Source organism: Amycolatopsis pittospori (assembly GCF_013870525.1).
GTDB lineage: Bacteria > Actinomycetota > Actinomycetes > Mycobacteriales > Pseudonocardiaceae > Amycolatopsis > Amycolatopsis pittospori.
In genome coordinates this window covers 1-54778 of record NZ_JACBXD010000001.1, presented here as the reverse complement: position 1 = coordinate 54778, position 54778 = coordinate 1, and the positions used below count along the sequence as shown (strand labels likewise).

62 protein-coding genes, 1 tRNA gene and 1 pseudogene (1 of these 64 cut by a window edge) are annotated in these 54778 nt (G+C 66.8%); 30 read left to right on the top strand and 34 right to left on the bottom strand.

Annotated elements, in window-relative coordinates:
- The 3 genes from H5J31_RS00315 to H5J31_RS00305 all read left to right on the top strand — a co-directional run.
- Positions 1-371: the 3' end of an NAD(P)/FAD-dependent oxidoreductase gene (locus H5J31_RS00315; RefSeq protein ID WP_181770352.1), read on the top strand. 958 nt of this gene lie to the left of the window's left edge; 371 of the gene's 1329 nt are visible here — the last part of the coding sequence; the start codon falls outside the window, past its left edge; it ends in the stop codon at positions 369-371.
- A 77-nt stretch (positions 372-448) separates the two neighbouring features.
- Positions 449-949 carry a DUF4231 domain-containing protein gene (locus H5J31_RS00310; protein ID WP_328701325.1) on the top strand — a complete coding sequence of 167 codons (501 nt, stop codon included), beginning with the start codon at positions 449-451 and terminating at the stop codon, positions 947-949.
- 38 nt (positions 950-987) lie between these two features.
- A tRNA-Leu gene (locus tag H5J31_RS00305) sits at positions 988-1064 on the top strand.
- A gap of 10 nt (positions 1065-1074) precedes the next feature.
- Here the strand turns inward: H5J31_RS00305 and H5J31_RS00300 are convergent.
- The 17 genes from H5J31_RS00300 to H5J31_RS00225 form a co-directional block, all read right to left on the bottom strand.
- Positions 1075-2304, bottom strand: coding sequence for a tyrosine-type recombinase/integrase (locus H5J31_RS00300; RefSeq protein WP_236004415.1), 1230 nt, complete (start codon positions 2302-2304; stop codon positions 1075-1077).
- Positions 2304-2480 (bottom strand): helix-turn-helix domain-containing protein, encoded by a 177-nt coding sequence (locus tag H5J31_RS00295; protein ID WP_181770351.1) that lies wholly within the window; start codon positions 2478-2480, stop codon positions 2304-2306. Before H5J31_RS00295 ends, H5J31_RS00300 begins: the two co-directional genes overlap by 1 nt.
- Complete coding sequence (locus H5J31_RS00290) at positions 2477-3262, bottom strand: replication initiator (RefSeq protein ID WP_328701332.1); 786 nt, start codon at positions 3260-3262, stop codon at positions 2477-2479. Before H5J31_RS00290 ends, H5J31_RS00295 begins: the two co-directional genes overlap by 4 nt.
- 338 nt (positions 3263-3600) lie before the next feature.
- Positions 3601-4302, bottom strand: a complete 702-nt coding sequence (locus tag H5J31_RS00285; protein WP_181770350.1) for a DNA cytosine methyltransferase — start codon at positions 4300-4302, stop codon at positions 3601-3603.
- Positions 4303-4383: 81 nt separating this feature from the next.
- Positions 4384-4650, bottom strand: a complete 267-nt coding sequence (locus H5J31_RS00280) for a hypothetical protein (protein ID WP_181770349.1) — start codon at positions 4648-4650, stop codon at positions 4384-4386.
- Between the two features lie 105 nt (positions 4651-4755).
- Complete coding sequence (locus H5J31_RS00275; RefSeq protein WP_181770348.1) at positions 4756-4980, bottom strand: hypothetical protein; 225 nt, start codon at positions 4978-4980, stop codon at positions 4756-4758.
- On the bottom strand, positions 4977-5399 hold the full coding sequence (locus H5J31_RS00270; protein WP_181770347.1) for a hypothetical protein: 423 nt from the start codon (positions 5397-5399) through the stop codon (positions 4977-4979). Before H5J31_RS00270 ends, H5J31_RS00275 begins: the two co-directional genes overlap by 4 nt.
- A gap of 21 nt (positions 5400-5420) precedes the next feature.
- Positions 5421-6860 carry a type IV secretory system conjugative DNA transfer family protein gene (locus H5J31_RS00265; protein ID WP_181770346.1) on the bottom strand — a complete coding sequence of 480 codons (1440 nt, stop codon included), beginning with the start codon at positions 6858-6860 and terminating at the stop codon, positions 5421-5423.
- A 136-nt stretch (positions 6861-6996) separates the two neighbouring features.
- On the bottom strand, positions 6997-7215 hold the full coding sequence (locus H5J31_RS00260) for a hypothetical protein (RefSeq protein WP_037317194.1): 219 nt from the start codon (positions 7213-7215) through the stop codon (positions 6997-6999).
- Positions 7216-7238: 23 nt separating this feature from the next.
- Positions 7239-7421 carry a hypothetical protein gene (locus H5J31_RS00255; RefSeq protein WP_181770345.1) on the bottom strand — a complete coding sequence of 61 codons (183 nt, stop codon included), beginning with the start codon at positions 7419-7421 and terminating at the stop codon, positions 7239-7241.
- Positions 7421-7696: a hypothetical protein gene (locus tag H5J31_RS00250; protein ID WP_181770344.1), complete on the bottom strand. Its 276-nt coding sequence runs from the start codon at positions 7694-7696 to the stop codon at positions 7421-7423. Before H5J31_RS00250 ends, H5J31_RS00255 begins: the two co-directional genes overlap by 1 nt.
- Positions 7697-7955: 259 nt before the next feature.
- Positions 7956-8300, bottom strand: a complete 345-nt coding sequence (locus H5J31_RS00245; protein WP_181770343.1) for a hypothetical protein — start codon at positions 8298-8300, stop codon at positions 7956-7958.
- Between the two features lie 41 nt (positions 8301-8341).
- Complete coding sequence (locus H5J31_RS40135) at positions 8342-8476, bottom strand: hypothetical protein (protein ID WP_268879138.1); 135 nt, start codon at positions 8474-8476, stop codon at positions 8342-8344.
- 166 nt (positions 8477-8642) lie between these two features.
- On the bottom strand, positions 8643-8861 hold the full coding sequence (locus H5J31_RS00240; RefSeq protein ID WP_181770342.1) for a hypothetical protein: 219 nt from the start codon (positions 8859-8861) through the stop codon (positions 8643-8645).
- The gene (locus tag H5J31_RS00235) at positions 8858-9106 is read right to left on the bottom strand and encodes a hypothetical protein (protein WP_181770341.1); all 249 of its coding nucleotides are present in this window, start codon (positions 9104-9106) and stop codon (positions 8858-8860) included. Before H5J31_RS00235 ends, H5J31_RS00240 begins: the two co-directional genes overlap by 4 nt.
- The gene (locus H5J31_RS00230; RefSeq protein WP_181770340.1) at positions 9103-9330 is read right to left on the bottom strand and encodes a hypothetical protein; all 228 of its coding nucleotides are present in this window, start codon (positions 9328-9330) and stop codon (positions 9103-9105) included. The genes H5J31_RS00235 and H5J31_RS00230 overlap by 4 nt, the downstream gene beginning before the upstream one ends.
- Before the next feature lie 267 nt (positions 9331-9597).
- Positions 9598-9936 carry a hypothetical protein gene (locus H5J31_RS00225; RefSeq protein ID WP_181770339.1) on the bottom strand — a complete coding sequence of 113 codons (339 nt, stop codon included), beginning with the start codon at positions 9934-9936 and terminating at the stop codon, positions 9598-9600.
- Between the two features lie 155 nt (positions 9937-10091).
- Between H5J31_RS00225 and H5J31_RS00220 the strand changes: the two genes are divergently transcribed.
- The 3 genes from H5J31_RS00220 to H5J31_RS00210 are packed head-to-tail and all read left to right on the top strand — an operon-like array spanning position 10092 to position 12232.
- Entirely contained in the window at positions 10092-10892 is an 801-nt protein-coding gene (locus tag H5J31_RS00220; RefSeq protein WP_181770338.1) for a GntR family transcriptional regulator, read from the top strand.
- 3 nt (positions 10893-10895) lie between these two features.
- Complete coding sequence (locus H5J31_RS00215; RefSeq protein WP_181770337.1) at positions 10896-11741, top strand: glycosyltransferase; 846 nt, start codon at positions 10896-10898, stop codon at positions 11739-11741.
- Positions 11742-11785: 44 nt separating this feature from the next.
- Complete coding sequence (locus H5J31_RS00210) at positions 11786-12232, top strand: GntR family transcriptional regulator (RefSeq protein WP_181770336.1); 447 nt, start codon at positions 11786-11788, stop codon at positions 12230-12232.
- Positions 12233-12657: 425 nt separating this feature from the next.
- On the opposite strand, the gene H5J31_RS00205 is transcribed toward H5J31_RS00210, so the two are convergent.
- Positions 12658-13887 (bottom strand): hypothetical protein, encoded by a 1230-nt coding sequence (locus H5J31_RS00205; RefSeq protein ID WP_181770335.1) that lies wholly within the window; start codon positions 13885-13887, stop codon positions 12658-12660.
- On the bottom strand, positions 13884-14471 hold the full coding sequence (locus tag H5J31_RS00200; RefSeq protein ID WP_181770334.1) for a DUF4365 domain-containing protein: 588 nt from the start codon (positions 14469-14471) through the stop codon (positions 13884-13886). Before H5J31_RS00200 ends, H5J31_RS00205 begins: the two co-directional genes overlap by 4 nt.
- Positions 14472-14909: 438 nt before the next feature.
- On the opposite strand from H5J31_RS00200, the gene H5J31_RS00195 reads away from it, so the two are divergent.
- From H5J31_RS00195 to H5J31_RS00175, 5 genes are all read left to right on the top strand, one after another.
- Complete coding sequence (locus tag H5J31_RS00195) at positions 14910-16160, top strand: sulfite oxidase (protein ID WP_181770333.1); 1251 nt, start codon at positions 14910-14912, stop codon at positions 16158-16160.
- 1 nt (position 16161) lies between these two features.
- Positions 16162-16683 (top strand): winged helix-turn-helix domain-containing protein, encoded by a 522-nt coding sequence (locus H5J31_RS00190; RefSeq protein ID WP_181770332.1) that lies wholly within the window; start codon positions 16162-16164, stop codon positions 16681-16683.
- Between the two features lie 43 nt (positions 16684-16726).
- Positions 16727-17563: an alpha/beta fold hydrolase gene (locus H5J31_RS00185; RefSeq protein ID WP_181770331.1), complete on the top strand. Its 837-nt coding sequence runs from the start codon at positions 16727-16729 to the stop codon at positions 17561-17563.
- A 55-nt stretch (positions 17564-17618) separates the two neighbouring features.
- Positions 17619-18203: a DUF7010 family protein gene (locus H5J31_RS00180; protein WP_181770330.1), complete on the top strand. Its 585-nt coding sequence runs from the start codon at positions 17619-17621 to the stop codon at positions 18201-18203.
- 65 nt (positions 18204-18268) lie between these two features.
- Complete coding sequence (locus tag H5J31_RS00175) at positions 18269-19396, top strand: acyl-CoA dehydrogenase family protein (RefSeq protein WP_181770329.1); 1128 nt, start codon at positions 18269-18271, stop codon at positions 19394-19396.
- A gap of 110 nt (positions 19397-19506) precedes the next feature.
- Here the strand turns inward: H5J31_RS00175 and H5J31_RS00170 are convergent, their stop codons facing one another.
- A complete protein-coding gene (locus H5J31_RS00170) occupies positions 19507-19950 on the bottom strand; it encodes a heavy metal-responsive transcriptional regulator (RefSeq protein WP_181770328.1) in 444 nt (147 codons plus the stop codon).
- A gap of 129 nt (positions 19951-20079) precedes the next feature.
- On the opposite strand from H5J31_RS00170, the gene H5J31_RS00165 reads away from it, so the two are divergent.
- Both H5J31_RS00165 and H5J31_RS00160 read left to right on the top strand, forming a co-directional pair.
- Positions 20080-20877: a TIGR03084 family metal-binding protein gene (locus H5J31_RS00165; protein ID WP_181770327.1), complete on the top strand. Its 798-nt coding sequence runs from the start codon at positions 20080-20082 to the stop codon at positions 20875-20877.
- A gap of 95 nt (positions 20878-20972) precedes the next feature.
- Positions 20973-21614, top strand: a complete 642-nt coding sequence (locus H5J31_RS00160; RefSeq protein WP_181770326.1) for a histidine phosphatase family protein — start codon at positions 20973-20975, stop codon at positions 21612-21614.
- On the opposite strand, the gene H5J31_RS00155 is transcribed toward H5J31_RS00160, so the two are convergent.
- The 4 genes from H5J31_RS00155 to H5J31_RS00140 form a co-directional block, all read right to left on the bottom strand.
- Positions 21611-22816 (bottom strand): cytochrome P450, encoded by a 1206-nt coding sequence (locus H5J31_RS00155; protein WP_181770325.1) that lies wholly within the window; start codon positions 22814-22816, stop codon positions 21611-21613. The two genes, H5J31_RS00160 and H5J31_RS00155, sit on opposite strands and share 4 nt — an antisense overlap.
- Before the next feature lie 37 nt (positions 22817-22853).
- Positions 22854-23558 carry a TetR/AcrR family transcriptional regulator gene (locus H5J31_RS00150; protein ID WP_181770324.1) on the bottom strand — a complete coding sequence of 235 codons (705 nt, stop codon included), beginning with the start codon at positions 23556-23558 and terminating at the stop codon, positions 22854-22856.
- 106 nt (positions 23559-23664) lie between these two features.
- A complete protein-coding gene (locus H5J31_RS00145) occupies positions 23665-24606 on the bottom strand; it encodes an alpha/beta hydrolase family esterase (RefSeq protein WP_181770323.1) in 942 nt (313 codons plus the stop codon).
- A 175-nt stretch (positions 24607-24781) separates the two neighbouring features.
- Positions 24782-26023: a glycoside hydrolase family 3 N-terminal domain-containing protein gene (locus H5J31_RS00140; protein ID WP_181770322.1), complete on the bottom strand. Its 1242-nt coding sequence runs from the start codon at positions 26021-26023 to the stop codon at positions 24782-24784.
- 245 nt (positions 26024-26268) lie between these two features.
- Between H5J31_RS00140 and H5J31_RS00135 the strand changes: the two genes are divergently transcribed.
- From H5J31_RS00135 to H5J31_RS00125, 3 genes are read left to right on the top strand one after another with little or no spacing between them, the layout of a single operon-like run.
- Positions 26269-26619: an ArsR/SmtB family transcription factor gene (locus H5J31_RS00135; RefSeq protein ID WP_181770321.1), complete on the top strand. Its 351-nt coding sequence runs from the start codon at positions 26269-26271 to the stop codon at positions 26617-26619.
- A gap of 30 nt (positions 26620-26649) precedes the next feature.
- Complete coding sequence (locus H5J31_RS00130) at positions 26650-27135, top strand: SRPBCC family protein (protein WP_181770320.1); 486 nt, start codon at positions 26650-26652, stop codon at positions 27133-27135.
- A 4-nt stretch (positions 27136-27139) separates the two neighbouring features.
- The gene (locus tag H5J31_RS00125; protein WP_181770319.1) at positions 27140-27715 is read left to right on the top strand and encodes a TIGR03086 family metal-binding protein; all 576 of its coding nucleotides are present in this window, start codon (positions 27140-27142) and stop codon (positions 27713-27715) included.
- A 15-nt stretch (positions 27716-27730) separates the two neighbouring features.
- On the opposite strand, the gene H5J31_RS00120 is transcribed toward H5J31_RS00125, so the two are convergent.
- A complete protein-coding gene (locus tag H5J31_RS00120; RefSeq protein WP_181770318.1) occupies positions 27731-28144 on the bottom strand; it encodes a MerR family transcriptional regulator in 414 nt (137 codons plus the stop codon).
- 67 nt (positions 28145-28211) lie between these two features.
- Between H5J31_RS00120 and H5J31_RS00115 the strand changes: the two genes are divergently transcribed.
- Complete coding sequence (locus H5J31_RS00115; RefSeq protein ID WP_181770317.1) at positions 28212-29306, top strand: alkene reductase; 1095 nt, start codon at positions 28212-28214, stop codon at positions 29304-29306.
- Between the two features lie 28 nt (positions 29307-29334).
- Positions 29335-30660 (top strand): amidase, encoded by a 1326-nt coding sequence (locus H5J31_RS00110; RefSeq protein ID WP_181770316.1) that lies wholly within the window; start codon positions 29335-29337, stop codon positions 30658-30660.
- Positions 30661-30744: 84 nt separating this feature from the next.
- Here H5J31_RS00110 and H5J31_RS00105 read toward each other — a convergent pair whose 3' ends face one another.
- From H5J31_RS00105 to H5J31_RS00090, 4 genes are all read right to left on the bottom strand, one after another.
- Positions 30745-31872: a coiled-coil domain-containing protein gene (locus H5J31_RS00105; protein WP_181770315.1), complete on the bottom strand. Its 1128-nt coding sequence runs from the start codon at positions 31870-31872 to the stop codon at positions 30745-30747.
- Between the two features lie 118 nt (positions 31873-31990).
- Positions 31991-33982, bottom strand: coding sequence for an SDR family oxidoreductase (locus tag H5J31_RS00100; protein WP_181770314.1), 1992 nt, complete (start codon positions 33980-33982; stop codon positions 31991-31993).
- 100 nt (positions 33983-34082) lie between these two features.
- Positions 34083-34766 (bottom strand): class F sortase, encoded by a 684-nt coding sequence (locus H5J31_RS00095; RefSeq protein WP_181770313.1) that lies wholly within the window; start codon positions 34764-34766, stop codon positions 34083-34085.
- 13 nt (positions 34767-34779) lie between these two features.
- Positions 34780-36249 carry a SpaA isopeptide-forming pilin-related protein gene (locus tag H5J31_RS00090; protein ID WP_181770312.1) on the bottom strand — a complete coding sequence of 490 codons (1470 nt, stop codon included), beginning with the start codon at positions 36247-36249 and terminating at the stop codon, positions 34780-34782.
- 314 nt (positions 36250-36563) lie between these two features.
- On the opposite strand from H5J31_RS00090, the gene H5J31_RS00085 reads away from it, so the two are divergent.
- The 5 genes from H5J31_RS00085 (at position 36564) to H5J31_RS00065 (ending at position 41975) form a co-directional block, all read left to right on the top strand.
- Positions 36564-37403 carry a Bax inhibitor-1/YccA family protein gene (locus H5J31_RS00085; RefSeq protein WP_181770311.1) on the top strand — a complete coding sequence of 280 codons (840 nt, stop codon included), beginning with the start codon at positions 36564-36566 and terminating at the stop codon, positions 37401-37403.
- Positions 37404-37472: 69 nt separating this feature from the next.
- The gene (locus H5J31_RS00080; RefSeq protein ID WP_181770310.1) at positions 37473-38015 is read left to right on the top strand and encodes an LppU/SCO3897 family protein; all 543 of its coding nucleotides are present in this window, start codon (positions 37473-37475) and stop codon (positions 38013-38015) included.
- Positions 38016-38159: 144 nt separating this feature from the next.
- Complete coding sequence (locus H5J31_RS00075; RefSeq protein WP_181770309.1) at positions 38160-38723, top strand: LppU/SCO3897 family protein; 564 nt, start codon at positions 38160-38162, stop codon at positions 38721-38723.
- A 225-nt stretch (positions 38724-38948) separates the two neighbouring features.
- Positions 38949-40217 (top strand): YeeE/YedE family protein, encoded by a 1269-nt coding sequence (locus H5J31_RS00070; protein ID WP_181770308.1) that lies wholly within the window; start codon positions 38949-38951, stop codon positions 40215-40217.
- Positions 40218-40442: 225 nt separating this feature from the next.
- Positions 40443-41975 carry a DHA2 family efflux MFS transporter permease subunit gene (locus H5J31_RS00065; protein ID WP_181770307.1) on the top strand — a complete coding sequence of 511 codons (1533 nt, stop codon included), beginning with the start codon at positions 40443-40445 and terminating at the stop codon, positions 41973-41975.
- Positions 41976-42057: 82 nt separating this feature from the next.
- Here the strand turns inward: H5J31_RS00065 and H5J31_RS00060 are convergent, their stop codons facing one another.
- The gene (locus H5J31_RS00060) at positions 42058-43278 is read right to left on the bottom strand and encodes an acetyl-CoA C-acetyltransferase (RefSeq protein WP_181770306.1); all 1221 of its coding nucleotides are present in this window, start codon (positions 43276-43278) and stop codon (positions 42058-42060) included.
- Positions 43279-43458: 180 nt separating this feature from the next.
- Here H5J31_RS00060 and H5J31_RS00055 point away from each other — a divergent pair, with 180 nt between their 5' ends.
- The 6 genes from H5J31_RS00055 (at position 43459) to H5J31_RS00030 (ending at position 49589) form a co-directional block, all read left to right on the top strand.
- On the top strand, positions 43459-44829 hold the full coding sequence (locus H5J31_RS00055; protein WP_181770305.1) for a cystathionine beta-synthase: 1371 nt from the start codon (positions 43459-43461) through the stop codon (positions 44827-44829).
- Positions 44830-45061: 232 nt separating this feature from the next.
- Complete coding sequence (locus tag H5J31_RS00050) at positions 45062-46471, top strand: hypothetical protein (protein ID WP_181770304.1); 1410 nt, start codon at positions 45062-45064, stop codon at positions 46469-46471.
- Positions 46472-46624: 153 nt separating this feature from the next.
- Positions 46625-47185, top strand: coding sequence for a hypothetical protein (locus H5J31_RS00045; protein WP_181770303.1), 561 nt, complete (start codon positions 46625-46627; stop codon positions 47183-47185).
- Positions 47186-47249: 64 nt separating this feature from the next.
- Positions 47250-47729 (top strand): hypothetical protein, encoded by a 480-nt coding sequence (locus H5J31_RS00040; protein WP_181770302.1) that lies wholly within the window; start codon positions 47250-47252, stop codon positions 47727-47729.
- Positions 47730-47771: 42 nt separating this feature from the next.
- Entirely contained in the window at positions 47772-48380 is a 609-nt protein-coding gene (locus tag H5J31_RS00035) for a hypothetical protein (protein ID WP_181770301.1), read from the top strand.
- A 51-nt stretch (positions 48381-48431) separates the two neighbouring features.
- Entirely contained in the window at positions 48432-49589 is a 1158-nt protein-coding gene (locus H5J31_RS00030; RefSeq protein ID WP_181770300.1) for a cystathionine gamma-synthase, read from the top strand.
- Between the two features lie 124 nt (positions 49590-49713).
- Here the strand turns inward: H5J31_RS00030 and H5J31_RS00025 are convergent, their stop codons facing one another.
- Positions 49714-49992 carry a hypothetical protein gene (locus tag H5J31_RS00025; RefSeq protein WP_181770299.1) on the bottom strand — a complete coding sequence of 93 codons (279 nt, stop codon included), beginning with the start codon at positions 49990-49992 and terminating at the stop codon, positions 49714-49716.
- A 94-nt stretch (positions 49993-50086) separates the two neighbouring features.
- Here H5J31_RS00025 and ilvA point away from each other — a divergent pair, with 94 nt between their 5' ends.
- Entirely contained in the window at positions 50087-51289 is a 1203-nt protein-coding gene (gene ilvA, locus H5J31_RS00020) for a threonine ammonia-lyase (protein WP_181770298.1), read from the top strand.
- An 18-nt stretch (positions 51290-51307) separates the two neighbouring features.
- Here the strand turns inward: ilvA and H5J31_RS00015 are convergent, their stop codons facing one another.
- The 3 genes and pseudogenes from H5J31_RS00015 to H5J31_RS39675 form a co-directional block, all read right to left on the bottom strand.
- On the bottom strand, positions 51308-52183 hold the full coding sequence (locus H5J31_RS00015) for a ferredoxin (protein ID WP_181770297.1): 876 nt from the start codon (positions 52181-52183) through the stop codon (positions 51308-51310).
- 31 nt (positions 52184-52214) lie between these two features.
- Positions 52215-53060, bottom strand: a complete 846-nt coding sequence (locus H5J31_RS00010; protein ID WP_181770296.1) for an immunity 49 family protein — start codon at positions 53058-53060, stop codon at positions 52215-52217.
- A 4-nt stretch (positions 53061-53064) separates the two neighbouring features.
- Positions 53065-54778: pseudogene (locus H5J31_RS39675) on the bottom strand (hypothetical protein); the annotation flags it as partial.

Here is a 54778-nt window from a genome sequence, read left to right as displayed (position 1 = left end):
CCGAGCAGGACCCGACCGCGACCTGCCCGCCGAACGCGCAGCACGCCGTTCGCCAGGCGCGTCTGCTGTCGAAGAACATCATCAAGGTGATCCGCGGCGGCAAGCCGAAGGACTACTACCACAAGAACCTGGGTGCGGTGGCCAGCCTCGGCCTGCACAAGGGTGTCGCCGACGCGCTGAACCTGAAGATCAAGGGTTTCCCGGCCTGGCTCTTCCACCGCGCGTACCACCTCAAGGCGATGCCGACGTGGAACCGCAAGATCCGCATCCTGTTCGACTGGATGCTCGGCGGGCTGTTCCGGCGCGAGGTCATCTCGCTGGGTCAGATCAACAACCCGCGCGAGGAGTTCGACAGGCTGTCGAAGTCCTGAGTTCGTAGCTCCGTGAAGGCCTCCTTCCCTACTCTCAAGGTAGGGAAGGAGGCTTTCACGGCGTTTAGGGTGGCCCGGTGCAGGCATTCCGGAAGCTGAAGCCGCCCATCCAGTCCGCCCTCCCCAAACCGGGGCTGACCCCGCTCGAACTCGCGCACGACCTCGTCGAGCGGATCGAACAGGGGACGAAATACGCGCGGGTCCGCAAACGCCGTTTCCGCACCAGGTCGGTCGTGCTCCGGATCCTGGCGCTGCTGCTGTCCGCGACCTCCACGATCATCCTCGGCCTGCAGAACCTGAACCCCTGGACGGGGACGGCGTTCGCGCTGGTCGCCGTCGTCACCGTGGTGAACGTGCTCGAACCGTTCTTCGCCTGGCGCTCGTTGTGGGTGCTGATGGAGGAGGGGCAGTACAAGTTCTACCGGCTGCGTGACGAGCTGACCTACTACATCGCTTCGACGCCGCCGGACGAACTCGACCAGGCCGTGCTGCGCGAGAGGTTCGACGAGTACCAGGCCATCTGGGACCTCGTCGGCAACAACTGGCTGAAGTATCGCCAAGCCGACAAGGCGAACTAGGTCATCGCCGGGTTGCGGCATCGCTTAGGCTGTCCGATGCCCCGGTAGCCCAACTGGCAGAGGCAGTCGACTTAAAATCGACCCAGTGCGGGTTCGATCCCCGTCCGGGGCACCATTCACGCAGGTCAGGGCGCTTCCTGGTCTTGCTCGTCCTGACCGGCCCCCGGTTTACCCCCGGAATTGGTCGGATCGTCGTCACTCCACATGTTTTCCAGGGCGATCGCGTTGTCCCGGGAGACCGTTGTCCTGCCCATGTAGACGTCTTGGGTGATCGACGGCCGTGCGTGGCCGAGCTGATCGGCGATTTGTCGGGGACTGAGCTTGGCATCATCCAGCACCGTAGCCGCCGTCTTGCGGAAGACGTGCGACTTGACCCACGCGAAGTCCTCGGTTCCCCGTGCCTCGCGGAGATCCCGCCGGGTGTTCGAGGGGTCGCGCAACCCGCCGATGGTGTCCGGGAACACAGGAGTAGCCGGGCCACGCCCAGCCTCTTCCGCGAGGCGTCGACGTTCCCGAAGCACCGACACCGCCCACGACGGAAGCGGGAGCGTCCGATCGCCGGATTCGGACTTGAGCTTCTTCACCCGGCGTAGCCCGACCTTCCGGATGCGGATCACCTTCCAGTCGACCGCGACCGTGCCGGCATCCAGATCGACGTCTTCCCAGAAGACCGCGAGCGCCTCGCCGATCCGCACACCGGTCGCCAACATGAAGCGCGTCAGGTCCGGCAGGTCCCTTGCTGCTGCCTTCGAATCGGCTTCGAGCTGTTCGAGCCACCTTCGACGCTCAAGCGAGGACAGCGCACGGGGCTTCTTGCGCTTCCCGCCTTCGATCCGCTCAAGCTCTCGGACCGGGTTCATACCCAACGCTCCCTGGCGCACGGCATAGCCGAGAATCCCGCTCACGACAGCGCGAGCCGTCCGGGCATGGGATGCGCTCGTTTTCGCCTTAACACCAGGGAGGAACGCGTCCAGCCGTGGCACGGTCACTTCGTGGAGCCGGAGATCACCGAGCGCGGGAAGCACGTGGTTCTTGAGCATGCTCCGATAGTTGTCGAGTGTCCCGTGCGCTCGTTCTCCTGCCTCGACGCGCTCAGCCTGCCGTGCAAGCCACCTATCAGCAACGACACCGAACTTGGTGTTGTGGTCGATATCGCCTCCGCCCGGCGCTTTCAGGGCTTCGCTGATCGCCTTCTTCAGCAGCCGTTCCGCCTTCGGGCGAGTCGGGCCAGTGCGCTCAATGTCGTGCACTTTCCCGTCAAAGCCCCGGTAGCTCGCACGAGCCCGGACGCCGGTAGCCGTATCGCTGAAACGGATCTTCCCGTGCGTCCCAACATCGAGAGGTGGTCGTGCCATCACACACCCCCTTGTTCGGCGACCCAGGCGTCGACGTCTTCGGGGCGGTAGCGGAGGTGCTTGCCGATCTTCTTGCCCGCCGGGCCGTAGCCGTTGCCGCGCCACCGGTAGAGCGTGTGCACGGGGACGCGGAGGAAGTTCGAGACCTCATCGACGGTCATGAGGGGCTGTTTCATGGCTGGTTCTCCTTTGTTAGTTTGTCCTTACGTTGCTGGCGTTTTCCTTCGTAGATCGCTTCGGCGATCTCGCGTTCATCCGGGTTGTTGTGGCCGTTTCCGGTGTAGTTCCAGTGGTTGACGACGATCACGCTGTCCGGCGTGGCCCCGAGCGTGTCGAGGTTCGCCAGGTGCTGGTGGGCGCGACGATCACCCCGGATGGTGGTGAAGGTGATCGAGTAGCGCTGTGACTTGGTGAGGAAGTGGCCCCGGAAGCCGAGCATGTGCGCCCACTTGCGGAGGAACGCGAGATCCCCGTTCGCTCCGAGTTCCCATGCGGTCGCGATCATCCGCCGGTGGTGCGGCAGGACGTCCAGGTGCTCGATCGCTCGTTCTGACCTGATTGGACGGTCGGGGACTTCGCTCGTGCTGGTGCCCTTGGTGGCGTATTTGGCGATATATCCGGCAAGCGCTCGGTCGCTGATCTCGCCGTCGGAACCCTCGATCTGTTCGGCGTGCGCGGGCCGGATGGGCCGGACGTCGATTTGCTGGCCCCATGTGAACGCGTGCTCGCGGATCTCGCCGTCGAGCATGAGTTCGCGGGAGACGTGCGTGGTCTCGACGGCCGCGCGGACGGCGTGTTCCATCAGGTCGGTGTCGGCCCAGGCGGGTGCGGGGTCGTGGGCGCCGTCGGGGCCGTCGAGCCGGATCACTGCGTGGAAGTGGATCAGGCCGCGCTTCTGGTATTCGGCGACCTTGGCGTATGAGAGCCGGGCGTGGTCGGCGAACGCGCTGACCTTGATGCCGGCCGCGCGGGCGATCTCGCGGCGAAGTGATCGGGCGGTCCCCGGCGAGGAAGTCGTGCACGCCGGTGGTGGTGAACCCGAGCCCGATCGCGAGGAACACCCACATGGTGCGGGTGATCGAGACCCGGAACCGGTCCGCTGTCACCGCGCCCAGCATCGGGTCGGTGGAGAGACGGTGCACGTCGCGGGCTTCGTTAAGCTGATCGGCCAGCGCGCGGACCCGACGGGAGGGCGCCGGCGTGCCCTCGTGGTCGGACTTGGTTTTGCCGAACATGATTGATGCCTCCTTTCGATGGGCGGTGACGTTCGACCTGGCGGAGGTTTCGACGGATTGATCAGGCTGCGATCGGGAGTGCGGCGGACGTGAGGTGGGTATGCAGGGCCTCGCCGATGTGGTGGGTGTAGGCGGGCGGGATGGCTTCGGCGATCTCGCGGCGGACGTCGGTGTGGTGGATGCCCATGGCGTTCTGCCAGTCGGCGATCGAGCCCTTGCCGCCCCCGTCTCCGTAGACCGCGACCATGTCGCCCTCGTGGCGGACGCCGTGACGCCAGCCGGCCACGCGATGTCCGCGATGGGTGGGATGCGTCGGCTGGTGCACGGTGATGCCGTTGATCTCGAAGTAGCGGTGACGGAACACCCGCAAGCCGAAGGTGAGTCCGCAGAGCACGAGGTCCCGACGAAGGCGGGAGCCCTGGACGTTCTCCATCACGGTCGGGATGCCGGTGCGGGTATGGAGGTCGGCGAGTACCGCGCGAGCGGCCGGGATCAGGTCCATGTGGGAATCCGTCCAGCCTTCCCGTCGCCGATTGCCGGCGGTGAGAGCACAGGCGTTCTGGCACGGCGGTGAGATGTGGACGGCGTCGAACTCGTGGCCGTGGTCGCGGATGAACTCGATCGCGTCGCCCTGATGGAAGTCGTACGGGTAGTTGGGTTGCGGCTCGATGTCCACTCCGACCACGTCGAAACCGGCATTGTGATATCCCTTTCCGGCGCCGCCGGCGCAACAGCAGGCATCGAGTATTCGCTTGCGTGCCATGACTTTCTCCCTTCAACTATGTGACATGTGAGGACACACAGGCCCTGCGTGTGGCATGACCGAGATCTCGTTCGGCGAGCGTCACGAGGACTCCGTGCATGCCGGTGGAGCGGTCTGGATGTAGCGGGCTTGGGCGTCGAGCTGGGCCGCGAGGTAGCGGGCGAACTCCGGGGGCATCGCCAGTTCCCAGGCTCGATCGGGCTTGCCCGGTGGGGACTGGCTCACCCGGAGCAGGACAGTGGACGCGGTTCCGGTGACGGCCGTGTTCGTGACTGTGGCCTGTTCGAAGCGCACCCCCTTAATCGAGCGGAGCGGGTAGATCGCCAGGCCGTCCTCCAGTGTGGACACTGCCGAGTGCCACAGGTCCGAGTCCGGTCCCGCTACCGGCTCCGGGCTAGTCTCGGAAACATCGGCGCACGAGTCTCCATACGACATTGCCAGCGTCCTTTCTGGTCAGTCGCGGGTGTAGTGGATGATCTGGTAAGTCCCAGCGCCGTTCCGTTCCGCGCGCCATTCCTTCCAGATTCCTGCCGTCAGTCCGATGTAGACCAACACCGTCACGCCGACAGTGAGGAAGGTCCACCAGAATCCCCGGACGAGAACCCCTTCGAGGATGACGGCGAGGACGGTGAGGCAGGTGATTTTGAGCCAGAGCCCGAGAAGCTTGAGGGTGATCACTGGTCGGTTCCCTTCTGTGTGGCGATTTCGAGTGCGAAGAGGTACAGCTCATCCGGCGTGACGGACTCGTGGTCCCCTTTACGAAGGGCGAGGTGCTTTCGGGCGAGGCTGTACGGGAACGCGTCGTAAACGCAGACACGCGAGCCGGCCGGCCCCCGGCCCCGGAGCGTCATGTGAAGCTGGCCGGAACTGGTGTGCCACCACTCGCACTGCAGCCCGGTCAAGCAGTGAGTCCAGATCAGCAGTGAGCCGATCACGCTCACCGGGTCGGTTCCGGCGTCCGGCTGAATGCTGATGCTGGACGAGCCCGGTGTCAGGCAGACCGACGCCGGTTCGGGTGCCGGGGTCTCATTGACGAGACGTGTGGCGATCGCCGCGAGTTTGGCGATGCCTTCGAGCGGAACGAGTGCCGTAGTCATACTCGTGTCCTTTCTGGCCGGTCAGGCGGCGAACGGGACCACGACGCCCGTCTGGTCGTCGTCGAAGTGCGGTGTGCACAGGCGGACGAGTTCGTCGATGTCGTCGTCGGTGCTGTAGCCGGCGCGGACCCGGATCGGGGTGCGGGACTTCTCCGAGGTGCGGTAGCCGATGCCCTCGCAGCCTTCTTCCGGGATCTCGTCGGCGAGGGCGCCACGGAGCCGGGCGTCCTCTCCGAGCACCATGTCGACGTAGGAGGCTGAGCCGGTGCGTAGCGAGATCCGGCGGGTGAACAGGTCCCGTACCGGCACGATGTCCTTCGTCGGTTCCTGGACGTAGGCGACGACCGAGAAGCCGGCCGCGCGGCCCTGTGTGAGGATTTCCGCGAGGATCCTGTTGACTTGGCTGATCGTCGCCCGGCTCCCACCGAGAGCGGTGAGCATGGCGAGTTCGTCGATCATCAGGATTTCGAACGGCGTCTCGGCCGACGGCGTGACCTTGCGGAGCTTCTGTGCCCGGAGGTATTCCTGGCGTTCCTTCATCCGGTCGCGGAACTCCAGCAGTACCGCGAGCATCGGGTCGATGTCGTCCGGGCCGGTGCCGTCGTCGTACTCGACGTCCTCATCGGCGGAGGTGGCGTGGCGGTAGAACAGTGGCTTTCCGCGCTCGGTCTCCATACCGCCCTTGGGGTCGATCATCCAGATACGGGCGATCTGGTCCCGGATCATCGGCCCCATCGCCCGGAGCGGGTTCCACAACAGCGATCCCTTACCCGAGCCGGTTGCGCCCGAGATCAGCCAGTGGTGACCGAGCAGAGGTTCGGTCCAGACCTCGCCCTGTTCGGTGTCGCCCAGCTCGATCGCCTTCAGGTCGACCTCATCGACGTCGCCGGGGATGTCGGCCGGAGGGATCACGTCGTCGAACGGGTTGCCGTGCACCAGGGTGATCGTCAGGACGCGGGGCTTGGTCTTCTCGATCGCGATCACGTCGGCACCGAGTGCGGCCGCGAGTTCGTCCTGGACGTCTTGGAAGGTGCGCAGCGACTGTCCTTTGACGATCTGGACGGTCAGCACGTCGATTGACGGAGTGGGTGCAGTGACCTTGCGCAGACGAGGCACCCGCAGTTCCCCGGTGCGTCGGTCCTGGACGACCAGATTGCAGAAGTCCAGGGACTCCTTCCAGGACTTGCCGATGTAGCGGGTCCAGCGTCGCCGGACGGCACGAAGCCGCGGTGAGGCCAGCGCGGTGAACGAGTCTTTGTGCAGGTAGCGCCAGGACAGCCCGGCGCCGAACAGGCTGGCCACGGCGGTGCCGGTGGTGACCGGACCGAGCTCGACCACGCCGGTGCCGAGTGCGGCCGGCATTGTCGTGAGGGCGGGGTGGCGGACCATCCAGCCCGCGCACCGGGCCGGGATCGGGGTCTTCCCGCTCGAACGGCGGGTCTTGGACTTGGGGCTCTTCATCGGTAGATCTCCTGTGCTGGTGGACACAGGAGGGCCGCAGAGCCCCGATCTGCTGGACGCGGGGTCTACGGCCCTCACTACGTCCAGACGGATTAGTCATGCGCGGTATGCGGTTGTCGGTACTACATCGGGCCGGTCAGCGTCGCCGTGCGGCGGGCTTCTTCTTTGCTCCGCCCGCGAACAGCGGTTTCGCGGCCTCCACGGTGGTGATCGCGGTCGCGACCTTGCGGGCGGCTTCCGTGTGCTGCTTGCCGCACCCGGCGACCCGGTTGGACAGCCGGGTCATCGCCGTCCGGAGCTTCTTCATCGCGTTGTCCAGCTCGGTCAGCTTGCCGTCGATCTGGTTGGTGCTCATCGGTTTCTCCTCGCTGCTTGATTTCAGAACCACGTCTTCTTGGCCAGCCGTTTGCATTCCGGGCAGTAGGTCGCGAGCACGTAGCCGAAACACGAGGTCTCGACCTCCGACACGTTCGCGGTGATCCCGCACGCGGCGATCATCTGCCCCGACCAGAACGACTGCTCCACGGCGATGTGAACCAGGTCCTCCTCACGGGTGACCATCAGACTCGCCAGCCCCGCGAGATCAGTTCCGCCTTCCGCTTCAGAGCGGCCTCCCGGAGCTCGTCCAGTGCCCCGGACGCCTTACGGAGATCGGCCTGAACCTCGGACTTGCTCGGGACCTGCCAGCCCTCGAACCGGTCCGCCGTGGCGCCCTTGTCGTCCAGGGACTTCCCGAGCTTGCCGACCTCATCGAACGCTTTGCGCACCTCATCCAGCGCGAACTCGAACTCAGCGAACCGGGCCTTGTTGACGTTGTTGATCGTCTGAGAAGTCATCGCATTCCCTTTCGTTTGTCGGAGCGGAGAACGAGCCCCTCGACGTGACCGCCTTCTCCCAGATCTCTTCCTGTTAAGCCTGTCCGCTTCGTTCAGCGCGTCGTAATAGCTGCCATGCGTGCTGACGTGCACTCCAGGGACACCATTCGCGTTGACCGACGTGTCGATCACCTTCCCGAAGCCGTCCCACTCGTGCACGGCCTCGAACCGACGAGTACTCATCGGGTCTTGTTGTGCCGGTTGCTCGTCCGGGAGGCCATCACGAGACCTTTCGCTTACGGGAACAGGGAATCGGCGCCAGATTGCGCCACTGCCGTGCCTTCATCTTCGTGGCCTTGGGCACCAGGACCGAATTCCCCGGCCCCTCGTACCCATGATGGGCGTAGACGTGCACACCTCCCTTCGACAACCACTTCGCGGCCAGGAGCTGGTGCACGGCCTCCTCCTGATAGCGGGGGGAGACCTCGATCGTCTTCGAGGCCACCAGGTGATAGACCCGCTCCGACGGCCCGACCAGCACATACCCGGTGTTCTCCGCAATCTGAAGTACCTTCTCGATCAGGTCCATGTCGTTGATCGGCGGGGACGCCGGCATTGCCTTCACCGGCTCATCCACCGGGTTCCCGAAGAGATCCACGGCACCCGTCATCGCGTCGCCGCCAGCACCAGCAGCCCCAGAACCAGAGCAGCCACACCGGCCACCGGAACCGCCACCACCAGCGCCCCGACCAGCAGCAGCCAGAGCGGGTAGAACGTCACCTTCGCGAAACTCGTCTCCATCTCGACCTCACATTCGCCACTGGCGACCGCAGACATTGCAGGTCGCGATACGGGTGGGGGACAGCCAAAAATTCGCCGAACACACGTGGTTCCCCATCACACGTCCCTCTTCGGGCCGTTCGGATCGAACGACGAAAGACCACTCCGCGGAGCGTCCGCAGCCGACCTACCCATTGCTCTTCACTCCTTCCACGCTTTTGCCGATCGCGTGAATTTCCTGGTTAATTCCGATCAGTTCCTCGATCACGCGGTTAGTCCGAGACCGCGCATCGGAATCCACTCCGAGCGCCAAACTCACGGCCTGGTCCAGTTCCCGGATCACTTCGCGGACACCGCGATAGGTGCTCTCGTAAGCACCGAGAAGAAGACTCACACGTTCGCTCACTTCTCCTTCTTCCTTCGATCTTCGTAAGTCTCGACTTCCTCGATTCGGCGACGAATCCTGTCTATCCCAGCCGACGCGTTACCCAGCTGTTCGCCGATCACGAGACTGAGCGCCAAGCGCAGGTCGCGATCCGCGACTTGAACTAAAGACGAGACATCCTCCAAGGCGCGCACGATGTCACGCACATCCTTGAGAGCCTGCTCGAACACCTCCAGAAGCTCAGCTTTCACCGGTCCCGTGATCACGCGTTCCCCTCCTCTTCACTCGCCCAGTCCGCCTGAATAAATGCAGCCGACTGCACATCGCCCACACAGTTCATCAACTCCCGCGCGACGCGACGCACGCGAGAATGCGCAGCGTCATGGAGCGACCCGGCGGCCTCAAGGCGATACGCCCGAGTCGCAAGAACCCGCAACTCTTCCAGTATCGCCGCGAATTCTGCCTGTACATCGTTGGTCGCGCCGTTCACAGCTCATCCCCCTCCGTCAGGTGCAGCCACGGCCACTCGTTCAATTGGGCCGCCAAAATTTCGTGCTCACTCATTCCTGACCTCATTTCGTCTTGGACGGATACACCCGCCAGTTCCCGACGAAATGAGGTCAGGAACCAAAGCACGTAGCCGTATTTGACGCGTTTTTGGGCATAGTTGGGCTCACTATGTATTTGTCAATGAGCAGAAGAATTCAGTGCCCGAGTGGGCAAATTGCCGAGTTGGCAGGATTCACGCGACGCGTGATCAGTAGAGCGACTTCATGCCGGCCGCGCCCCAGGCGACACCTGAGACCGTCTCGCCCCGGTCGTTCTTGAACGAGTACGGCGTCACGCGCGGGTCGATCAGCTCGACACGGGTCATCTCGTCCTCCGAGAAGCCGTCGCCGGGGTCCGTATCCAGGGTTACCCGGATCTCCTCGCCCTTCTGTCCCTTGGCCTTCACCATCAGCGCCACCGTGAACTTGGTGTTGCCGTCGCCATCGGTCACGACCTTCTCCACCCCGTCCTCTTTGCGCATCTTCATCTCCACGTTCTCCGAGACCGTGAGCCGGTAGCCCGACAGGTTCACCGGGATGTTCCTCATGTCTGCCTCCGTCGATCGGTTCCGTTGCTTCATCCCGGTATAAAACTTCCATCCCGGGATGGCATGCCTGGAACCTTGCCAGGCCCATCGGGGCGTTGTCAAGCCCATCCCGGGATGCAGTTTGACTGCCCGGGATGATGTGGAAGGATGGAGTCATGGAACGAATGGACACGAAGGCCGTGGCTGCGGAGCTCCGCGCGGACATCTATGACGGCAAGTTCGCGCCGGGGGAGACGCTGCCGAACACTGACCAACTACGTACGCGGTTCGGTGTCGGCAAGAACGTCGTGTCCGCCGCTGTGCAGACTCTTAAGGGGGAGGGGCTCCTTGCTCCGGGTGGACGCGGGCAGCCGGTGCGAGTCCGCGCGCTTCCGCAGAAGCTGACTCGCTCGAATGTCAACTATCAGGAGGAAAAGGATCTCGTCAAGGCGAGCGAGGATGTCCGTCGTCGTCGCGGTTCGGCTGAACGTGACGCCAATGTTTCAATTGAAGAGGTCCACGACGACTCGGTAACATATGAAGTTATTTCGCCGCCTGACGAAGTGGCGAAGATCTTGGCTCTTGGGTCAGGCGAATATGTTCTTCGTCGGACATATTTGCGGCAGTACCGTGACGGTGAAGGCTACAGCAGAATGATTTCGTACTTACCGTACGCGCTCGTCAAAGATCATCCGCCCCTCTTGGACTCGTCAAATGAACCTTGGCCTGGCGGTACGCTTCATCAGCTGTACACAGCGGGAGTGGAGGTTTGCGCGATTGAGGACCGTGTTTCCGCGCGCATGCCCACGGAGGAGGAAGTGGCGCTCTATGACATCCCCTTTAACGTTCCCGTAATTCCGATTTTGAAGATCAGCTACGACGCATCGGGACGCGCGGTTGATGTAGCAGAACTTTTGACCCCGGCTGACCGGATTTCACTGTCCTACATCACCGAACTGCGAAAGTGGGATGAGTAAGCAATGGCAACGCCGCGCTTGATTTCTGTGGTGACAGCCGTTTTTGATGGCGGACACCACTATTTGAAGGATCTTTACAAGTCCCTGTGCGCTCAGGAAATGCCCGAAGGCTGGTCGTGGGAGTGGTGCGTGCAGGAAGACGGCAACAGTGGAACGCCAAAACAAGAGCTTCCTGACAACGATCCGCGCGTTCACTACGGCACAGGCCTTGCCGGTCGTGCCGCTGTCACTCGAAATATGGCTCTGTCGCAGGCGCAGGGGATCGTGATTCGCAACGTTGACGCAGATGACGTACTACTTCCCGGTGCGCTATCACGGGACATTGACGCGTTGCACCGCGTCGCTTGGTGCGTGTCGGCTGGCCTTGATCTGCATGAGGACGGAACCACAACGCCAGGCCCGTACGACCCGCCGAATGGCCCAGTTGAGCCTGGTCGCTTCTATGGAGAGCAGGCAGAGGACAGGCTCTCGGTTCTCGCAGCGAACCTCGCGATGCACACTGACCTCATCTGGTCATTGGGCGGGTGGATGGCGCTCACTGGGGCCGAGACGATTGCCACGCTCTTGGCGGCGGAAGCGGTGACTCCGGGCGAATTCATTGCCGAACCGAGCATGCTCTATCGGAAGCACTCCGCGCAGACGACTGCCTCTGCGGACTACTGGAACCCGAAGGAAGACGAGGCGCGCAGGCGTCTCATTCAGATGCGCGTAGAAGCCATCCACGCCAACCGAACGCGGTACCTGCCGGGGTCGATCGATGATGACGATTCGGCTGTAGACCCGTCGGTTCCGTCAGAGGCGCGTCAGGCGCAGGCACTTTCGCGTATGACTCGGGGAAACGAGGTCTGAGGTCGGAAAACGTAATGCGGGCACACGATGAAGGGAGCAAGCTCGTGGTTGAACCGGCATACGTCACGATCGCGGAGGCATACGCACGTCGTATCCGCGCTGGAGAGCTTCAGCCGGGGAGTCAGCTTCCAAGCTATACGGAGATTGCGAGCGAGCACGGGGTATCAGACATTGTCGTCCGGAAGGCCCTAGGGCTCTTGCAGAGTCAAGGTCTCATTCGGTCCGTCAGACGTCGAGGTGTCTTCGTTGCCGAGTCTCAAGATCTTGCGCTGCCGGCTGCCGAACTCCGGTCACGCTCCGAACCGACGTTCGGCAACGAGTCCAATCAGGCCACGAATCAGGAGGCATTGACCGCCTACACGCGCGCGCTCGACGACCTCCGGGAGATGCAAGCCAAGCATCATGCGGAGGCGCGTCGGAGCTTCGCCGAGGTCAATCAGGGCATAGCCGAGATCAACACTTTGCTACGAGCGCTGATCGACAAGGCATGACTCCCATCCGGTCGCCCGCCATGACGATTGCGTGTTCAGAGTTTCATTACTTGTTCAAGGCGGCCCCTCCGGGGCCGCTGGCCAGGTAGTTTGATCCACGGGCAAGCCCCGCCGGGGCGTGCGGGCTGGCGCCCGGTCCCCGGCGGTCGCCCGTGGAAAAGCCAGCCAGCGGCCCGATCGTCGGAGGGGCCGTTGACGACGCAAAGACGAAGAGATGTCCTCGCCGGACAGGCAGGTCTCGGAGATGGCCGGCAGGGAGCGCAAGTTGCGTCCGTGTGTGACCTAACGGCATCCCGTCGACCTCCCAAGGGGCTATCACGCCGCGTCAAGGGGGCGAGTTCACTCAGATGGGGCAGTGAGCAGGCAGTGCCCCCTTGACACGGCGTGATGAGGGCTGCGCCAGGTCGACGAGATGCCGAGAGGTCTCACACTTGGGGGGAGCGAGTAACGGAACGCAGGTCCTCAACGCTGATGGCGCCGCGCAGAACGAGCACTCCGCCGGTCCTGTGTATGTCACCGGTAACTTGGATAGGGAATTGCTCACGATATGCGGCGATAGCCAGATCGTGGTCGGCGCCCGACAATGTAACTCGTACCTGGCGACGATTGTTTCTCTCGACAACTCCTCGAAGGGTAACAGTAGCCTCGTTTGGATCATCAGACTCTTCAGATCTCTGAAGCTTAATTACCCTGCCTATAATCGACATTCTTTCGGGATCTTCTCGCTCTTTCAGCTTTGAGCTGACGTTCTTGAGTGGCTCCAAGTGGTCACGGTCAAAGACAACTTGCTCGACTGATGGCGGCTGAACACGCTCAGCAGGTGCCCATCGGAAACTTAAGTCCAATGCTCGAAGTCCTTCGAACTTGGTCATCAAAAGAATTGACTCGCATAGCTCGGAACTTACGCCTGCATTAATTGAATCGCTCGAAGCAAAGGGGTGATCGGCAGACGTTATTCGCGACGTCTCGCGCAATGCGTTTGCTAATGTTGCGGTGACTCTGCGTTGGAACGGTGGAATGATTAAAGACTCGCTGGCGAGAGCATCTGGAGCGGTCTCATCTTCAAGAATTTCAATATCTTTAGATGTGTTCTCATCCGCTTGGGGCTCAGGGGGGAGGACGTCATCTTCATCAAGGTTAGTAAGAACCGTTATGATGAAGCTCCCCCGTTGCGTGTGCCCCATCCGAACGTCGTCATCAAGGAAGTTTCGCACCGCATCCGGGCGCCTCCCAGGAAAAGAGGCACGAGGTTCGATAGTTGCTAAGGCTGCTGCTGACATCATCTTTAGTGTGCCGCTGATAAGTTGCTCAGCTTGCTTGAGTGGAATGCTGTCATTGCGGATCAGCTGGTCTGCTCTAATGTAGAAGAAGTCAGAGCGTGCGGCTAGAATGCTACTGGCTAATTGGAATGAGTCCCAGTCATATACGCGCCGGAGTCTCTGCAAAGCCTCATTGAAACGCTTGCCAAAGTCGATAAACGTGACGTCAGTGGGAAGGATTATTCGAGCATGAGGCCGGCTGCCCTCATAGAGAAGCCAGCTCTCCGCACCTGGGAGCGTATCTTCAAGAACCCAGCCGCTGACACCCAGATATGACGACACCGCTGATGGCGTGAGAGCAAGGTCACTGGGAAGCTCGTCTAGAATGCTATTCACAGTGGCTCCCTTTTGGAAGCGCGCTCCATTAAGACAAGCAGGCTTTCGACGTTGAAAATGTTCTCACGAGGCAAATGTACAACTTTGCTATCCTGATTTATCGCAGGAAAACCCCGCAGGGAGGCCCAGTATGCACAACGAACCACGGTAAGGGCATCTTCGTCCTGCGCGACCCACGACTCCAAATTCGGCGGTACAACCATCACTATCAAGATGGCCGGGTCGAGCCTGTGTTCGCCACGAAGGTTGTCGTAATTAAAGCGAGGAAGTTGGAATGCGACGTGATCATCTTTTATTGAATCACTGGCCGTGCATTTAAGTTGCACATCGATCTTAACATTGCCAAGTAGCTCATCAGGCGGGGTCTGCATTAGAATCCCGTCTACCCCGTGATCGTCAATCGTGACATCCTGGAGCTTGCATCGAGCAGCGGTGGCTACCGTGTGTGTATACGCAATGCTGATCTGTTCCTTGCACAGATTCGGCTGAAGGCGCCCGTATGGCACACCTGAAGCGTGCACGCTCGGAAACAGTGCTGTCACGGCGATAACCCAAGCACATGTTCCAGCTACGTAGGGATACATTTTGATCAACCTAAGCCAGTGGGCACCCGATTGGCGTAGTCTACGCTACATTACGATCGCGAAATGGCAATGACTTGACGTGCACTCTGAAGAGTGGTGTAGGGCACCTGGTGCGCCCCCTCTTGGTGGTCCTCTCGGTTCAGGTCCTGCCAGGTCGAACGGTTGAACGCGGAGGCTCCCTCTAGGGGCCGACCGAAGATCAAATCCCTGGCTTTCCCCCGGAAATGGGTGCCAACGAACGACGAACAGTGGTTGATAACCGACGTTCGCGTTTGTGAACCATGCAGGTTACGCATGGGCACGGCAGCGGATGACAAATGTCAAGCGCTACCGTGCCAAAATCGACCCAGTGCGGGTTCGATCCCCGTCCGGGGCACAACCAGTTCCGCTCTGTGGACGTGCTGGTCCGCGCGGACGGCCGCTGCCGACAATGACCGCATGACCGGAAGCGGCCTGACCGACGAAGCCACCTACGACCGCACGCGAATCGAGCAATGGCGGGCAGGGAAGGCGCTGTCGCGGCGCGGGATGCTCCGGCTGACGGCCGGTGGCTCGCTCGCCCTGACGGCGTTCGGCTCCTTGCCGGCGGGGACGGCGTCGGCCGCCGCGCCGATCGTGAAACCGTTGCCGCCGGAGTTCTTCGAGGTCTACGGCACCAACGCGGAAACCCGCTGGGAAGCGCTGAGCGGGCAGGGCTATCTGACACCGATCGACAGGTTCTTCGTGCGGAACCACACCGCCACCCCGGTGATCGACGCCGGAACCTGGCGGCTGAAGCTGTTCGGCACCGGGCTGCGCGGTGAGCCGACCGCGGAAAGGCCGGTCGAGTTCACCTACCGCGACCTGCTGCGGTTGCCGTCGGAGACGATCACGTCGGCCATCGAATGCGCGGGCAACGGCCGAAGCTACTTCGCCAGCCAGCAAGGGCAAACGGTGTCCGGTACGGCGTGGAAGCTCGGCGCGATCGGCGTCGCGCGCTGGCGCGGCGTCCGGCTTTCGACCGTGCTGGCCAGGGCCGGGCTGACGCGGCACGCGGTGGACGTCCTGCCTGAAGGGCTCGACGCCGACTACGTCACCGGCGGGGTCAACCTGGGGAAGGTGCGCCGTCCGCTGCCGGTCGCGAAGGCGTTGCAGGACGTCTTGCTGGCCTACGAGATGAACGGGCGGCCACTCCCGCCGGATCACGGGCACCCGGTCCGGCTAGTGGTGCCGTCCTGGGTGGGCATTTCGTCGATCAAGTGGCTGGGACGCATCGAGGTCTCGGACAAGCCGCTGGTCTCGCCGTGGAACACGCAGTATTACCGGCTGCTCGGGCCGGACTACCCGGCGGAGGGCACCGTCGTGACCCGGCAGGTCGTGAAGAGTGCCTTCGAACTGCCGTGGGACGCCGAATTCGCCTCCGGCGGCAGGCATGTGCTGCGCGGCCGGTCGTGGTCGGGCAACGGCCGGATCCGGCGTGTCGAGGTCGATACCGGCGACGGCTGGAAGCCGGCGCGGCAGGTGGGCCAGGCGGCGGACCGCGGCTGGCAACAATGGGAGATCCCATGGCGCCCCAAGGTTTCCGGTGCCTACACGGTGCGGGCGCGAGCCACTGACATCACCGGTGTCACCCAACCGGACGTCGCGCCGTACAACACCCAGGGCTACCTGTTCGGTGCCATCGTCCGGCATCCGGTCCGGGTGGTGTGAGATGACGCAGTCGGTCGCGGTGAGCGGGGAACCGACCGTCGAGCTGACCCTCGCGCTGCGGGTCAGCACCGATTCCGAGCACGCCGCGGCGATCGCCGCCCGCCTGCTTGAGTCCTTTGAGGACACTGTCGGCGTGACACTTACAGCGCGGACCTTCCCTGACGGTGAAACGACTTCCGCGCAGGTCGTCGAACTCGCCGGGCGACGGCAGCGCCGCCAGGTCGGAACGCCGCTGCGGATCGAGCCGGATTCGCGACGCGTGCTGTTGCGTGACGAGGTGCTGGAGTTCACGCGGCTGGAGTTCGATCTCCTGCTTTTCCTGGCCAGGAATCCGGCCCGGGTCTTCGATCGCTTCACGCTGATGGCGCAGGTGTGGGGATTCAGCGGTGGCAACGGACGGACCGTGGACGTCCACGTGCGCAAGATTCGCGGAAAGCTGGAACCCGTCCTGACGCCGATCACGACCGTGCGCGGTGTCGGTTACCGGTTCGACGGGGCGGGGAAGGTGCTCATCGCGGACTGAGCGGCGCCTCGGCCCGGCAAAGTGGGCATGTGAAGATGGAGTCGTGACTCCCACTTACGTTTTCGTGCACGGCTCCAACGGGAACTCGTTCACCTGGGCCCCGATGCAACGCGAGCTCGCCCTGCTGGGCCACCGCACCCTCGCCGTCGACCTTCCCGGTCACGGCTTCGGTGCCGGATTCCCGGCGGCTTACCAAGCGCCGCAAGACCTCGGCGCTCTCGCCACCGCGCCGTCTAACATGGCCGGAGTCACCTTGGCGGACGCCGTCGAGCACGTGGCCGGCGTCGTGCGCAGGGCCGCCGAGCACGGGCCGGTCGTCCTGATCGGACACAGCCGCGGCGGGATCACGCTGACCGGGGTGGGCAACGCGGTCCCGGACCTGATCGACCGTATCGTCTACATCTCCGCATGGTGCTGCGTAGACGCGTCGGTCGGCGAATACATGCAGGGGCCCGAGAACGCGAGCAGCGCGCTCAACGACGTCGGCGGAATCCTGGTCGCCGACCCGGGCGCGATCGGCGCGCTCCGGATGAACTGGCGCACCGCCGATCCCACGATGCTGGCGGCGTTGAAGACCGCGATGCTCGAGGACGGCACCGACCAGGAGTTCCTCGCCTACCTCAACACCATCGAGCCGGACGAGAGTCTCGACGCCGGCGACGAACGCGCCGACGCGGCCACCTGGGGCCGGATCCAGCGAACCTACATCCGGCTCACGCGGGACCGGTCCATGCCGATCGCGTTGCAGGACCGCTTCATCAAGGAGGCGGACGCGCTCACCCCGGACAACCCGACCGACGTGCGCTCGGTCGAGGGCAGCCATGTCGGGTTCCTCATGCGGCCGCAGGAGATCGCGGGCATTCTCGCCGGACTCGCCTGACGCCGGCGTTCGTCCGGGTACTGTTCCGCCGGGGGGAGAAGGAGAACCGAGTGCGATGACAGACGAACAGTTCACCAAGGGACACCTGATCACGCTGTTGATCAGTTCCGCGATCGGGGTGGGATTCGGTGCCGGGTGGTGGTTTTTCGGTGCCTCCTCCGTCCCCAGTGGAGCGACGCCGCTGATCGTCTTGGGCGTCGTCGTGGTTTTGGGACTGGTCGGCTGGCTCGTCCTGACCGCGCGGCGAGGCGCCGGCTTGCCCGCCGGTGGCGGCAGGGAGGAAAGCCCGTTCGGCAAGCAGTACGGGATCGCCGTGCTTCTGATGCTGGTGGGGATCTTCGGCGGCGCGAGGGTGCTTTCGGCGGTCTTCGAACTTCCTGAAGCCGTGCCCGCGTGGGTGCTCTTCGTGGTCGGCTTGCACTTCCTGCCGTTCGCGAAGCTGTTCGGCTCAAGACGGTTCCTGGTGCTGAGCGCTTCGCTGTGCGGGGTCGCGGTCCTCGCGGTGGTGCTCGCGGTCGCGGGCTGGACGGCGGCTTGGCAACTCGTGCCTGGCTTCGGCGGCGCCGTGGTCCTCTGGGCGACCGTGGTGGCCGGGCTTCTCGCCACAAGCCGTCAGGGAGCGACAAGTCCCGCTTTGTAGGCGAAGATCGCGAGCTGGACGCGATTCGTGGTCTCGACCAAGACGGCCTCCGGCATGATGCGGATATGACCGAGTCCGCCCATCCGTTCGCCCCGCCCGCCCACGAACGACGCTGGATCGAAGCCGTCACGGAACTGTCGAAAGGCTTCGCCGCGACAGCCGCCGAATTCGACGAGACGGCCGAGCTGCCCATCGCCAACCTCCGCGCGCTGCACGCGACCGGACTCGACAGGGCGACCTTGCCCGCGGAGTACGGCGGCGAGGACCTCAGCTACCGGACCTATGGCGAGATCGTCCGGATCCTCAGTGCCGCCTGCTCGTCGACCGCTTGCATCTGGGTCATGCACATCGGCGCCGCCGTCGGCTTGGTGCAGATGTCGGCCCCGGAAGTCGCGCGTTCGTACGCCGACGAAGTGATCGGCGGCCGGCGGTTCGCCAACGCGCTGTCGGAACCGAGCAGCGGCAACATGTTCCTGATGCCGCAACAGGTCGCCGAGCCGGTCGACGGCGGGTTCCGGCTCACCGGGGCCAAACGGTTCGTTTCCGGCTGCGAGGTCGCCGACCATTTCCTGGTCAACGCGCTCGTCGACGGAGCGCCCACCTTCTTCGGCGTCTCGCCGGACGACTCGATGAGCTTCGTGCCCATCTGGGACACGATGGGACTGCGCGCGAGCCGCAGCCAGCTCGTCTCGTTCGAAGGCACCGTCCTGCGGGAAGACCGCAGGTGCCCGCCCTCGACCGTGCGGCGCCCGAATCACATCGGGGCCGGACTCGCCTTCCTGTCCCTGGGGATCGCCGACGCCGCGGCGGAAGCGCTCGTCACGCACGCGAGGAACCGCGTCATCCCCGCGACCGGGCAACCCCTTTCCGAAATGCAATGGCTGCAGTTCGAAGTCGCGGATGTCCACACCCGCCTCGAAGCCGCGCGCATGTACTCCCAGAACATGGCGTGGCTCGCGGATCAGAACTCGCCGGAGTTCCTGCCGGCGACCATGACGGCGAAGGTGCTCGCGAACGACATCGCGCGCGACGTCGCCCAACTCGCGCTGAAGGCCGGCGGTGGTTCGGGATTCCTGCGCACTTCGCCGATCCAAAGGCTGTTCCGGGACGCGCAGGCGGGCGGGTTGATGGCGTATTCGTCCGAAGTCTGCAAAGACCGGATCGGGAAGACCGTACTGCTGCCGCAGGCCTGATGTCCGAGGCGCCGGCCGGGTGACGTCAAGCCCGGCCGGTTCCGCGAGGGCCGGTCAGCAGCAGCCGGTGTCGCAGCAGTCGCAGTCGCAGCAGTCGTCGATCCGCATGGTCATCCACCTCCTCCCGTCGATTCGCAGTCAGGAGGGCACCAAGCGCCGGGGAGCGGATCGGCGCATTTCTCGCCGGACATCCCCGACAGCATGGAGCTGAGCTCGGCCCGCAGCGCGCCGAGCCGGGCCATCTCCGCGTCGATCTCGGCGAGATGCCGTCCCAGCATCGTTTCGGCAGGCTCGCACGGGCATACGCCGGTGTCGCGGACGCTCAGCAGATCGCCGATCTCGGTCAGCGTCAGCCCTAGCCGCTGGGTGCCGCGGATGAACCGCAGCCTGTCGATGACGGCTTCGTCGTAGCGCCGGTGCGCCCCGGTCGTCCGCGCCGGGACGGGCAGGAGGCCGATGCGCTCGTAGTAGCGCACGGTGTCCGGCCGTACCCCGGCGCGGGACGTCACCTGGGACATCGTCAACGCCGCCGGCGCGGTCGTGTCGGTTCGCATGTTCCGAGGGTAGAACCTGGACCCGGCTCCAGAATCAAGCTCGGAATCCCACGAGGCTCGCGAGGAGAAGACGGAGGCGTCGCGCGTCCGCATCATCGGGAAGGGTGCAAACGGCGAGAGGACGGCACGGTGACTGACTTCCGGAACGTGATCAAGGACCTCACCACGGAAGGCGAACAGGTCGACGCCCTGGTGGCCGATCTGGACGGCGCGGGCTGGGCGACGCCCACGCCCGCCGTCGGCTGGTCGGTCAAGCACCAGATCGCGCACCTTTCGTTCATCTTCAAGATCGCCGGGCTGTCCGCGGCCGAGCCGCAGAAGTTCGTCGAACTCGCGAAGACCTCGATGGCGCGCGGGTTCGACGCGGCCGTGAACGCGGCGCTCGACGACTATCTCGGCGACCCCGACGAGGTGGTGCTGGCCCGGTGGCGCGCCGAACGCGACGCGGGCATCAAGGCACTCGCCGCCGTCCCCGCGGACCAGGTCGTGCCGTGGCTGGTCAACCCGCTGCCGCCGGCCATCCTCGCCTGCGCCGGGATGATGGAACTGTTCGCGCACGGCCAGGACGTCGCGGACGCGCTCGGAGTGCGGCCGGAGCGGACCGATCGGCTCGCGTACCTGGTGGGCTTCGCCGTCCGGGTCCGCGACTTCGGCTACGAGGCGCGCGGGCTGACCCCGCCGGAGCAGGAGTTCCGGTTCGAGATCACTTCGCCGTCCGGGCAGTTGTGGACGTTCGGCCCCGAAGACTCGCGGCAGCGGATCACCGGCAGCGCGGAGGACTTCTGCCTGCTGGTCACGCGGCGCCGTCACCGCGACGACCTCGACGTCCGTGCCGAAGGTGCGCTGGCCGACCACTGGCTGGACATCGCGCAGGCGTACCGCGGGCCCGCGGGCGAGGGGCGCAAGCCGGGGCAGTTCGACTGCTGAGAACCACGTCGCTTCCCGGTGATAAGGCATCCTGGAAGTCGCGATCAACTCCGCTCGGTGCGATCGTCGGTGCACACGGGGTCTAGGAGGCGATCGTGGCAAGGGTGTGGCTGATCAGGCATGGGGAAAGCGAGACGAACGCGGGCCTTCCCGGTGGTGAGCCGGGAGTCTCGCCACTGACCGAACTCGGCAGACGGCAAGCCGTCGAAATCGCGGATTCGCTGGCGGAACCGCCTCGGTTGATCGTGACGTCGCCGTTCCTGCGGGCGCGGCAGACCGCGGAGCCGACGATCGAGCGGTTCCCCCACGCGGAACGCGAAGAGTGGCCTGTCCAGGAGTTCACCTTTCTCGGCGAACTCCATGGACAGGTCACCACCACCGCCACCCGCAGGCCGTACACCGAGGCCTACTGGGACCGGGCCGATCCGCACCACGCGGTCAACGGCGCGGAATCGTTCGCCGGTCTCTTCACCCGGACCCAGGAGTTCCTGACCCGGCTGGGAGAACGCGAACCCGGACCGATCGCCGTGTTCACGCACGGGCTCTTCATCCGCGCGGTCATGTGGTCTCTGCTGACCGGGATCACCATCCCGGACGCCGAGGCGATGCGCGGATTCCGCACGTTCGCCGACACCTACGTCGTGCCGAACGGCAACATCACGGAGCTGCGGTACACGCCCGGGAAGCGGACTCCGCGGGTCGTCGTCCCGCTCGCCTCCCGGTTCGCGGACCGTTAGGGCTTCAGCAGGAGCTGGAGCCGGTTCACCCCGGTCATGTTCGGGCTGGGGATGAACGCCGGCGGCGTGCCCGGATCGGTGCGCAGGTCCGGGAACCGGTCCAGCAGGATGTTGAGCGCGATCTTGCCTTCCAGCCTGGCCAGCGGTGCCCCGATGCAGAAATGGATCCCGCGGCCGAAGGCCAGATGCGGATTGTGCGCCCTGGCCGGATCGAAGGTTCCGGGATCGGTGAACGTGCGCGGATCCCGGTTCGCCGCCGCGACCCAGATACCGAGCATCTGATCGGCCGGGATCGTCTTGCCGCCCAATTCGACCTCGGTCGTCGTCGCGCGGGCGACCAGTGCGAACGGACTCAGGAAGCGCAGCGATTCCTCGATCGTGGCCGGCAGCAGCGAGCGGTCTTCGCGGACACGCCGGTACTCGTCCGGATGGGAATCGAGGCACAGCACGGTGTTCCCGAGCAGCATCGTGGTGGTGATGTGCCCGGCGAGCAGCAGCACGTTCGCGAAGTTGACGACTTCGTTCTGAGTGAGCTTCTCGCCGTCGACCTCGGCTTCGACGAGTTTCGTCAGCAGGTCCTCGCGCGGGTTCCGCCGCCGGTCGTCGACGTGCTCGGAAAGGTAGTTCACCAGGTTCTTCAGTTGTTCGGCCGTTTCGTCGGACGCCCGCTTGTCCTCTTCGGTCTGCTTGACCAGCGACCGCTGCTGGCTGTTGTTCAGCAGTGTGTCGACCCATTTCTTGAACAGGTCGCGGTCGCTCGCCGGGATGCCGAGGAGTTCGGCGATGACGATGACCGGCAGCGGATAAGCCAGATGGGTCACCAATTCCATCGAATCCCCGCCGTCGACGACGTCGAGGAGTTCGTTCGTCAACGCCGCGATCCGCGGTTCCAGATCCGCCACGACCTTCGGGGTGAAGGCGTGGCTCACCAGGGTGCGGAGCTTCTTGTGGTCCGGCGGATCCATCTGGAGCAGGTTGCCGTCGACGAACAGGTCCTTGTCCGGCGCCAGCTCCGGCGGGATCAGGCGGGCGGTGTCGGAAGAGAACACCTTGGGATCACTCAGGGTCTTCAGTGCCTCGGCGTGGCCGTAGACGTTCCACATACCGGTTTCTTCGTCGAAACCGACCGGTTCTGCCGGGAACTCGTCCCGAAGCCAGAACTGGTCTTTGTGCGCTCCCCAGCTTTCGGCGAGGGTGGTCATGTCGTGCCCCCTTCTTGTGGTGGTGAAGGAGCTCGGATCAGACGGGCTCCTCTGTTCCGTCCTGCCGGTAGATCCAGGCGCGATAGGTCGAGATCAGATCCCGGAACGCCTGGTTCACCTCGGCCGCCGCGGCGGCCAAGTTCGCGGGGGACGGTTTCTCCGGCGGCTCGAACGCCGACCGGATGATGTGCGCGAGGGCGTCGGCCTTCTCCTCGGAGGTGAGGTCGGAGCCCTCGGTGGTGAAGGTTTCCATCAGGTAGAACCCCAGCGCCGAGGAGCGCAGGGAGTACGGCAGGTGCGGGAGGTCGTCGCGAAGGAGTCCCCGGTCGGTCATCGTCTTGAGGTACCGCTCGGTCACGACGGCGTCCTGATCCTGCAAGGGGTGTTTCTTCAGCCGGCCCAGCAGTTCCGTGTTGCCGGAGATGAGCGCGCCGAGCAGCGGATTCCGTTGGGTCTGCAGGAAGACGGCCCGGTGGAACCGATGCGGGAGTACCTCCGCCGGATCCTCGTCCAGCTTTTCGAGGAGACCCTCGGCGGCACGGAGGGATTCGCGCAGGAGCAGGGCGTGAAAGAGGCTTTCCTTGGCACGCCAGTGCAGGTAGATCGTGCCCTTCCCGATTCCCGCATGGTTCGCGATGTCCTCGATGGTCACCTTGCGGTAGCCCAGCCTGGTCAGCAGGACGCCGGCCGCGTCGAGGATGCGATCGGCGCGGCCGGCGGTGCGGTCCGGACTCTCTGGCACATGCGCTCCCGGTCTCTGACTTCGTGACCAGATTTGCTTATCTGGTCATCCGGTCAGTCCGACGTTAGCGCCGCACCGGCGGGCCCGGCAAGGGAATGACGGTTTTTTAACGCAGACGGTGGGACTGGAAGAAGCGCCAGACGACCGGAGTCGCGTCGATGACGGTCGGCGTGGCGGAATCGTTGTTGGGAGACGTGCTCGGCCAGACGTGCCCGGCGCCTTCGACCCGGTAGTGCTGGAGCGAGCAGCCGATCCAGTGCTGGACGGTCACGCCGGTCTCCGGCGAGTACTCGATCGGCCGGGGGAAGCAGCCGTTCCGGTCCGCCCAGCCGGCGAGCCAGGCCGGCAGCGTCGGCAAGCCCTTGGCCGGGTTCCCGGTGTAGGGGATCGTCGTGTCGGCCGTGCCGTGGAAGTCGAGGATCGGTGCCGGCCGCGACGGGTCGCACGGCCCACCCTGCGGGTAGAACGCTCCCGCGACCGGGGCGAACGCCGCGATCCTTCCCGGCATCCGGCAGGCGAGTACGCCGACGAAGCCGCCGCCGTTCGACTTGCCCGTGGCGTAGATCCGGCGCGAGTCGACGCACAGGTCCCGCTGGAGGGCGTTCAGCAGATCGCTGGTGAACAGCACGTCGTCGGCGGCCGCCGAATAGGGTGCGCCGGTCCAGGCCGATTCGCCGTCGGTCCCGGTGAGTCCTTGCGGGTAGACGGAAATCGCGTCATACGCGGAGAAGCCGGATAGTTCCTCCTGGTATTTCGAGGTCCTCTTGTGGCCGTGGAACGACAGCACGACCGGGTACGACCGCGACGGCCGGTACCGCGCGGGAACGTGCACCGTGTACTCGCGGACCAGGCCGCCGGACGTCAGCGTTCGCAGTGTCGTCACGCCCGCCGGTACCGGGGACGGACGATGGCAGCCGGTGGTCGGCACCGGGCGATCGACCGGCGCCGACGACGCGGCCGATGCCGTGGGTGCGGCGAACAGGCTCAGTCCGGCCGTGGCGACGGCCGCCAGCGCGAGACGACGTAGGTACTTGTTGGGACCAGGCACGCGATCCTCCTTGATCGGGCGGCGGGGCGGTGATCAGGGTCACTCCCGACACCGGCCTGGTCAGCATTGTGTTCATTGAGTTTTCGGACCGCTTTTCATGTCACCCTGCCGGGCGGTCTCGCCGGGGCCACTTTCCGGGCCCTTCGCCTCGCGGTTCCGCCGGATCCGGGGCGGGTCAGCCGCAGGCCTTTTTCGCCATGAGCACCCGCGTCAGCGCCTCGTCGACCCGGGCGGCCGGGAGTTCGCCGGACGCAAGCGCTTGCTCCAGCGTGGCCAGCACCGAGTCGACGTTGCCGCCGGAGGACCACAGTGCCTGGTCCGCGCCGGCCTGCAGGGCCTTGAGCACGGCCGTCGGCAGCGGGTACTGGGCCGTGATCGCCTTCATCGCCCCGAGATCGTCGGTGATCACCGGGCCGTCGAACGCGTAGTCCTTCCGCAGCAGCCGGTACGCCGGCGCCGACAAGGTCGACGGCGTACCACCGGTCAGGTCGGGCACGTCCAGATGTCCGACCATGACGCCGATGTCGCCGTACTCGCCGATGTCGCGGTACGGCACCAGGTCGACCTTTCGCAGCGAAGCGAGCGGCGGGGTCCGCACCAGTCCCTTGTGGGAGTCCCCGGTGGCGTGCCCGTGCCCGGGGAAGTGCTTCAGCACCGGCTGGACTCCCGCGTCCCGCAGGCCCTGCGAGAACGCCAGGACGTACTTGCGTGCGATCTCGGGGTCCGCGCTGAAGGATCGGTCGCCGACGATGTCGCGGTCCGGCTGGTCCGTGATGTCGGCGTCGGGCGCGTAGTCGACGGTGACGCCGCGGGCCCGCATCTGCTTGCCTCGTTCGGCGGCCTTCGACCGCACCTGTGCCGGCGTCATGGTCGCGGCCATCTTCCGGGCGCTCGGCATCTCGCCGTCGAGGTCGTCGATCCGCTGGACGCGGCCGCCCTCCTCGTCGATCGCCACGGACACCGGCACCTTCGCGGCGCGCTGGACCTCATCCAGTGCGCGGTTCTGCAGCAAAGCCGTCTCATTGCCGCCGAGGAAGATCCCGCCGATCTGCTGATCGCGTACCAGCTTCACCGTCGCCTGCGGGTCGCCCGCGTTCACGCCGACCACCACCAGCTGGGCCAGCCGCTGCCGGGGGCTCATCCCGGCGATGACGGCTTCGCAGCCTGGTACGGGCACCTGATCCGCCCTCGGTGACGGCGAGGGCGTGGCCGGGCTCGTGCTGAGCGGCCTCGGAACCGCGCTGCTCGGCGGTGGAGGTGTCGACTCCGCCGGCTGTGCGGAACCGGCCTGCTCGTTCGCTGTTCCGCACTGCACGCTCGTGAGGAGAACGGTGGCCGCTCCCAGGATGACGGTCGCCCATCGCTTCGTCGTCTTCGGTCGCCCGGCGTTCATCGGCTCGTTTCGCTCGTAGTCCATGCCGGTACCGACGGTAACCCCACTCGTCCTCCGGCACGCGTTCGCATCGGTCGGGGAATCTGCTCCACCTCCCTCCTGTTCCGTGTTCTCCCTCGTCAGGTCGGTACGAAGGCTTGACAACTCGATCTGCTCCGTCGTAGATTACCACATGGTTATGGAACCGCAAGGTTATCGAAGGTAGCGGTTGATCCAGTGAGAGACCGAACGTGAGAACTCGAATCCGTGAGACAGAAAGGCGGGCGACCGTGGCACAGGATCTGCTCGATGTCACCTTCGCGGCGCTCGCCGACCCCACCCGCCGCGCGATCCTCGCGCGGCTCGCGCACGGCGAGGCCACGGTGACGGAGCTGGCCGCACCGTTCGCGATGAGCCAGCCCGCCATCTCCAAGCATCTGAAGGTGCTGGAGCGGGCAGGGCTGGTCGCGCGGGGCCGTGACGCACAGCGCCGCCCCTGTCGCCTGGTGGGCGAGCCGCTGAAGGACGCGACCGAATGGCTCGGCGGCTACCGCCGCTTCTGGGACGAGACCTTCTCGAACCTGGACCTCGTCCTCGACGCGGAGCTGCGACACCCGGAGCGCCGGGACGAGACCGACTGACCACCGCGGGAGCGGGAAAGGAACAGCACGATGGGACGCACTCTCAGTGTGGAGAAATCCGGCGATTTCGAGATCGTCATGACGAGGTCCTTCGACGCGCCCAGGGCGCTGGTGTTCGACGCGTGGACCAAACCGGAACTGGTGCGCCGCTGGTTCGGTCCGCATGGCTGTGAGGTCGTCGAATGCGAAATCGATCTGCGGGTCGGCGGCAGATGGCGCTACCGGCTGCGGCACGGGGGCGGGATGGAGATGCTGCTGCAGGGCGTCTACCAGGAGATCGACCGTCCGGAAAGGCTCGTCTCGCTCGAGACGAACGAGGACTGCGAGGCGTCGGAAGGTCAGGCCTTGGCGACCCTGACGCTGGCCGAGCAGGGTGGCGTCACCACCCTGACCCAGGTGCTGCGATACGGCTCAAGTCGGATCCGGGACGCCGTGCTCGAATCCGGCATGGAGCGAGGTGTCGGCGAGGGCTTCGACAAGCTGGCCGAAGTCGTGGCCGTCCCGGCGGGGGCGTGACCACGTGAACGCCATCGCGGATCGGTATCGCGCCAGGGCCGACGCCTTCGAGGGCAAGATCGCCGCCGTCGAGCCAGGGCGGTGGGAGAACCGTTCCCCCTGCGAAAAGTGGACCGCCAGGGATGTCGTCGGGCACATCGTCGACATGCACGGCGCGATGCTGCGTCCGTTCGGTCGCGACCTCGCCCCGGCACCGTCGCTCCGGGAAGACCCGCTCGGCGCGTTCCGGGCGGCCCGGGCCGAGGTCGAAGTCGTGCTCTCCGATCCCGTGCTCGCCGCCACCGAACACGAAACGCCGATGGGGAAGGTGACCGCCGAACAGCACATCGACCAGGTCGTCAGCGCCGACATGGTGGTCCACGGCTGGGATCTGGCCCGAGCCACCGGTCAGGACGACACGATCGACCCTGGCGAGGTCGCCCGGATGTGGCCCGAGGCGCAAGCCATTCCGGAAGAGATGAGGATTCCCGGCGCGTTCGGTCCTGGGATCGTCGTCTTCGGTCCCGAGGTGAAAGTGCCCGACGACGCGCCCTTGCAGGACAGGCTGCTCGGGCTGATGGGCCGCGACCCGAACGCCTAGCGCGGTGAGCCGGTCTCAGACGTGGATGCCTCGATGGCGCCGGGCGGGCCGGGAGGGAACCGGCACCTCGGCGGTGTCGGTCCCGTTGGCCGCGGCCAGCACACGATCCAGAACCGCCAGAGAGGTGGTGAGCAGAGAAATCTGGTTCTGGATCCGGGCCTTGGCGATCTCCAGTTCGTCGGTCAGCCCCGGTGACGGCACGAGATGCGTGTCGTCACCGGAAACGCAGGGAAGGAGTTCCGCGATCTTGCCGCTGCACAACCCGGCCGAATAGAAGAGCTGGATCTGCAGAACCCGGGCGACGTCGTCTTCGGTGAAGGTCCGGTAGCCGTTGACGCATCGATCTGGCCGGAGCAGCCCTTCCGTTTCGTAGTACCGCAACGAGCGCACGCTCACCCCGGTCCGCTCCGCCAGTTCGCCGATCCGCATGGGTCCACATTAGCCGCGGAAACCGAGCTTGACCGTGACGCCGGTGTCAGGGTTTAGCTTCGCGTTCATGAGGTTGCTCGAAGCATTCCGCGGCACCGCGATCCAGCTGCCCAACCGCGTCGTGATGGCCCCGATGACCCGGGGACGCGCCGACGACACGACAGGCGTGCCCCATCCGCTGACGGCCGAGTACTACGCGCAGCGTGCGGGTGCCGGCTTGATCGTGAGCGAGGGTGTCTGGGTCAACCGGACCGGTAAGAGCGGCCCGGGAATCCCCGGCCTGGTGACAGCGCGACAGGTCGAGGCATGGAGGGCCGTGACGAAAGCCGTCCACGGCCAAGGTGGCCGCATCTTCGCCCAGCTCTGGCACGCGGGCCGGGTCAGCCATCCCGGTGTGATGGGCCGGACGCCGGTGGCGCCTTCGGCGGTCCGGCAGGCCGGACGGATCTTCGTCGCGGACGGCTGGAGGGACACGGTCGAGCCCCGTGCGCTCGGTGAGGGCGAGATCGGCGAGGTCGTCCAGGACTTCGCCACGGCGGCTGTCGCTGCCGTCGAGGCCGGGTTCGACGGCGTGGAACTCCACGGTGCCAACGGGTACCTCATCCAGGAGTTCCTCGCTCAGAACACCAACCGGCGTCAAGACCGCTACGGCGGTTCGGTCACCGCCCGGCTCAGATTCCCGCTCGAGGTGGTGGCGGCCGTGGCCGAGCAGATCGGCGCGGCCAAGGTCGCCCTGCGGATTTCGCCGGGCAACCCGGAGAACGACGTCGTGGAAGACGACGCGAAGGAGGTGTACTCACGACTGCTCGCGGAACTCCGGCGATACGAACTCGCGTACCTGCACGTCATCGACACACCCGAGGCCGTGGCGCTGTCGTATCTGCGCCCGCTGTGGCCGGGGACGCTCATCGCTAACCTACGGTCCGGTGAGCCGACCTCGCAGGACGAGGGTGAGTCCTTGATCGAGTCCGGGCTGGCCGACGCGGTCGCCTTCGGGAGGCTGTTCATCGCGAATCCGGATCTGCCCGCCCGATTCGCGCTCCGTGCCCCGCTCGCCGAGGCCGGACACGACGTCTACTACGGCGCCCGGCTCGACGGCTACACCGATTTCCCGGCGTTCGAACCGGGCTCGGCGAAGTTCGCCTGTTCGGCGCGCAGCTGATCTTCGGCGCCCGTTCTACAGTGCGGGCATGGTCAAGACGGCAGTGGAAATCGCGGCGGCAGTGCGTGCCAAGGAACTCGACCCGGTCCAGGTGACCCAGGAGGCTCTGGACCGCATCGCGGCGGCGGACGGGGTGGTCGGCGCGTTCCGACGGGTCCGGGTGCAGGAGGCCCTCGCCGAGGCGGCCGCCGTCGCCGAACGCGCGGACCTGGCCGAGCTGCCCCTGGCCGGGGTGCCCGTCGCGGTCAAGGACGTCACGGCGGTCGAAGGCGAATACGCCTCATGGGGATCCCGCGCGGGATCGTCGAAGGTGTCCACAGAGGACGGTGAGATCGCTCGGCGGCTGCGGGCGGCCGGTGCGGTGATCGTCGGCCTGACCCGGGTGCCGGAGCTCTGCATCTGGCCTTCGAGTGACGACCCGGACGGGACGGCGCGCAATCCGCGCAACCCGTCCTACGCCGCGGGTGGCTCGTCCGGCGGGAGCGCCGCGGCCGTCGCGGCCGGGTTGGTGCCGATCGCACACGGCACCGATGGCATGGGCTCGATCCGGTTGCCGTCCGCGATGTGCGGGATCGTCGGGCTCAAACCGGGCAAGGACGTGGTCCGCATGCCGGGGGAGACCGGCTGGTTCGGCCTGTCCACTCACGGCCCGATGACGACCACCGTGGCCGACGCGGCCGTGCTCATGTCCGTCCTCGCCGAGCAGCCCGATCTTGCGGACCTCGCCGACCCGAAGTCGTCCCGGATCGCGCTGTCCACTCAGGTCCCGCTGACCAGGGCGCCCTTGCCGCGCGCGTTCAGCCGAGCCGTCGCGCGGGCCGGTGAGCTGTTCCGCGCGGCAGGGCACACCGTCGCGCCCGGAACGCCGCGGTACCTCCTCGGCGCCATCGGTGGCAGCGTCGCGCGCTGGGGCGCCGGCCCGGCCGAGCAAGCGGCCGACTTCGAGCTCGCCGCACTTCAGCCTCGGACGCGTACGCACATCCGGCTCGGTCGCCTGCTCGCCTCCCGGGTTCGGGAGAGCACCCGTGAGCGATGGCTGGAGCAGACCGAGGCGTTCTTCTCCGAGCACGACGTCCTGGTCACGCCCATGCTCGCGAGTCTCCCGCTCAAGGCCCGCAAGTGGCATGAGAGCAGCTGGATCGCGAACGCACTGCCCTCCGTGCGCGTCGCCGGGTTCGCCGGTCTGTGGAATCTCGCGGGGTATCCGGCCATGTCGGTTCCGGTCGGCGTGCATCCGTCGGGCATCCCCGCCTGCGTTCAGCTGGTCGCCGCGCCTGGCGGAGAGGCGCTCCTTCTCGGCCTCGCCGCCCAGCTCGAAGCGGCCAATCCCTGGCCTCGCACCACCGGCTCCTGAGCACCCCGAAAAGAGAGCAAGGGACCTTTGCTACCACTCTCTTTTGGAGAGTGATAGCAAAGGTCCCTTGCTACTTCGTCCTGGTCAGGAGCCGGTTTTGGCGGGTGCCGGCTTCTGGCCGTTCGCCTGCGTGCCGTTCTGGTCGCTCTGTCCGTTCTTCGGCGCAGCGGCGGCAGGCGCCGAAGAAGCGGGCTTGGCGGCAGTGGGCTTGGCGGCGGGCTTGGCCGGGGCGGTGGCCTTCGAGGCGGGGGGCTCGGCGGGCTTGCTCGCCGGCTTGGTCTCCTCGGGCTTGCTGTCGCCACCGACGAGCTTCGAAGCGTGCGGGATCACCGACTCCGCGGGCAGGGCGGCGAGCATCGCTTCGCTGCCCTTCAGGACCTCGTCGGCCTGCATCAGGCTCTTGCGAGCCTGCTCACGGATCTCCGCCAGGCGCTCGACCTTCCGCTGGGCGGCGGTCGTGCGCTGGGCGGCGGTCGTCGTGGCCTCGTCGAGCCGGCGCTTGGCCTCGGCGGTCGCCTCGTCGAGGCGACGTTTCGACTCGGCGGTGGCCTCGGCGATCCGGCGTTCGGCCTGGTTCTTGCTGGCCGTCTGCTGGTCGGCGATGTGCTTCTCGAGCGAGGTGCGCTGAGCCGTCATCGTCTGCTCGAACTCGCGCTCGATCTTGCGACGTTTGCGTTCGGCCTCGTTGTCCAGCAGTTCCCGGCGCTGGGCGGCCTCGACGGTCAGCCGCTGGACCTCGGCCCGCGTCTCGGCGAGCGCGGACTCGTGCTCGGAGTGCAGAGCGTCGGCCTGCTTGTCCAGCTCGGCGACGAGGCGCGTGTAGCGCTCACGCAGCTTCTTCGACGCCTCGCTCGACGAAGCCCAGTGCTTCTCGGCCGCGACCTCGGCGCGCTTCGTGACCTCGTCCGCGCGTGCCTGCGCGAGGGTCACGGTGCGCTGCATCCGCTCGTCGAGGTCCTCGAGCCGCTCCGGCGGCTTCTTCAGTTCCTCGATTCTGGCGTTCAGCTTCGCCACCTCGTGGCGCACGGTTTCGAGTTCGCGCGTGGCCGACGTCGCCTGCGCGATGGCGGCGTCTCGGTCGGTGATCACGCGATGCAGCTGGGCTTCGAGATGATCCAGATACTGGCGCACTTCGTTCCGGTCGAAGCCGTGCCAGGCCTGGGTGTACTCGCGCCGCAGGGGCAACAGGCCGTTGTCTCGCTCGGGAACCATGGTCACGACGGTACCTGCGTACCCGGCGTCGCCGTTGTCAGGCTTGGTGATTCACCGACGTGTGTCGGCTCTCAGCTGCTGACCCTCACCTGAACGGCCGCCACCCGTGTGCGCAGTGTCACCAATGGAAGCCGCGGCTGAGCCGGGCGAGGGCCATCGCCGCACGGGACAGATGCTGTTCGCCCTTGCCGATTTTCAGTCCGCCGCCGCCACCCGCGGCCGCGGAGTCCGGGAAGACGCGGAAACCTTGGTAGGCCACGGCATCCGTGAGTCCCGGGGTGAGCGTGTAGGCGAGACCGATCGCCTGCCCGGCGGGCGTGCCGATGTGTTTCGGGCGTTCCTTCAGCGCCTTCATCACCATTTCGGCGGCCTGGTCCGGCGATTTCGTCGGGAACGCGTCGTAGATCTTCGTCGGCCGGATCATCGGCGTGCGCACGAGTGGCATGTGGATGGTCGTGAAGGTGATCCCGTCACCGTGGGTTTCGGTCGCGGCGATCCGGGAGAAATAGTCCAAAGCGGCCTTCGACGCCGCATAAGCGGAAAAGCGCGGTGCGATTCCCTGCACGCCGATCGACGAGACGTTGACGATATGCCCGAACTTCCGCTCGGACATATGCGGCAGCACCGCGAGGATGAGCCGGACCGCGCCGAAGTAGTTGATCGCCATCGCGCGCTCGTAGTCGTGGAACCGGTCGTACGACAGTTTGATCGACCGGCGGATCGAACGGCCGGCGTTGTTGACGAGCATGTCGATGCGGCCGTGTTCGGCGAGCATCGCGTCGACGGCCTTGTGCACCGATTCCTCGTCGGTCAGGTCGGCCGGGTACACCGACGCGGTACCGCCGGCGGCGATGATCTCGTCCCGCACCTCTTCGAGTTCGTGCTGCCGCCGCGCCACGAGCAGGGGCACGCCGCCCGCGGCCGCGACCTTGATCGCGGTCGCGCGGCCGATGCCCGACGAGGCGCCGGTGATGATCACGCGGCGGCCGTCGAGTTCGCCGCGGGGACCGTGCTTGCGCGCGCGGAACGGGTCCAGGTGCTCGCGCCAGTAGCGCCACAGCGTGGGCGCGTAGTCCTCGATCCGGGGCGCCTCGACGCCCGAGCCGATGAGCGCCTTGCGGGTCGACGCCGACGAGAACACCGACGGGAACGCCATGGTCTCCAGCAGCACCGGCGGGATGCCGAGCCGCTCCAGCACGGCGTCGCGCGCGATCGTGAAGCCGGGGATGTGCTCGCTCAGCTTGACGAGGTTGACGATGCCCTTGGACAAGCGGTCGTTGAGCTGTACGGAGATCGTCGGCGCGCCCGCGGCCTTCGCGAAGGCGTTGTACACCGAGACGACCGGCTGGGGCTCCGGATTGACCAGGTGGAACGCGCGCCCGTCGAGCCCTTCCTTGGAGATCAAGGCGAGGAGCGACTCGGCCACGTAGTCGACCGGGACGACGTTGGTGTCGCCGAGGTCGGGGCCGACGATCGGCACATCCGGCAGCCCGGCGAGCCTGCTGATCGCGGGGAACAGGTAGTACGGGCCGTCGATCTTGTCCATCTCGCCGGTTTCGGAGTTCCCGACGACGACCGCGGGCCGGTACACCCGCCACGGGACGTCCTGCTGCTCGCGCACGAGCCGTTCCGCTTCGAACTTCGTGCGGTGGTACGGCGTCATGAGCCGCTGGCCGACGTCGAACATCTCCTCGGTGAACATGCCCTCGTGGTCACCGGCGACGGCGACGGAGGACACGTGGTGCAGGCAGCCGGCGTTCAGGTCCGCGGCGAGCGCGATCACCTGCGCGGTGCCTTCGACGTTGGCCTTGATGCTGGCTTCGTCGTCCGCGGTGAGGTCGTAGAGCGCGGCGAGGTGGACGACGTGATCGACACCGCGAAGCTTCGTGCGGTCGTCTTCGCTCACGCCGAGCAGCGGTTCGCCGAGGTCACCGGTGACGAGGGTGACGCGTTCCGGATGCGGCCAGGCGTTCACGAGTTTCGCGAGTTTGTCCTGTGAGGACGCGCGAACGAGGAGTGCGACCCGGTCGACGTCCTCCCTGGCGAGCAGTAGCCGGGTGAACTGGCGCCCGATCAGTCCGGTCGCCCCGGTCACCAGAAATGTCGCCATCTGCCTCACCCTTCACCGTGCTCGCCCGCGTCCCCTGGGCATTCTGCTGCATGACGACGGCGCTGACCACCACGGCTCCGGTGAAGTTACTCACGGGTAACTAGGCCGGGTCGGCGATGACGACCCGGTTCTCGGCGTAGCCGGTCTCCCCGCCGATCCAGCGGCCGCCGCAGGTCACCAGGACTATCCGATGTGGACCGGACTGGCCGAACAGCTCGTCGGCCCGCTGCGGCAGCTCGTTCTTCTTCAGCGTGATCAGCTGGGAAACCTTGTACTGCCAAGGCTTTCCTGCCTTGTCGACCACGGTGACCGCGCCGCCGATCCGGTCGTTCCACAGTTCCGCGAACGGACCCGTCGCACCCTTCCAGTTCACGTGCCCGGCGAACACGCTCGCCCCGGTGGCCGCGCTCAGCTCGGCGCCCCACCAGGTCACCTCGCCGAGGTTTTCCGGCACCGGAAGCTCCGCGCCCGGGCCGAGGTCCTTGCGGATCAGCTTCGCCCCGCCGCCCGCGGGCAGCCGGATCGTGCTCGGTCCCTGCGGCTGGGTGGGCGGAGGTGCTTGCTGAGGAGGCGGGGCAGGCGGAGGCGTCGTGGGGACGATCTCCGGTGGAGGTGGGACCTCCTGCTGCGCGGGCGCGGCCGGGGCGCCGCCCGCGACGGCGGCGGAGACGGGCTGAGCCGTCCCCGCCACCATGGTCGTCGGCGGCCAGATCAGCAGGGCCGCGACGAGGTCCGCGCACAGGACCGTGACGGCTCCCAGCGCGAACCCGCGTCGTACAGACATTCCTGAATCCTCTTTAACGTCGCGAAGACCGCCGCGCGGCCACGCCCACCATGATCGATCCGAGCAGCGCGAGCGCACCGACGCCGAGGATCCCGGCGGTCGACGCGGAGTTCTCGACGGTGCCCTGCATCATCGCCACCGGCCGGTCGCCGGCGGGAATGGTGCGCGGTACCTCGTTGGGCGTGTTGGCGACCTTGAGCGCCAGCGTCTCACCCGGCTTGACCTCGCCGCAGGCGGACGGCGGATTCTTCGGGTCGAACGCGTTGGTGTAGCCCGGCGGGGCGTTGACCTCGACGACGCAGATCTCCTGCGGGGTCCGCAGGTTCTCGACGACGACCGTGCCGTTCTCGCCTTCGGTGGTGACGACGGCGGGCTTGCCGTCGGCGCCGTTGAGCGGCTTGCCGTCGTGGCCGACGGCGGCGGTGGTCTTGTCCTTGGCGGTGATCCGCAGCGCGGCACCCGCGATGCCCTTGTCGGTCTTCGCGTCGACCTTGGTCACCTGGACCTTGCCCGGCTTCGAGACGACGGCGACACCCTGCGCCTTCAGTTCCTTCTCGCCACCCGTCGAGACGACCTTCTGCACGCCGGTCTCGACCGGGAACTGCACGTACGGCCGGTCCGCGGGCGCGGACAGCGAGCTCGCCAGCTTGGGCTGGTCACCGGTCGGCGTCACCTTGACCGTGACGGTGCCGTCTTCGCCGGTCTTCACCGTGGTCGCTTTCGCGGCTTTCGCGGTCGACGTCGACGCGGGCTTGGTGCTCTCGCCACTGTCGACCGTCGCGTTCGACGGCGTGAGCTGCACGGGCACCCCGGAGACGCCCTTGCCCTTGGCGTTCTTGACGCTGATCGTCCACTCGCCGGCGGTGCCGATGTGCTGGTCTTCCTTCGGCGGCGCGATCGCGGTGGTCCACGGGCCGCGGTTGGCCTCGGCGTCCTTGGTCAGCTTCTCGACGGCCGTGGCGGCGTCGGCGTGCTGCGCCTTCAGCTTGTCGAGGTGTGCCGGCGCGTCGTAGCCGATCTTGTCGGCGGGCCGGTCCGGCTTGAGGTCGTCGGCGGTGCGCGGTTTCGAAGTCCAAGAATGGAGAAGATGCGCGAGCGCGGCGGCCTCGGCGTTGTTCGACGTGCCGCCGTAACGCAGCAGCAGGTAGGAGATGTTGGCCGCGGTGTCCTCGGGGAGCTTCGCGCCCCACTTGTCGAGGAGTTCGTCACCGGGTTTGTACTGCTCGTTCGAATCCGGTGCCTTCAACTGGAAGCTGACGCAGAACACGTGCTTGCCGTTGACGACGTAGGAACCGAGCCAGTCGCGGGTTCTGGGTTTGTTCTCGACCGTCTGACCGGGTGTGACCTCGTAGCCGACGCCCTCCTTCTTGTCGGCGGAGGCCTGAGGTGCCGCGACGGTGGCGGACAGCGCGCCGAGCAGGCACGTCGCGATCAGGCTGGTCAAGGCGCGCGAACGCACGCTCGGGCGTGTGGTCCACCCCATGGTGTGTTGACTCCTTTGGCCGTGCTCTGCCCCGGCGCCTTTACGTCGATGCAGGTCACACGATCGATAGGTTCCCCGACACGCCTTCGGTGTTTATCCGAACACGCAACGTGCAGGGTGGCCTGTGATCAGCGGTTTTGGCAATAGGTCATCAGGTGGGGTATCGGTGAACGGTTGGTGATCTCCGCCGCATACGGTGTGGGGGATGGGTTCCGCGCGGAATGTGAGTAAAGTCGTCTTTACTTCGACGGGAACCGGGCGGCCCCCGCGGTCGTTGAACCCGATGCAGGTGCCAGTAGATCCAGGAGGATCAGGTGCGATCCAGTAGCAACCCGGCGTTCCGGAACCTGCCGCGTGGCGCGGCGCAGTACGGACCCAACGTAGGCTTCAACCAACCCCAGGGCGGGGTCCCCGGCTACGGCCCGCCGCAGACCTCCGCCGGTGCCGACGACCGTCCCATGACCGTCGACGACGTCGTCATCAAGACGGCCCTGAGCCTCGGCACCGCGCTGGTGACCGGTGTGCTCACCGCGATCTGGGCGATCAGCCAGATCCCGGTGTCGGCTTCCGGCAAGATCACCGGCGTCCCCGGCTCCGTGATCGGCGTGCTCGTCGGCTCGATGCTCGTCGGCCTCGTGATCTCGCTGGTGATCATCTTCAAGAAGATGCCGAGCGGCCCGCTCACGCTGGCCTATTCGGCTGTCGAGGGTGTCTTCCTCGGTGCGATCAGCGGTCTGTTCGAGGCCCTTTACCCGGGCATCGCGCTGCAGGCGATCGTCGGCACCGCCGGTGTCTTCATCGCGATGCTGGTCGTCTACAAGACGGGTGCCGTCAAGGTCACCCCGAAGCTGACCAAGTGGATCATCGGCGCCGTGGTCGGCGTCGCGATCATGATGCTGGTCAACCTCGTCACCAGTCTCTTCTTCGGCTTCAACCCGTTGCGTGACGGCGGTCCGATCGCGATCATCTTCAGCCTCGTGGTGATCGGTGTCGCGGCGTTCAGCTTCCTGCTCGACTTCGACCAGGCCGACCGGATGATCCGCGAAGGCACGCCGTCGAAGTGGTCCTGGTACGTCGCCTTCGGTCTGATGACCACGCTGGTCTGGCTGTACCTCGAGATCCTGCGTCTCCTGTCGTACTTCCAAAACGACTGACGCACGACCTGACGAAAGGGCGCCCCGAGCCATCGGGGCGCCCTTTTTCGTCGTGAATACTCTGATGCCATGACCGAATACAGCGATGAACCGGCCCGGCCGAAGCGGTCGAAGTGGTTTTGGGTCGGCATCCTGGTGCCGGTCGCCATCGTGGTGATGAGTGCCGCGACCTGGATCGTCGGATACGCGTCCAGCACGGACAACGCCCAAGTGGGCGACTGCTACGCGATCACCACTTTCGGCGACGTCGGCGTCGACCCGGCGAAGGTGGACTGCGGCGCGGCCGAGGCCAACGCGAAGGTCGGGGCCAGGACCGAAGGCGGCGTCGCCTGCCCTGAAGGCGAGTACGACGAACTCACCGTCGACGGGACGTTCTCCTCGTACAAGCTCTGCATGATGATCAACGCGAAACAGGGCGATTGCCTGGTGAACTTCCTGGCCGACGCCGTGGCGTACCAGAAGGTGCCGTGCTCGGATCCCGCGAAGGACGCGGAGATCGTGAAGGTCGCCGAAGGTGTTGCGAGCGACAAGGCGTGTGAGGACACCGAAGCGACTCATCTCGAGGTCTATTCGACGCCGCCTTCGACGCTGTGCATCAAGAGCAGTAAATAGCGGCTTCGACCAGCGATTTTCACCCGTTCGGGGGGTCGGTGCGTCGCGTTGATCACGATGAGTGTTTGATACCGAGGTTCTCATTCCTCTTCACAACTGTGAGGTTTCTCGGTGACCACTTCCCAGCCGGCCCCTGGGGGCCAAATGCCGGTGGGACAGCCCGACGCTTTCGGTCCGCCTCCCGGCGGTCAGCCGGCGGCGCCCAAGCGATCCAAGCTCGCTTGGCTGAGGTTCGCCATCCCGGTGCTCGTCGTCGTCATCGGTGGTGGCCTGTTCCTGGTCAACTACTTCACCGGCACGGGCAACGCGCAGGCCGGAGACTGCTTGAGCGTGACCGAATTCTCGCGGACCGCCGACGAGCCGAAGAAGGCCGACTGCGGTGCGCAGGAGGCGAACGTCAAGGTCGCCGCGCGCGTGGGCGGCGACGAGTCGTGCCCGGAAGGCGACTACGACACCATCTCGATGTCCGGCCGGATGTCGTACAAGCTCTGCCTGATGGTCAACGCCAAGCAGGGCGACTGCCTCAAGGGCTTCAACTCGCAGACCGCCGGCTACATGAAGGTCGCGTGCACGGATCCCGCCAAGGACGCGGAGTTGGTGAAGGTCGCCAACACCTCGGACAAGGCGAGCTGTGAAGGCACCGAAGCCACGCGGGTGGCGCTCTACTCGACGCCGCCGACCACCATCTGCATCAAGACGGCGGAGTAACGCCGGACTCGCCTGAAGGCCCCCTTCCCCCGGATCGAACCGAGGGAAGGGGGCCTTCGCGCGTTCGGGGTCCGGCTGCGGGGAGCAAGGGACCTTTGCTCTCACCGCCGCCATCCGGCCCTGTGCGAGCGTCCGTTCGTCGCACAGTGTGGGACGGGCTGCGATCGGGTGGTCACCGGTCCTAACGTTGCTCGTCCCCAACCCGCCGATCGACCTGGAGTCCTGGTGGCGACGACAGAAACCCAAGCCGGCGAGAAGAAGCTCCTCGACTTCCCGACCTCCTGCGCCGCTCCCGTCCCGCAACCGGAAGAGCCGGTCAAGATCGTGCCGCTGGCGATCGCCGGTGCCCTCGCGGTCGGCCTGACCTGGTACGTCTGGGCGGCACACGGGGCGAAGTTCGGCGTTCTGCTCATCCTCGGTCTGCTGCTCGGCCTCGCCCTCTTCCACTCCCGCTTCGGGTTCACTTCGGCCTGGCGCCAGCTGATCGCGGTCGGCAACGGCCAGGGTCTGCGGGCGCACACCCTGCTGCTCGGCACGGCCGCGACGCTGATCGCGCTGATCGTCGGCACCGGATCCGGTCTGTTCGGCAGTACGCCCAATCCGACCGCGGGCGGGCTGGGGCTCGCGTTGTTCGTCGGCGCGACGATCTTCGCCATCGGCATGCAACTGGGCGGCGCGTGCGCGTCCGGAACCCTGTTCGCGGTCGGTTCCGGGCAGTCGACGATCGTGCTGACCCTGGGCGGGTTCATCACCGGCTCGGTCGTCTACACCTGGGCGTACCCGGTCCTTTCCGGCTGGCCGGAGTTCAAGGGGATCCTGCTCTCCGACCACGTCGGCTGGTTCGGTTCGTGGGCGATCACCATCGCCGTCCTGGCCGCGATCGTGCTGGGCACCCGGTTCGTGCAGAAGCGCCGCAACCCGCCGCCGACCGACGTCGTCCCGACCGCGCACGGCGTCGCCCGGATCTTCCGCGGGTCGTGGCCGATCCTCGTCGGCGCCGTCGTCCTCGGTGTGCTGGCTGGTGCCGTTTTCCTGGTCTCCGGCGGCATCTGGGGCGTCACGAGCGCGTTCAGCCTGTGGGGCGCCAAGATCCTGCAGGTGTTCGGGCTGCACCCGGAGACCTGGGAGTTCTGGCGGCTCAAGGCGAACGCGGCTTCGCTCGCGGGGCCGATCTGGAAGGACAAGAACAGCCTCACCGACATCGGCATCATGATCGGCGCGGGTGTCGCCGCGGCGGCCGCGGGCGCCTGGAAGATCCACAGCTCGATCCCGTGGCGCACCGCCGTCGCCGCGGTGCTCGGCGGCATCCTGATGGGCATCGGCGCGCGGATGGCGGGCGGCTGCAACATCGGCGCCTACCTCGGCGGGATCTCGGTCGGCAGCCTGCACGGCTGGCTGTGGGGCGTGTTCGCGCTCGGCGGCACGTGGATCGGGCTCAAGCTGCGGCCGCTGTTCGGCCTCGGCAACCCGGCGCCGACGGACAGCGTCTGCTGATCACTCTTCGTGACATCCCGTATGCGGACTTGCCCTTTCGGCCCGCATACGGGGAAAAGGTTGGCATGTAAAACCCGTGTTCGGCTACCCTCGGCTACATCTTCGCGCTTGTGCATCAACGCACAAGCGCAGTGGGGAAGGCCTGGCGACGGTGCCGGGCGTCATTTCGCGGTCGCGACCGGCGGGGGTCGTCGCGTCAGCCGAGCATCAGGGGACGGTTCCTTCATGTCAACGCAAAGCCCGGCCGCGCCGGGCGGCGACAAACTCGACGCCGGCGTGCTCAGGGTCGCCGTCGTCGTCATCCTCGGCGCGATCATGGCGATCCTCGACACGACGGTCGTCAACGTCGCGCTCCAGAAACTGACCATCGAGTTCCAGACGTCGTTCGACACCATCCAGTGGATCGCGACCGGGTACATGCTGGCGCTGGCCACGGTCATCCCGATCACCGGCTGGGCCTCGGACCGGTTCGGCACCAAACGCCTCTACATGGTGGCGATCGGGCTGTTCCTGATCGGGTCGATGCTCGCCGGCATGGCCTGGGACGTCGAATCGCTGATCGTCTTCCGGATCCTGCAGGGCTTCGGCGGCGGCATGCTGATGCCCGCCGGTATGACGATCCTGACCCGGACCGCGGGTCCGCACCGGATCGGCCGCGTGATGGGCGTGCTCGGCGTGCCGATGCTGCTCGGCCCGATCGGCGGCCCGATCCTCGGCGGCTGGCTGGTCGACGCGGTGAGCTGGCGCTGGATCTTCTACATCAACCTGCCGATCGGCCTGATCACGCTGGCGCTGGCGTGGCGCCTGCTGCCGAAGGACCGGCCGGAACCCAGCGAGCGCTTCGACTTCGTCGGCATGCTGATGGTGTCGCCGGGGCTGGCGGCGCTGATCTTCGGTGTTTCGAACATCCCGGCGGCGGGCGGTGTCGGCGCGGTGGACGTCTGGCTGCCTGCGCTGGCCGGGATCGGGCTCCTGGTGGCGTTCGTGTTCCGGGCGAACCGGGTCGCGAACCCGTTGCTGGACCTGAAGCTGTTCAAGAACCGGTCGTTCTCCGTCGCGATGGTGACGATGACGTTCTTCTGCGTCGCGTTCTTCGGCGCGATGCTGTTGCTGCCGACGTACTTCGTGCTGGCGCGCGGTGAATCGGCGATGAACGCCGGCCTGCTGCTCGCCCCGCAGGGTGTCGGCGCGATGCTCACGATGCCGATCGCGGGCAGGTTCGCCGACAAGATCGGCGCGCGGAAGATCGTGCTGCCGGGTCTCGTGCTGATGCTCGCCGGGTTGATCGCCTTCACCCAGGTCACCGCGACGACGCCGTATTGGCTGCTGCTTTCGGCGTTGTTCGTGATGGGGCTCGGCATGGGCGCGACGATGATGCCGATCACGTCGGCCGCGCTGCAGACGCTGAAGCCGCAGGACATGGCGAAGGCGTCGACGGCGACGAACATCCTCCAGCAGACCGCGGGCGCGATCGGCGCGGCGGTGCTGTCGATCATCCTGGCCGCGCTGCTGGCCGGGAAGTTCGGCGTGCCGACCTCGCAGGGCCAGCTGGCCGCGACCGCCGCGGTGTTCAACCCGGCGACGCACGAGGTGGCTTCGGGACTGACCGCGGACGCGTTCTCGACGACGTTCCTGTGGTCGATGATCCTGCTCGCGCTGTGCCTGATCCCGGCGGCGTTCCTGCCGAAGACCAGGCCCGCGCTGCCCGAGGGTGTCGACGGCGAGGTCCCGGCGGCCCCGCCGATCATGACCCACTAGCCGCGGAAACGGAGCAAGGGACCTTTGCTGCTACTTTCTTCAGGAAAGTAGCAGCAAAGGTCCCTTGCTCTCTTTTCGCAGGTCAGGAGAGGCGTTCGAGGACCATCGCCATGCCCTGGCCGCCGCCGACGCACATCGTCTCGAGGCCGAACTGCTTGTCGTGGTGCTGCAGCGAGTTGATCAGCGTCGAGGTGATCCGCGCGCCGGTCATGCCGAACGGGTGGCCGACGGCGATCGCGCCGCCGTTGACGTTCAGCTTGTCGAGGTCGATCCCGAGGTCCTTGTACGACGGGATGACCTGCGCGGCGAACGCCTCGTTGATCTCGACGAGGTCGATGTCGCCGATCGAAAGGCCGGCGCGCGAAAGCGCCTGCTTCGACGCTTCGACCGGGCCGTAGCCCATGATCTCCGGCGACAGCCCGGAAACACCGGTCGAGACGACGCGGGCCAGCGGGGTCAGTCCCAGTTCGCGAGCCTTGGTGTCCGACATGATGATCACCGCCGCGGCGCCGTCGTTGAGCGCGCAGCAGTTGCCCGCGGTGATCCGGCCGTCGGGGCGGAACACCGGCTTGAGGCCGGAGACGCCTTCGAGGGTGACCCCGGCGCGCGGACCGTCGTCCTTCGAGACCACGGTGCCGTCCGGCAGGGTGACCGGGGTGATGTCCTTGGCCCAGAAGCCGTCGGCGATGGCCTTTTCGGCGAGGTTCTGCGACCGGACACCGAACTCGTCCATTTCCTCGCGCGACACGTTCTTCAGCCGCGCCAGGTTCTCGGCGGTCTGGCCCATGGCGATGTAGACGTCCGGCAGGACGCCGTTCTCGCGCGGGTCGCTCCAGCTGTCGGCGCCTTCGGCCGCCACCTGCGCGGTGCGGGCCTCGGCGTCGGCGAACAGCGGGTTGTGGGTGTTCGGCCAGGAGTCCGAGCTGCCGTTGGCGAAGCGCGAGACGGTCTCGACACCGGCGGAGATGAATACGTCGCCTTCGCCGGCCTTGATCGCGTGCAGTGCCATGCGGGTGGTCTGGAGGCTGGAGGAGCAGTATCGCGTGATCGTGCAGCCGGGAAGGTGGTCGTAGCCGAGTTCGACGGCGACCGCGCGGCCCATGTTGAAGCCCTGCTCGCCGCCGGGGAGACCACAGCCCAGCATGAGGTCTTCGATCTGCGTCGGGTCGAGCTCGGGGACCTTGTCGAGGGCGGCGCGGACCATCTGCACGGTGAGGTCGTCCGGGCGGATGCTCACCAGCGATCCCTTGCCGGCGCGGCCGATCGGGGATCGGGCGGTGGAGACGATGACGGCTTCGGGCATGGAACGACACTCCCTTGTTTTCGATCCAGACACGCGCTAAGCGGTTGCTCACCTCGCATCCTCCACCGGAGTGAGGTGCGGGTCAAAGGCGAACGCGATCCACACCACACCACTCGATGGCGCCGGTTGCCACCGGAGTTGAGTGGACACATCCCGACCTGCGGCGTTTAGGCTGTCCACGTGGATTACGTCGAGCACATCGTGGACCTCGTGGGCAACACCCCTCTGGTCAAGCTGAACTCCCTTGCCGAGGGGCTGCAACCGCTCATCCTGGCCAAGGTCGAGTACGTCAACCCCGGCGGCAGCGTCAAGGACCGCATCGCGCTGCGGATGATCGAAGCCGCCGAACGTTCCGGCGAACTGAAGCCCGGCGGCACCATCGTCGAGCCGACGTCCGGCAACACCGGCGTCGGGCTGGCCATGGTGGCGCAGCGCAAGGGGTACAAGTGCGTGTTCGTCTGCCCGGACAAGGTCAGCGAGGACAAGCGCAACGTGCTCAAGGCCTACGGTGCCCGCGTCGTGGTCTGCCCGACCGCGGTCGCGCCGGAGCACCCGGACTCCTACTACAACGTCTCCGACCGTCTCGTGCGCGAGATCGAGGGCGCCTGGAAGCCGAACCAGTACGCCAACCCGGAGAACCCGGCCAGCCACTACCACTCGACCGGCCCGGAGCTCTGGACCCAGACCGAGGGCAAGATCACGCATTTCGTCGCCGGAGTCGGCACGGGCGGCACGATCTCGGGCACCGGCAAGTACCTCAAGGAGGTCAGCGACGGCCGCGTCCAGGTCATCGGCGCGGACCCCGAAGGCTCGGTGTACTCGGGCGGGACGGGCAGGCCGTACCTGGTCGAGGGCGTCGGTGAGGACTTCTGGCCGGAGACCTACGACCGTGACGTCGCCGACCAGATCATCCCGATCTCGGACGCGCACTCCTTCGACATCACGCGCCGTCTCGCGCTCGAAGAAGGGCTGCTCGTCGGCGGTTCGTGCGGCATGGCCGTCGCGGCGGCGCTCAAACTCGCCGAGGGCCTCGGCCCGGACGACGTCGTCGTCGTGCTCCTTCCCGACGGCGGCCGCGGCTACCTCACCAAGGTCTTCAACGACGACTGGATGTCCTCCTACGGCTTCCTGCCGCCCGATTCGAGCGGCGCGACCGTCGGCGACGTCCTGATGAAGAAGAGCGGTTCGCTGCCCAACCTGGTGCACAGCCACCCGAACGAGACCGTCGCCGAAGCGGTGGCGATCCTGGCGGAGTTCGGCGTCAGCCAGATGCCCGTCGTCAGCGCGGAACCGCCGCTCATGGCGGCCGAGGTCGTCGGCGCGGTCAACGAACGCGACCTGCTCGAAGCGCTCTTCACCGGCAAGGCCCAGCTGGCCGACCGGCTCGAGCAGCACATGTCGCCGCCGCTGCCGACCATCGGCGCCGGTGAACAGGTGAGTTCGGCGATGGACGCGCTCTCGGGTGCCGACGGCGCGCTCGTGCTGGTGGACGGTAAGCCCGCGGGCGTCGTCACCCGGCACGACCTGCTCGCGTTTCTCGCAGGACGGTAAAGAGGCATTTCATCGGATGGTCGGGCCGGGGCGTTACGAGCGCACCACCCGGCCATCCGATAGCGTGTGGGTGAGTTGAACTTTCATGTCCTCGTCAAGGGGGTTCAAGACCCAAATGAGTGCTCCGCAGCCACCGAATCAGCCTTGGGGTGGCGCCCAGCCACCCCAGGGACCCCCGAGTGGCCCCCAGCCGCAGCAAGACAACCCGTTCGGTTCCCCGGAACCGACCCAGGTGGTGCAGCCCGCCCAACCCGGCCAGCCCGACTACGGGCAACCGCAGTACGGGCAGCCCTCGTACGAGCAGCCCCAGGGCGGCGGGTTCGGCGACACCCCGGAGCCCACCCAGGTCGTTCAGCCGGTGCAGCCGGGCTCCAATGACGCCAACGCGACCCAGGTCGTGCAGCCGGTGAGCGGGGGCGGCGACGCCCCCGGCGAATCGACCCAGCTCGTGCCGCCGGGTTCGCAGCCGCCCGCCATCCCGTACGCCCCGCCGCCGAGCGCGGCCGACAACCCGGCCGGTGCCTATGGCGCCCAGGGCGGCGGTTTCGGTCAGCAGCAGGGCTTCGGCGGGCCCCCGCAGGGCGGGTTCGACCCGTCGCAGGGCCAGCAACAGCCCGGTTTCGGCCAGCAGCAGGGCTTCGGTGGACCGCCGCAGGGCGGTTTCGGCCAGCAGCCCGGTTTCGGCGGACCGCCCCAGGGTTACCCCGGTGCGCCCGCCCCCGCCGGCGGCGCGAACCCGCTCTTCGGGTTCATCGCCGGTGGACTGGTCGGCCTTCTCGGTCTTCTCGCGCTGGTCTTCACCTTCGTCTACTTCGGTGACGCGGGCGATTTCTCCGAAGCGGTCGACGCCCAGTCCGCCAAGATCGGACAGGAGGCCGTCGACAAGGCCCTCGACCAGTTCGGTCTGTCGTCGCCCGGCACCGTCTGGCTTTTCGTGATCCTGCTGCTGGTCGCCTCGCTCATCGCGACCGCGTCCGGTGCCGGTCTCGCCCTGGCGGGCAAGCTGCCGGCCGGGATCAAGAAGATCCTGCCGATCGCGGTCGCCGCGGGCGGTGCGCTGCTGGTCCTCTTCGGCATCCTGCTCCTGGGCGCCACGAGCGCGTCGGGTGAGAACGTGCCGAGCGAGGTCAGCATCGGCATCGGCCTGCCGCAGCTGATCTTCGGCGTCCTGATCCTGATCGTCGGTGTGGTGGGCCTGATCCCGCAGACCGCGCAGTTCGTCGGCCTCGGTGGCGGCGGTTCGGTGCTCGGCGCCCCGCAAAGCGGCCAGCCCGGTCACTTCGGTGGACCGCCGCAGAGCGGTTTCGGCCAGCCGGGTCAGCCCGGCCCGTACGGCCAGCCGCAGCCGGGTCCCTACGGTCAGCCGGGTCAGCCCGCTCCGTCCTCGGGCGGCTTCGCGCAGCCGGGTCAGCCGCAGCAGCAGGGTGGCTTCGGGCAGCAGCCCGGCCAGCAGGGCCCGCCCAGCGGTGGTTTCGCGCAGCCGGGTCAGCCGCAGCAGCAGGGTGGCTACGGCCAGCCGCCGCAGCAGCAACCCGGCGGGTTCGGGCAGCAGCCCGGATACCAGGGGCCGCCCAGCGGCGGATTCGGCCAGCCGGGCCAGCAGCCCGGTCAGCAGCCGGGCCAGCCCCCGCAGCAGTGGTGATCCGTAGCCACTGAACGGTTTCGCGCATGATGCCCTCGGCCATTCGGCCGGGGGCATCATGTTTTCGCGGAGGTCTCCCGAATCCGCCGCCACAGCGGAGGTCGCCCGGCTAGGGTGAGCGCCGTTAACCCACACCCGGCTGATGGGGGCGACGTGACCGGTCCGTACGGATATCCCGCACAGCAGCCAGGACCGGCCGGTTTCGGATACCCCCCACAGCAGGCTCGCCCGAATGGCGCCACCGCGGTCATCGCCGCGCTGCTCGGACTCGTCGCCGCGGGCGCGTCCGGGTTCATCCCGGTCTACTTCTTCCTCAGACTGCCGTCCGGGGTGAGCATCGGCAATCTGCCGGGATTCGTGCTCACCGCGCTCGGGCTGTACCTGCTCGGCGCGTTGATCCTCCTGATCGGCGCGCTGTCGGCGTTCTTCCGCTCGGTCGCCGGTGCCGTCCTCCTGGTGCTGGGCGCGTCGATGGTGATCGCCGCCGCCTTGGCGGAACCGCTCGCGTTCAACGGGAACTACGGCATCTACTTCCGCGCGCAGTTCGAATTCGAGACGTTCCTCGCCGTCGTCCGCGTGGTCATGTTCGCGGTCGTCCCGTTCACGCTGATCTTCGCGATCATCCCGCCGACGCTGAAGTACCTGCGCTGGAAGCCCGCCGCCGCACAGCCCTTCCGGCCGCAAAACCAGTATCCGCAGCAAGGCGGCTGGTGAGATCCTGACGAGCCCGGCCGCACGCGCTGGTTCGTCCGGCGGCCGGCTCGACTTGGGGGAGCTCATGAGCAGACAAGGGTTTTCGCCGACTCCGGGCACCGCGATCGCCGCGGCGGTCCTGGGCTTTCTGATCGCCGTGCGCCAACTGGCGGAGGCGGCCGTCTATTTCCTCCAGCTCTTCGTCGACGGTGGACTCCCGGAGTACGTCGTCGGGCTCCTCTGGAACGTGGCCGTGGCAGCGGCCTTGGTCGTGGGCGGCATCCTGTTGCTGCGGAGGAAGAACTCGGGCCGCGTCCTGCTTGTGACGGCTGTGGCGGTTTCCCTCTTGGCAACGCTCTTCGTCCCCGACGACGCTCGGATCTACTTCTTCACCGAAGCGATCGGGGAGACGCAGACGTCGTCCGACATCCGTTCCTTCGGGCTTTTCGGGATGGCTGTGGCCGCGTTGGTGCTGGCGCTGATCCGGCCTACCGCGGATTGGCTGGAAGGGAAGCGGAAGGACGACGAGGAACCGTCGAAGCAGGATCGGCTTCCCGGCTGGTAGCGGTGCTGACAGGATGAGTTCCTGATCTCGACAGGGGGCGAAATGACGTACCAGCAGTACCCGCCGCAGGGCTATCCGCCGCCCGGCGCCTACCCGCATCCGGGAATGCCGCCGAAGCCGAACAGCGCCACCGGGATCATCGCCGGCATCCTCGCGATCCTCGGTGGAGTCTGGTTTCTGTCCGGGTCGGTCTGGACCGTCATCCTGACGTTCGGCCGGTTCCATGCCGAGGTCCTCATCGGCGGGATCCTCGATCTCGCGGTCGGTGTGCTCCTGCTGCTCGGCGGAATCCTGCTGCTCAGGCGCAAAAGCACCGGGCGCATGCTCGTCGTGGTCGGCGGGGGCGCGGCGATCCTCCTCGGGTTGGTTTCGGTGGTCCTGCGCGCGACCGGCTCGGACTTCTACTTCGTGTACAGCGGGGTGCGCGTCCTCTACGGGTTCCTGGGGCTCGTCATCCAGCTCTTCATCCCGGCGATCGCGACACTCGTGCTGGCGCTGATCCCGCCGACGGCGCGCTGGGTGGGGGCCACGAAGCAGCCCGCGGTGTTCATGCCGCCGCAGAACTTCGGCTATCCGCAGCCGCCGTCCGGATACCCACCATCCGGTTACCCGCCGCCGCGACAGCCGGGAACGCCACCCGGGCAGTGGTGAGTTCGATCCCAGACGATGGGATCTCGAGGTGGTGGTCGTACCCTGGACCGTATGGCCGATGACTACTCTCTGCTGGGCTTCGAAACGCGCGCGATCCATGCCGGGCAGACTCCTGATCCCCGGACCGGCGCGGTCATCGTGCCGATCTATCAGACCTCGACTTACGCGCAGGACGGCGTCGGCGGCACGCGCGAAGGCGACTACGAGTACTCCCGCACCGCGAACCCCACGCGCACCGCGCTGGAGGTCGCGCTCGCGGCGCTCGAAGGCGCGCGGCACGGTCTTGCCTACGCGTCGGGGATGGCGGCCAGTGACGTCCTGCTGCGGGCGACGCTGCGTCCCGGCGACCACCTCGTGCTCGGCAACGACGCGTATGGCGGCACGTTCCGGCTGATCGACAAGGTGCTCAGCCTGTGGGGCGTCGAGCACACGGTCGCCGACCTGGGGAACATCGCCGAGGTCCGCGCCGCGATCCGGCCGGAGACGAAGCTGATCTGGTGCGAGTCGCCGACGAACCCGATGCTGGGGATCGCGGACATCGCCGCGCTGGCCGAAGTCGCGCACGGCGCCGGCGCGCGTCTGGTCGTCGACAACACCTTCGCCACCCCGTACCTGCAGAACCCGCTTTCGCTGGGTGCCGATGTCGTCCTGCACTCGACGACCAAGTACCTCGGCGGGCACTCCGACGTCGTCGGCGGCGCGATCCTGACCAACGAGGACGAACTGCGCGAGCAGCTGTTCTACCTGCGCAACGCGGCGGGCGCGGTGCCCGGTCCGTTCGACGCGTGGCTGACCCTGCGCGGCATCAAGACGCTCGCGCTGCGCATGGAGCGCCACAGCGACAACGCCGAACTGATCGCCCGGATGCTGCTCAAGCACCCTAAGGTCGAGCACGTCTACTACCCGGGTCTGCCGGAGCACCCCGGCCACGAGGTCGCTTCGAAGCAGATGCGGCGCTTCGGCGGGATGATCTCGTTCACCCACGTCGACGGCGAGCAGGCCGCCCTCGACGTCGCGTCGAAGACGAAGCTCTTCATCCTCGCCGAGTCGCTCGGCGGGATCGAATCGCTCATCGAGCACCCGGGCCGGATGACCCACGCGAGCACCGTCGGGTCCACCCTGGAGGTGCCGGACAACCTGCTGCGCCTGTCGGTCGGCATCGAGGACGGCAGCGACCTGGTCAACGATCTGGCTCAAGCCCTGGGCTGACCGCCGCCGAGCCCAGGAAGGGAGCAAGGGACCTTTGCTATCACTCTCCAAAAGAGAGTGATAGCAAAGGTCCCTTGCTCTTTTCGCGCTGGTCAGCGCGGTGTGGTGGGAGGGATCGCCCGTGTCAGGGGCGGAAGTTGCTGGGCTGGACGCCGGACTTCGCGTCGGCCTCGTGCGCGGACTCCCGCGGCGCGGCGGGCAGCTCGGAGCCGTCGACGCAGCCGCCGACGAGTTCGATGTGGTTGTCGTGCCGGATGTACTGGCCCGGGTCCACGCAGCCGGCGCGGTCGACCGTGTAGACGGCGGCGCCGGTCAGCAGGGCGGCCGAGGTGATGGCCAGCACGACCGGGAGCACCCCGGCGGAGCGGGTCGCCCGGACCCTGCCGATGTTCCCCCGTGCCATGCGCGCTCCCTGGTCACCTTCGCCGCCGACGTCAAGAGTACCCGGACAGTGAACTTGTCACGTGACGTATCCGTCAGGTGGCATCATCCCGCTCATGGAACTGGTCGATGTCGAGAGGATCCGGGCGGCACGCAAGCTGCTGGAAGGCGTGACTCGCGTGACTCCCATGGAACACGCGAGAGACCTTCGAAAGGTTCACGGCGGCCCGGTCCATCTCAAATGCGAGAACCTCCAGCGCACCGGTTCGTTCAAGATCCGCGGCGCGTACACCCGGATCCACGGGCTGTCCGACGAGGACCGCGGCCGCGGAGTGGTCGCGGCGAGCGCGGGTAATCACGCGCAAGGGGTCGCGCTCGCGTCGGCGCTGCTCGGGACGAAGGCGACGGTCTTCATGCCCCAGCGCGCGCCGCTGCCGAAGCTTGCTGCTACCCAGGGCTACGGCGCCGACGTCCACCTGTATGGCGAAGTGCTGGAAGAGACCCTCGCCGAGGCCGTCGCGTTCAGTGAGCGGACCGGGGCGGTGTTCATCCATCCGTTCGACCACGCGGACATCATCGCCGGGCAGGGGACGGTCGGGCTCGAGATCCTCGACCAGGTCCCCGGCGTGCGGACGGTCCTGGTCTCCACCGGCGGCGGCGGACTCGTCGGTGGGGTCGCTTCGGCACTGAAGGCGCTTCGCCCGGACGTCCGGATCGTCGGCGTCCAAGCCGAGGAGGCCGCCGCGTATCCGCCGTCGCTCGCCGCCGGCGCGCCGGTCCGGCTGCGCGAGATGCACACGATGGCCGACGGGATCGCCGTCGGAGAGCCGGGACCGGTCAGCTACGCGCATGTCGCCGAACTGGTCGACGACATCGTGACGGTGACCGAGGAGTCGCTTTCGCGGGCGGTGCTGCTGTGCCTTGAGCGACGGAAACTCGTCGTCGAACCGGCCGGAGCGGCGGGTGTCGCGGCGTTGCTGCAGCACCCGGGCGCCTTCGAGCCGCCGATCGTGGCGATCCTTTCCGGTGGCAACGTAGACCCGGTGCTCTTGCTGCAAATCGTCCGGCACGGGATGACCGCGGGCGGCCGGTATCTGAAGCTGCGGCTGCGGGTCCCGGATCGGCCGGGTTCGCTGGCTTCGGTGCTTTCCCGCGTCAGCGAACTGGGCGCGAACGTGCTCGACGTCGAGCACTCGCGGGTCTCGGGCAGTCTCGCTCTCGGCGAGGTCGAGATCTCACTGGCGCTGGAGACCCGCGGCCCGTCGCACTGCGCCGAGGTGGCGGAGGCGCTGCAGACGGCGGGCTGGACGGTGGTTTGAGTCACCCGAGGGTGAGTCCTAAGCGGACGGTTGGCCGGTGATGGCGGTGACCGCGAGTTCGCGTTCGGGCTCGCCGACCTCCGGCAGGGTGAACCGCAGTGCCCGGATGTGGGTGAGCAGCTCGGGATCGGGCGCGACGTCGTGCTCGCGCAGGTAGTAGGCGACCGCGCCCGGCCAGTACCACCGGCCGTCCGTGCGGAAGTTCAACGGCACCAACGGTTCCCTGTCGGGATCGAACGCGTCGGCGTCGTAGGTCCGCGACGCCAGTACGACCGGTGCGCCGTCGAGGTACTCCAGCACGCGCTCCCGCTCGGCCGGGGTCAGCGGCTCACGGTTCACCACCGGACGGCCCGACTCGTCGAGACCGTCGTAGACCCGCGGCGAGCGCAGCGCCTCCGGGGCTTCGGCGGGCGGGGTCGCCACCAGCGGCTCGGCGGGCTGCGATGGCTGAGCGGGTTCGAGTCCGGCCCGCTGTCGCAGCCACGGCGGAATGTACTGCTCGGCTCGCGGGAAGAACCGGAGTTCGTCCTGGAAGCCGATCTGCGGTGGGGTACGCCGCCAGGGTGGCTCCACGTCGGCGAGGAAATCGGCGCCGAGCACTGTCGTCGAGCCGTAGACGAGGATGGCACTCAGCCAGGTACCGCGACCGGGCTGGTACATCCCGGCACGAAGGTTGCCGAGTAACTGCATGGCTTCCGGGCTCGGCTGCGCCGGACGCGGCAGGCCGTCCTGCCCGGTGACGAGCAGGTCGACCTCGACATGCCTGCCCGCCGCACGGTATTCGACGCGCATCTGCTGCCACCCGGGCGGGAGCGGTGTCGCGAGGACGTGGCCCACCTGCCAGACGAGCTGCTGTTGCTGCTGCTGGTTCAAGGGCGGCTGAGGCCCGCTCATGGTCTCTCCCTCTTCATCCGCGCCTGCCGCGTCACGCGGCGGGGCGGTTGCCCAGCAGGAAGTTCGTCGGCAGGTACTCCGACTCCACCTCGACGGTCATCCCGACGGACCTGGCCAGTACGGCGATCGCGAGCGGGGCGAACGCGATGAACCCGTCGGGTTCGTCGACGAGGTCCTCGTCGCTCGTCCAGTACTTCCGGTGCTGTTCCAGCGCGCGTGTCAGTGACACGGTGAACTTCTCCGAATCGCGCCGGAGCAGGTAGTAGAACATCTCGACGGGCGGATAGACGATCTGCGCCATCACGCGCGGAGGCGTGCCGCCTCCGGCGTCCGGGTCGGTGCCGTCCATCACGGTGTCGAACAGCTCTGGGGTGATCTCCTGGCCGGTCAGGAAGTTCCGCACGGTTTGGACCCAGGGATAGACGTAGGCGTCGTGCTCGACGCCCGAAGCCCGAAGCACCTCATCGGGCACGGCGCAGAGCCGCTGGACGAGTTCGTCTTCCCGGTTGACGATCGCGAGCCAGATCGCGGTGAGCCAGGCGCCCGCGTTCGCGTACGACACCGGACCGGTGGCCTGGAATCGCGAGGGTTTCGCGACCACGGCCTCGATCTCACCCTCGCCGGTGGCGGCGGCGGTGAAGATCGCCGTCGCGGCCTGGGCGGAGGTCCGGAGATCCTCCCAGGTCTGGGTTTCCGCGGCCGCCGGGTCGAGTACGGATTCGTACTGGGTGAGCGCCAGTGCCCGGCCCAAGACGTTCTTCAGCGCGGCCGGGTCTTGCTCGACGTAGTCGATGTAGAAGCTGATCTGCGGAGCGAGAACGTCGAGCAGCTTCTGGACCGCGTCACGGTCCACCGGGTGCCTCGGCACAGTCGTCATGGGTTCAGTCCTTCTTCGGCGGCGGCGGTGGCTCGGGCAGCGGCGACTTGTAGCCGAACCCGCCGTACGGCTTGAAATCGTATCCGAGGTTCACATGCGGGGTGACCGACTCGTCGACCCGCGCCCTGATCTCTATGTAGTCGAGCCGCTTCTCCAGTTTCGCCCGCTCCAGGGCTTCGGCGAGGACCGGATCGGCCTTCCTGGTCTTCGCCACGAGGTCGTCGTAGTAGTCCGGATGTCCTTGCCGGACAACACGGTCCTCGGCCTTGAGGTAACGCGTGCTGGGCTTGCCGCCCGGCCCCTTCGCCTCGTGGACGACATAGTGGGGCTCCTTGACGCCCGCGTACTTGACTTCCCAGATGTGGTCGAAGTTGCCCGGTCCGGGCTTGCCGCCACCGGTCGGGTGCTTCGGGGTGATGTCGGCGCGGACATTGCCGTCCCCGTCGACGATCTGGTAGCGCTGGCTTCCTTCCGGGGCGTCCGGGTGGGGGCGCACGTCGAACTGTTCGCCAGGGAAGGACGCGCTGAAGTCACGGTGCAGGCGGTCGCGGATGGCGTGGTGCGAAGCCTCCTCGCCCAGTGCCTCCGAAGCGTCGTTCTTGGCGCTGAAGGCCTTGGACCATTCGTCGGTGCCTTCGGTCTCCTTCTCGAAATCGTTCTGCTTGCCGCGCCGTTCCTCGATCTTCTCGTCGATCCGGTCGTAATCGCGTTCCCGCCAGTTCCGGGTGTCGACGTCTTCGCCCGGTGTGCGCCGATCGGGCGTGTCCGACGACGCGTCCTGCTCGGGCGACTGCCGGGAGTCACCGTCCTGACCGTCCGAACCGGACTCCGGCTTGTCCTCGCGCTTCGGCGGGAAGGTGTCCGAGCGGTCCTTGTCGAAGCCCTGGAACTCGGCGGGCGGACGCTCGCTCTTGAACCGCGGCTGGCCGCCGACCAGGTCGACCTGCGGCGGGTTCGGGTCGTAGTGGGGGTTGTTGGCACTGCGTCGCGGGTTGACCCGCAGTTCGGGGCCGTCCTTGCCGGGGTACTCGTAGTAGTTCGCCTTGCGGTAGTCGTCGTCGGCGATCTTCTGCCGGGGAGTCCGGCCGTTCTCGTCCGGCTTGTCCTGCCAGCCCGGCGGACCGTCGTCGTCGCCGTCACCGCGGCTGCGGGCGCTGTCGGCGTCCACGTCCTGCTTGTCCGCGTGCGAGGTGTCCGGGGTGAAGCCGTCGTCGCTCGCCCGGCGGGCGGTGCCGTCGGGGCTGTGGACGTCCCATTCGCCGTTCGGCGGGATCTTCGGACGGGGACGGCCGTCGGGGCCGATCTCGTAGTCGGACGAGAAGACACGGCCGTTCGAGTCGGTCCAGGCCGGCCTGCTCGGCGCCATGACCTCGGTGTCGAGTTCCCGCGAAAGACGGCGCGCGAAGTCGTTCGAGCCGGCGTCGCAGCCGATGAGCCTGATCGGGCGGCCGTCGTAATCCCCGTTGCGGCGCAAGATATCCGCGAATTCCTCGGGGGTGTACGTGCGGTTGCCGATGCGGGCGTGCCCGTCCGGCGTCACGTGCACGTCGACGGTGTAGCGGCCGTCCGGGTCCGGTTGGACGCGGTGCGGCAGGTCGCCCATGTCGGCGTCGCCGCGGTGGTACGAGCTACCCGCGGGGGTGCCTTCGGAATGCCGTTGGTTGACCTCGTCCGGGGTCAGCGGGCGGTCGGGTTCGCCGTCAGGGCCGCGGTCGTGC

What these genes read in the sequence shown, in the direction of transcription:
- H5J31_RS00030 (WP_181770300.1), top strand. Translation starts at nt 48,432, where the DNA reads ATGGCCGATGACTACTCTCTGCTGGGCTTCGAAACGCGCGCGATCCAT.
- H5J31_RS00180 (WP_181770330.1), top strand. Translation starts at nt 17,619, where the DNA reads ATGACAGACGAACAGTTCACCAAGGGACACCTGATCACGCTGTTGATC.
- H5J31_RS00285 (WP_181770350.1), bottom strand. Translation starts at nt 4,302, where the DNA reads ATGGCACGCAAGCGAATACTCGATGCCTGCTGTTGCGCCGGCGGCGCC.
- H5J31_RS00080 (WP_181770310.1), top strand. Translation starts at nt 37,473, where the DNA reads ATGACCGAATACAGCGATGAACCGGCCCGGCCGAAGCGGTCGAAGTGG.
- H5J31_RS00130 (WP_181770320.1), top strand. Translation starts at nt 26,650, where the DNA reads ATGGGACGCACTCTCAGTGTGGAGAAATCCGGCGATTTCGAGATCGTC.
- H5J31_RS00260 (WP_037317194.1), bottom strand. Translation starts at nt 7,215, where the DNA reads ATGAGCACCAACCAGATCGACGGCAAGCTGACCGAGCTGGACAACGCG.
- H5J31_RS00215 (WP_181770337.1), top strand. Translation starts at nt 10,896, where the DNA reads ATGGCAACGCCGCGCTTGATTTCTGTGGTGACAGCCGTTTTTGATGGC.
- H5J31_RS00115 (WP_181770317.1), top strand. Translation starts at nt 28,212, where the DNA reads ATGAGGTTGCTCGAAGCATTCCGCGGCACCGCGATCCAGCTGCCCAAC.
- H5J31_RS00170 (WP_181770328.1), bottom strand. Translation starts at nt 19,950, where the DNA reads ATGCGAACCGACACGACCGCGCCGGCGGCGTTGACGATGTCCCAGGTG.
- ilvA (WP_181770298.1), top strand. Translation starts at nt 50,087, where the DNA reads ATGGAACTGGTCGATGTCGAGAGGATCCGGGCGGCACGCAAGCTGCTG.
- H5J31_RS00010 (WP_181770296.1), bottom strand. Translation starts at nt 53,060, where the DNA reads ATGACGACTGTGCCGAGGCACCCGGTGGACCGTGACGCGGTCCAGAAG.
- H5J31_RS00090 (WP_181770312.1), bottom strand. Translation starts at nt 36,249, where the DNA reads ATGGGGTGGACCACACGCCCGAGCGTGCGTTCGCGCGCCTTGACCAGC.
- H5J31_RS00035 (WP_181770301.1), top strand. Translation starts at nt 47,772, where the DNA reads ATGACGTACCAGCAGTACCCGCCGCAGGGCTATCCGCCGCCCGGCGCC.
- H5J31_RS00250 (WP_181770344.1), bottom strand. Translation starts at nt 7,696, where the DNA reads ATGACTTCTCAGACGATCAACAACGTCAACAAGGCCCGGTTCGCTGAG.
- H5J31_RS00095 (WP_181770313.1), bottom strand. Translation starts at nt 34,766, where the DNA reads ATGTCTGTACGACGCGGGTTCGCGCTGGGAGCCGTCACGGTCCTGTGC.
- H5J31_RS00200 (WP_181770334.1), bottom strand. Translation starts at nt 14,471, where the DNA reads ATGTATCCCTACGTAGCTGGAACATGTGCTTGGGTTATCGCCGTGACA.
- H5J31_RS00025 (WP_181770299.1), bottom strand. Translation starts at nt 49,992, where the DNA reads ATGGCACGGGGGAACATCGGCAGGGTCCGGGCGACCCGCTCCGCCGGG.
- H5J31_RS00075 (WP_181770309.1), top strand. Translation starts at nt 38,160, where the DNA reads ATGCCGGTGGGACAGCCCGACGCTTTCGGTCCGCCTCCCGGCGGTCAG.
- H5J31_RS00140 (WP_181770322.1), bottom strand. Translation starts at nt 26,023, where the DNA reads ATGGACTACGAGCGAAACGAGCCGATGAACGCCGGGCGACCGAAGACG.
- H5J31_RS40135 (WP_268879138.1), bottom strand. Translation starts at nt 8,476, where the DNA reads ATGGAGACGAGTTTCGCGAAGGTGACGTTCTACCCGCTCTGGCTGCTG.
- H5J31_RS00300 (WP_236004415.1), bottom strand. Translation starts at nt 2,304, where the DNA reads ATGGCACGACCACCTCTCGATGTTGGGACGCACGGGAAGATCCGTTTC.
- H5J31_RS00175 (WP_181770329.1), top strand. Translation starts at nt 18,269, where the DNA reads ATGACCGAGTCCGCCCATCCGTTCGCCCCGCCCGCCCACGAACGACGC.
- H5J31_RS00155 (WP_181770325.1), bottom strand. Translation starts at nt 22,816, where the DNA reads ATGACCACCCTCGCCGAAAGCTGGGGAGCGCACAAAGACCAGTTCTGG.
- H5J31_RS00110 (WP_181770316.1), top strand. Translation starts at nt 29,335, where the DNA reads ATGGTCAAGACGGCAGTGGAAATCGCGGCGGCAGTGCGTGCCAAGGAA.
- H5J31_RS00120 (WP_181770318.1), bottom strand. Translation starts at nt 28,144, where the DNA reads ATGCGGATCGGCGAACTGGCGGAGCGGACCGGGGTGAGCGTGCGCTCG.
- H5J31_RS00295 (WP_181770351.1), bottom strand. Translation starts at nt 2,480, where the DNA reads ATGAAACAGCCCCTCATGACCGTCGATGAGGTCTCGAACTTCCTCCGC.
- H5J31_RS00100 (WP_181770314.1), bottom strand. Translation starts at nt 33,982, where the DNA reads ATGGCGACATTTCTGGTGACCGGGGCGACCGGACTGATCGGGCGCCAG.
- H5J31_RS00015 (WP_181770297.1), bottom strand. Translation starts at nt 52,183, where the DNA reads ATGAGCGGGCCTCAGCCGCCCTTGAACCAGCAGCAGCAACAGCAGCTC.
- H5J31_RS00040 (WP_181770302.1), top strand. Translation starts at nt 47,250, where the DNA reads ATGAGCAGACAAGGGTTTTCGCCGACTCCGGGCACCGCGATCGCCGCG.
- H5J31_RS00225 (WP_181770339.1), bottom strand. Translation starts at nt 9,936, where the DNA reads ATGAGGAACATCCCGGTGAACCTGTCGGGCTACCGGCTCACGGTCTCG.
- H5J31_RS00195 (WP_181770333.1), top strand. Translation starts at nt 14,910, where the DNA reads ATGACCGGAAGCGGCCTGACCGACGAAGCCACCTACGACCGCACGCGA.
- H5J31_RS00255 (WP_181770345.1), bottom strand. Translation starts at nt 7,421, where the DNA reads ATGGTCACCCGTGAGGAGGACCTGGTTCACATCGCCGTGGAGCAGTCG.
- H5J31_RS00220 (WP_181770338.1), top strand. Translation starts at nt 10,092, where the DNA reads ATGGAACGAATGGACACGAAGGCCGTGGCTGCGGAGCTCCGCGCGGAC.
- H5J31_RS00060 (WP_181770306.1), bottom strand. Translation starts at nt 43,278, where the DNA reads ATGCCCGAAGCCGTCATCGTCTCCACCGCCCGATCCCCGATCGGCCGC.
- H5J31_RS00065 (WP_181770307.1), top strand. Translation starts at nt 40,443, where the DNA reads ATGTCAACGCAAAGCCCGGCCGCGCCGGGCGGCGACAAACTCGACGCC.
- H5J31_RS00265 (WP_181770346.1), bottom strand. Translation starts at nt 6,860, where the DNA reads ATGAAGAGCCCCAAGTCCAAGACCCGCCGTTCGAGCGGGAAGACCCCG.
- H5J31_RS00190 (WP_181770332.1), top strand. Translation starts at nt 16,162, where the DNA reads ATGACGCAGTCGGTCGCGGTGAGCGGGGAACCGACCGTCGAGCTGACC.
- H5J31_RS00105 (WP_181770315.1), bottom strand. Translation starts at nt 31,872, where the DNA reads ATGGTTCCCGAGCGAGACAACGGCCTGTTGCCCCTGCGGCGCGAGTAC.
- H5J31_RS00270 (WP_181770347.1), bottom strand. Translation starts at nt 5,399, where the DNA reads ATGACTACGGCACTCGTTCCGCTCGAAGGCATCGCCAAACTCGCGGCG.